Origin of the sequence: Streptomyces sp. Y7, from assembly GCF_043195415.1 — a bacterium.
Taxonomy (GTDB): domain Bacteria; phylum Actinomycetota; class Actinomycetes; order Streptomycetales; family Streptomycetaceae; genus Streptomyces.
In genome coordinates, this window is record NZ_JBIDDQ010000008.1 from 1 (window position 1) to 57671 (window position 57671).

The 57671-nt window shown below is 72.0% G+C and carries 48 protein-coding genes (1 of these 48 running past the window's edge); 13 read left to right on the forward strand and 35 right to left on the reverse strand.

Going from position 1 to position 57671, the window contains the following annotated elements; all coding sequences use genetic code 11:
• Positions 1-113: 113 nt before the first annotated feature.
• Positions 114-1394, reverse strand: a complete 1281-nt coding sequence (locus tag ACGFW6_RS21285) for a hypothetical protein (RefSeq protein WP_393511961.1) — start codon at positions 1392-1394, stop codon at positions 114-116.
• A 317-nt stretch (positions 1395-1711) separates the two neighbouring features.
• On the opposite strand from ACGFW6_RS21285, the gene ACGFW6_RS21290 reads away from it, so the two are divergent.
• Positions 1712-2596 carry a DUF4429 domain-containing protein gene (locus ACGFW6_RS21290; protein WP_393511964.1) on the forward strand — a complete coding sequence of 295 codons (885 nt, stop codon included), beginning with the start codon at positions 1712-1714 and terminating at the stop codon, positions 2594-2596.
• A 24-nt stretch (positions 2597-2620) separates the two neighbouring features.
• Here the strand turns inward: ACGFW6_RS21290 and ACGFW6_RS21295 are convergent, their stop codons facing one another.
• Complete coding sequence (locus ACGFW6_RS21295; protein ID WP_393511967.1) at positions 2621-3427, reverse strand: class II aldolase/adducin family protein; 807 nt, start codon at positions 3425-3427, stop codon at positions 2621-2623.
• Between the two features lie 142 nt (positions 3428-3569).
• Between ACGFW6_RS21295 and ACGFW6_RS21300 the strand changes: the two genes are divergently transcribed.
• Positions 3570-4043, forward strand: a complete 474-nt coding sequence (locus ACGFW6_RS21300; RefSeq protein ID WP_393511970.1) for a pyridoxamine 5'-phosphate oxidase family protein — start codon at positions 3570-3572, stop codon at positions 4041-4043.
• Positions 4044-4046: 3 nt separating this feature from the next.
• Here ACGFW6_RS21300 and guaA read toward each other — a convergent pair whose 3' ends face one another.
• Complete coding sequence (gene guaA, locus ACGFW6_RS21305) at positions 4047-5621, reverse strand: glutamine-hydrolyzing GMP synthase (RefSeq protein WP_393511973.1); 1575 nt, start codon at positions 5619-5621, stop codon at positions 4047-4049.
• Positions 5622-5950: 329 nt separating this feature from the next.
• On the opposite strand from guaA, the gene ACGFW6_RS21310 reads away from it, so the two are divergent.
• Positions 5951-6232, forward strand: a complete 282-nt coding sequence (locus ACGFW6_RS21310) for a chorismate mutase (RefSeq protein WP_393511976.1) — start codon at positions 5951-5953, stop codon at positions 6230-6232.
• A 590-nt stretch (positions 6233-6822) separates the two neighbouring features.
• On the opposite strand, the gene ACGFW6_RS21315 is transcribed toward ACGFW6_RS21310, so the two are convergent.
• On the reverse strand, positions 6823-7953 hold the full coding sequence (locus ACGFW6_RS21315; protein ID WP_393511979.1) for a hypothetical protein: 1131 nt from the start codon (positions 7951-7953) through the stop codon (positions 6823-6825).
• A gap of 243 nt (positions 7954-8196) precedes the next feature.
• Here ACGFW6_RS21315 and ACGFW6_RS21320 point away from each other — a divergent pair, with 243 nt between their 5' ends.
• Positions 8197-9249, forward strand: coding sequence for an LAETG motif-containing sortase-dependent surface protein (locus ACGFW6_RS21320; protein ID WP_393511982.1), 1053 nt, complete (start codon positions 8197-8199; stop codon positions 9247-9249).
• Positions 9250-9343: 94 nt separating this feature from the next.
• Here the strand turns inward: ACGFW6_RS21320 and ACGFW6_RS21325 are convergent, their stop codons facing one another.
• The 8 genes from ACGFW6_RS21325 to ACGFW6_RS21360 form a co-directional block, all read right to left on the reverse strand.
• Positions 9344-11152 (reverse strand): GMC oxidoreductase, encoded by a 1809-nt coding sequence (locus ACGFW6_RS21325; RefSeq protein WP_393511985.1) that lies wholly within the window; start codon positions 11150-11152, stop codon positions 9344-9346.
• A 49-nt stretch (positions 11153-11201) separates the two neighbouring features.
• A complete protein-coding gene (locus ACGFW6_RS21330; protein WP_393511988.1) occupies positions 11202-12815 on the reverse strand; it encodes a succinic semialdehyde dehydrogenase in 1614 nt (537 codons plus the stop codon).
• Positions 12816-12946: 131 nt separating this feature from the next.
• On the reverse strand, positions 12947-14695 hold the full coding sequence (locus ACGFW6_RS21335; RefSeq protein WP_393511991.1) for a serine/threonine-protein kinase: 1749 nt from the start codon (positions 14693-14695) through the stop codon (positions 12947-12949).
• A 38-nt stretch (positions 14696-14733) separates the two neighbouring features.
• Complete coding sequence (locus tag ACGFW6_RS21340; protein WP_393511994.1) at positions 14734-16443, reverse strand: serine/threonine-protein kinase; 1710 nt, start codon at positions 16441-16443, stop codon at positions 14734-14736.
• A gap of 111 nt (positions 16444-16554) precedes the next feature.
• The gene (locus tag ACGFW6_RS21345) at positions 16555-17757 is read right to left on the reverse strand and encodes a serine/threonine-protein kinase (protein WP_393511997.1); all 1203 of its coding nucleotides are present in this window, start codon (positions 17755-17757) and stop codon (positions 16555-16557) included.
• A gap of 178 nt (positions 17758-17935) precedes the next feature.
• Positions 17936-19534: a protein kinase gene (locus tag ACGFW6_RS21350; protein WP_393512765.1), complete on the reverse strand. Its 1599-nt coding sequence runs from the start codon at positions 19532-19534 to the stop codon at positions 17936-17938.
• Positions 19535-19686: 152 nt separating this feature from the next.
• Positions 19687-22644: a protein kinase gene (locus ACGFW6_RS21355; protein ID WP_393512000.1), complete on the reverse strand. Its 2958-nt coding sequence runs from the start codon at positions 22642-22644 to the stop codon at positions 19687-19689.
• A 185-nt stretch (positions 22645-22829) separates the two neighbouring features.
• Positions 22830-24947, reverse strand: a complete 2118-nt coding sequence (locus tag ACGFW6_RS21360) for a serine/threonine-protein kinase (RefSeq protein ID WP_393512003.1) — start codon at positions 24945-24947, stop codon at positions 22830-22832.
• Between the two features lie 210 nt (positions 24948-25157).
• On the opposite strand from ACGFW6_RS21360, the gene ACGFW6_RS21365 reads away from it, so the two are divergent.
• A complete protein-coding gene (locus tag ACGFW6_RS21365) occupies positions 25158-26243 on the forward strand; it encodes a serine hydrolase domain-containing protein (protein ID WP_393512768.1) in 1086 nt (361 codons plus the stop codon).
• A 72-nt stretch (positions 26244-26315) separates the two neighbouring features.
• On the opposite strand, the gene ACGFW6_RS21370 is transcribed toward ACGFW6_RS21365, so the two are convergent.
• A complete protein-coding gene (locus ACGFW6_RS21370) occupies positions 26316-28022 on the reverse strand; it encodes a glycerol-3-phosphate dehydrogenase/oxidase (protein WP_393512006.1) in 1707 nt (568 codons plus the stop codon).
• Positions 28023-28285: 263 nt separating this feature from the next.
• Here ACGFW6_RS21370 and ACGFW6_RS21375 point away from each other — a divergent pair, with 263 nt between their 5' ends.
• The gene (locus ACGFW6_RS21375; RefSeq protein WP_393512009.1) at positions 28286-29494 is read left to right on the forward strand and encodes a nucleotide sugar dehydrogenase; all 1209 of its coding nucleotides are present in this window, start codon (positions 28286-28288) and stop codon (positions 29492-29494) included.
• 109 nt (positions 29495-29603) lie between these two features.
• On the opposite strand, the gene ACGFW6_RS21380 is transcribed toward ACGFW6_RS21375, so the two are convergent.
• From ACGFW6_RS21380 to ACGFW6_RS21395, 4 genes are all read right to left on the reverse strand, one after another.
• Positions 29604-30728, reverse strand: coding sequence for a GuaB3 family IMP dehydrogenase-related protein (locus ACGFW6_RS21380; protein ID WP_393512012.1), 1125 nt, complete (start codon positions 30726-30728; stop codon positions 29604-29606).
• A 103-nt stretch (positions 30729-30831) separates the two neighbouring features.
• The gene (gene guaB / locus ACGFW6_RS21385; protein ID WP_393512015.1) at positions 30832-32334 is read right to left on the reverse strand and encodes an IMP dehydrogenase; all 1503 of its coding nucleotides are present in this window, start codon (positions 32332-32334) and stop codon (positions 30832-30834) included.
• Positions 32335-32499: 165 nt separating this feature from the next.
• Positions 32500-33087 (reverse strand): sigma-70 family RNA polymerase sigma factor, encoded by a 588-nt coding sequence (locus ACGFW6_RS21390; protein WP_393512018.1) that lies wholly within the window; start codon positions 33085-33087, stop codon positions 32500-32502.
• Between the two features lie 304 nt (positions 33088-33391).
• Positions 33392-34003 (reverse strand): response regulator transcription factor, encoded by a 612-nt coding sequence (locus tag ACGFW6_RS21395; RefSeq protein WP_003948568.1) that lies wholly within the window; start codon positions 34001-34003, stop codon positions 33392-33394.
• Positions 34004-34384: 381 nt separating this feature from the next.
• On the opposite strand from ACGFW6_RS21395, the gene ACGFW6_RS21400 reads away from it, so the two are divergent.
• The gene (locus ACGFW6_RS21400) at positions 34385-34714 is read left to right on the forward strand and encodes a WhiB family transcriptional regulator (RefSeq protein ID WP_030946242.1); all 330 of its coding nucleotides are present in this window, start codon (positions 34385-34387) and stop codon (positions 34712-34714) included.
• Between the two features lie 58 nt (positions 34715-34772).
• Here ACGFW6_RS21400 and ACGFW6_RS21405 read toward each other — a convergent pair whose 3' ends face one another.
• Positions 34773-35669, reverse strand: a complete 897-nt coding sequence (locus tag ACGFW6_RS21405) for a LysR family transcriptional regulator (protein WP_393512023.1) — start codon at positions 35667-35669, stop codon at positions 34773-34775.
• Positions 35670-35748: 79 nt separating this feature from the next.
• Here ACGFW6_RS21405 and ACGFW6_RS21410 point away from each other — a divergent pair, with 79 nt between their 5' ends.
• The 3 genes from ACGFW6_RS21410 to ACGFW6_RS21420 all read left to right on the forward strand — a co-directional run bounded on the left by ACGFW6_RS21410 (position 35749) and on the right by ACGFW6_RS21420 (position 38234).
• On the forward strand, positions 35749-36417 hold the full coding sequence (locus ACGFW6_RS21410) for an MOSC domain-containing protein (RefSeq protein WP_393512026.1): 669 nt from the start codon (positions 35749-35751) through the stop codon (positions 36415-36417).
• 146 nt (positions 36418-36563) lie between these two features.
• Complete coding sequence (locus ACGFW6_RS21415; RefSeq protein ID WP_393512029.1) at positions 36564-37337, forward strand: SDR family NAD(P)-dependent oxidoreductase; 774 nt, start codon at positions 36564-36566, stop codon at positions 37335-37337.
• Positions 37338-37541: 204 nt separating this feature from the next.
• Positions 37542-38234: an ester cyclase gene (locus ACGFW6_RS21420; RefSeq protein WP_393512032.1), complete on the forward strand. Its 693-nt coding sequence runs from the start codon at positions 37542-37544 to the stop codon at positions 38232-38234.
• 70 nt (positions 38235-38304) lie between these two features.
• Here ACGFW6_RS21420 and groL read toward each other — a convergent pair whose 3' ends face one another.
• The 4 genes from groL to ACGFW6_RS21440 all read right to left on the reverse strand — a co-directional run bounded on the left by groL (position 38305) and on the right by ACGFW6_RS21440 (position 42441).
• Positions 38305-39933, reverse strand: a complete 1629-nt coding sequence (gene groL / locus ACGFW6_RS21425; RefSeq protein ID WP_393512035.1) for a chaperonin GroEL — start codon at positions 39931-39933, stop codon at positions 38305-38307.
• 118 nt (positions 39934-40051) lie between these two features.
• Complete coding sequence (groES, locus tag ACGFW6_RS21430; protein WP_003998759.1) at positions 40052-40360, reverse strand: co-chaperone GroES; 309 nt, start codon at positions 40358-40360, stop codon at positions 40052-40054.
• A 300-nt stretch (positions 40361-40660) separates the two neighbouring features.
• Positions 40661-41491, reverse strand: a complete 831-nt coding sequence (locus ACGFW6_RS21435; RefSeq protein WP_393512038.1) for a polysaccharide deacetylase family protein — start codon at positions 41489-41491, stop codon at positions 40661-40663.
• A complete protein-coding gene (locus ACGFW6_RS21440) occupies positions 41488-42441 on the reverse strand; it encodes a polysaccharide deacetylase family protein (protein ID WP_393512041.1) in 954 nt (317 codons plus the stop codon). Before ACGFW6_RS21440 ends, ACGFW6_RS21435 begins: the two co-directional genes overlap by 4 nt.
• A 360-nt stretch (positions 42442-42801) precedes the next feature.
• On the opposite strand from ACGFW6_RS21440, the gene ACGFW6_RS21445 reads away from it, so the two are divergent.
• Positions 42802-43992, forward strand: coding sequence for a methyltransferase domain-containing protein (locus ACGFW6_RS21445; RefSeq protein WP_393512771.1), 1191 nt, complete (start codon positions 42802-42804; stop codon positions 43990-43992).
• Here ACGFW6_RS21445 and ACGFW6_RS21450 read toward each other — a convergent pair.
• From ACGFW6_RS21450 to ACGFW6_RS21465, 4 genes are all read right to left on the reverse strand, one after another.
• Positions 43989-45326, reverse strand: coding sequence for an RNA polymerase sigma factor (locus tag ACGFW6_RS21450; RefSeq protein ID WP_393512044.1), 1338 nt, complete (start codon positions 45324-45326; stop codon positions 43989-43991). The two genes, ACGFW6_RS21445 and ACGFW6_RS21450, sit on opposite strands and share 4 nt — an antisense overlap.
• A 46-nt stretch (positions 45327-45372) precedes the next feature.
• A complete protein-coding gene (locus tag ACGFW6_RS21455; protein WP_393512046.1) occupies positions 45373-45729 on the reverse strand; it encodes a YciI family protein in 357 nt (118 codons plus the stop codon).
• 111 nt (positions 45730-45840) lie between these two features.
• Positions 45841-46905, reverse strand: a complete 1065-nt coding sequence (locus tag ACGFW6_RS21460) for an LCP family protein (protein WP_393512049.1) — start codon at positions 46903-46905, stop codon at positions 45841-45843.
• A gap of 232 nt (positions 46906-47137) precedes the next feature.
• Positions 47138-48271 carry a LacI family DNA-binding transcriptional regulator gene (locus ACGFW6_RS21465; RefSeq protein ID WP_393512052.1) on the reverse strand — a complete coding sequence of 378 codons (1134 nt, stop codon included), beginning with the start codon at positions 48269-48271 and terminating at the stop codon, positions 47138-47140.
• Between the two features lie 121 nt (positions 48272-48392).
• Between ACGFW6_RS21465 and ACGFW6_RS21470 the strand changes: the two genes are divergently transcribed.
• A complete protein-coding gene (locus ACGFW6_RS21470; protein ID WP_393512055.1) occupies positions 48393-50711 on the forward strand; it encodes a glycoside hydrolase family 3 N-terminal domain-containing protein in 2319 nt (772 codons plus the stop codon).
• A gap of 31 nt (positions 50712-50742) precedes the next feature.
• Here ACGFW6_RS21470 and ACGFW6_RS21475 read toward each other — a convergent pair whose 3' ends face one another.
• The 4 genes from ACGFW6_RS21475 to tsaB are packed head-to-tail and all read right to left on the reverse strand — an operon-like array spanning position 50743 to position 53309.
• Positions 50743-51021 carry a hypothetical protein gene (locus tag ACGFW6_RS21475; RefSeq protein WP_393512058.1) on the reverse strand — a complete coding sequence of 93 codons (279 nt, stop codon included), beginning with the start codon at positions 51019-51021 and terminating at the stop codon, positions 50743-50745.
• Positions 51018-52136, reverse strand: coding sequence for a tRNA (adenosine(37)-N6)-threonylcarbamoyltransferase complex transferase subunit TsaD (gene tsaD, locus ACGFW6_RS21480; RefSeq protein WP_393512060.1), 1119 nt, complete (start codon positions 52134-52136; stop codon positions 51018-51020). Before tsaD ends, ACGFW6_RS21475 begins: the two co-directional genes overlap by 4 nt.
• Entirely contained in the window at positions 52129-52602 is a 474-nt protein-coding gene (gene rimI / locus ACGFW6_RS21485; RefSeq protein WP_393512774.1) for a ribosomal protein S18-alanine N-acetyltransferase, read from the reverse strand. The genes tsaD and rimI overlap by 8 nt, the downstream gene beginning before the upstream one ends.
• Positions 52603-52652: 50 nt before the next feature.
• Positions 52653-53309, reverse strand: a complete 657-nt coding sequence (gene tsaB / locus ACGFW6_RS21490) for a tRNA (adenosine(37)-N6)-threonylcarbamoyltransferase complex dimerization subunit type 1 TsaB (RefSeq protein ID WP_393512063.1) — start codon at positions 53307-53309, stop codon at positions 52653-52655.
• A 216-nt stretch (positions 53310-53525) separates the two neighbouring features.
• On the opposite strand from tsaB, the gene ACGFW6_RS21495 reads away from it, so the two are divergent.
• Positions 53526-54080 (forward strand): hypothetical protein, encoded by a 555-nt coding sequence (locus ACGFW6_RS21495; protein ID WP_393512066.1) that lies wholly within the window; start codon positions 53526-53528, stop codon positions 54078-54080.
• On the opposite strand, the gene ACGFW6_RS21500 is transcribed toward ACGFW6_RS21495, so the two are convergent.
• The 5 genes from ACGFW6_RS21500 to ACGFW6_RS21520 form a co-directional block, all read right to left on the reverse strand.
• On the reverse strand, positions 54077-54253 hold the full coding sequence (locus ACGFW6_RS21500) for a hypothetical protein (RefSeq protein WP_393512069.1): 177 nt from the start codon (positions 54251-54253) through the stop codon (positions 54077-54079). The two genes, ACGFW6_RS21495 and ACGFW6_RS21500, sit on opposite strands and share 4 nt — an antisense overlap.
• A 187-nt stretch (positions 54254-54440) precedes the next feature.
• Positions 54441-54953 (reverse strand): tRNA (adenosine(37)-N6)-threonylcarbamoyltransferase complex ATPase subunit type 1 TsaE, encoded by a 513-nt coding sequence (gene tsaE, locus ACGFW6_RS21505; RefSeq protein ID WP_393512072.1) that lies wholly within the window; start codon positions 54951-54953, stop codon positions 54441-54443.
• Positions 54919-56160 carry an alpha/beta fold hydrolase gene (locus ACGFW6_RS21510; RefSeq protein WP_393512075.1) on the reverse strand — a complete coding sequence of 414 codons (1242 nt, stop codon included), beginning with the start codon at positions 56158-56160 and terminating at the stop codon, positions 54919-54921. The genes tsaE and ACGFW6_RS21510 overlap by 35 nt, the downstream gene beginning before the upstream one ends.
• A gap of 163 nt (positions 56161-56323) precedes the next feature.
• The gene (alr, locus tag ACGFW6_RS21515) at positions 56324-57490 is read right to left on the reverse strand and encodes an alanine racemase (protein WP_393512078.1); all 1167 of its coding nucleotides are present in this window, start codon (positions 57488-57490) and stop codon (positions 56324-56326) included.
• 56 nt (positions 57491-57546) lie between these two features.
• On the reverse strand, positions 57547-57671 hold the 3' portion of the coding sequence (locus ACGFW6_RS21520) for a L,D-transpeptidase family protein (protein WP_393512081.1). Its footprint extends 787 nt past the window's final position; the window shows 125 of its 912 coding nt (coding positions 788-912); the start codon falls outside the window, past its right edge; it ends in the stop codon at positions 57547-57549.

Sequence of the window (57671 nt, forward strand, 5' to 3'; positions counted from 1 at the left end):
GAACCACCTCGTCCTCAAACACCGGACGGGCTGAAAGTCGCGGCCCCTTGCCGCCGTGGGCGGGTGCAGCTCTCGTGACGCGCGCAGGCCGCCGCAGGCCGCCGCAGGCACCGTCACTCGGTCACATCGATCACGTACCGGTTCGTCTCGACCCCCACCGCGGTAACCACCTGCACCTCCACCCTCCCCGGCTCCACATCCGCCGGCACCGGCACCGTCAGCACCGCATCCGTCGGATTGCTGAACCCCCCGGCCACCGGCACCAACGGCACATGCACATGCACCGCCCCGATCCGCACCACCATCCGCGACAACCGATCGGCACCCTGCGCCCCCGGCGGCACAAACCCGGCCCCTCGGATCTCGATGTCGTCACCGGTCCGGATCGGCGCGTCCAGATCGCCCGCCTCCCGCGCCCGCACCACGGACAGGATCACGGGCCGACCCCCCTCCGCGTACTTCCCGGCCAGATACGTCGCCGCCGACACCAGCACCACCACCGCCAGCCCCCACGGCAGATCCGGCAGCTGATCCGGCCGCCGCCCCAACCGCACCGCCGCGAACAGCAGCGCCACCCCGCCGATCACCACGTACTGAATGTCGGCGAAGGTCCCCCGCCCCCCGTCGTCCGTCAGCAGATCAGCAGCCCGAGGCCGATGCGCCCGCACCTTCTGCAACCGCTGCCCGAGCACCCGCACCCCGACGACCCGCCGCACCAGCACCGCGATCGCGCACACCACGGCGAGCACGGTCACCACACCCGCCCCGCGCGCCAGATCGAGCCCGGCGATCAGCGCGTCCCGCTCCGCGTGCCCCGAGGCCGCGGCCAACCGCCCCACGAGCACGAGCACGGCGTACGCCACGAACAGCACCCACGCCCCGGCGACCGCCCGCGACGTCGACAGCCGGTTGTCCTCACCGATGACCGGCGCCAGCGCACCGCCCCGCGCCCGGTGGAACCACGACGCCGCCGTCAGTGCCCCGGCCGTCACCACGGCCGCGAGCAGCCCGGCCGTACGCGCCGCCGTCCACCCCGCTCCGATCGCCGTGAGCGCCTGCACCAGCAGCAGCGCGACGACGAGCCCCCAGACCACGCACGCCGTACGCCACCACAGCCGCGCGAGCCAGGCGTCGCCCTCGGCCCGCCCTCGCTCGGCGACGAGTTCCGCCGACTGCGTCAGTTCCTCGGACACCCATTGCCGGGAGGCCGACACCGAGTGCGCCACCGCCGCCGGCAGCCCCTGCCCGGCGGCGAACCCGTCCCGCAGCACCAGGAATTCGGCCACCGCCCGCCGATGTCCCGCACGCGCCCCGTGCGGACAGTCCCCACAGGTGCAGCCGCCCCCGTGCGCGCCCATCACCGCGCCGCCCTGCCCAGCCTCCTGCACCGCCACGCCCGATGCCCGCCTTCCTGAAACTTCCGGACCCGCAACTCGAAACCGAACCCAAAACCGCAACAAACCAGGAGGCGACCTCGGACCGGCCACATCACCCCATGGCCTTATAGCCCACAACCCCACCACCGGCAGTCGTTTCTCACATACCGGCCACCCCCGTTTCCGGCGGTCGCCCGCACCGCAACCGTGGGGCCCACAACTCCCGTAGGACGACAGCGAATTGTGCCGTACGCCACGCACGCCCCGCCCGGCAGGTCCGCCGGACGCGAGTGACGAGCGCACCCCCGAGTTGACCCGGCTGCGAGAATTTCCCTATGGCCGAGATCATCCAGCGCGACGGGACCTGGGCCTTCGACGGCACAACGGTCCGGATCACGCCGGGCCTCCACCGCTCCGTGCCGCTGTTCCGGCAGACGTACGGAGAGATCGCCGTGCCCCTCGAAGCCGTCGCGAGCATCGTCTTCGAGCCCGAACGCAAGCGCGGCCGGCTGCGTATGCGGCTGCGCGAGGGCGCCGACCCGCTGCTCCACGCGACCGGCGGCAGACTGCCCGACAGGGCGGATCCGTACCGGCTGGCGGTGGACGTCGACCGTGCGGGAGTCGCCGAGTACGTCGCCGAGGAGATCCGCCGCGCGCTGCTCCTGGACCAGATCCCCAAGGACCCGACCAAGACCTATCTCCTGCCCGGCCCGCCGGTCCCGGTCTCCGTCCGTTCCTCCGACGGCACGGTCTCCTTCGACGGCACCCAGGTGCGGATCGACTGGTCCGACACCTCCGAGCGGGTCAAGCGGGCGACCGGCCCGCGGATCATCAACGTGGGCGACCTGGTCCAGGTCGAGTGGCTGCCCAACTCCGGCTACGAGGACGGCTTCCTGCGCTTCGTGACCCGCGAGACGGTGTTCTCCAAACTGCCGCCGGAGAAGGACCCGTACGCCCTTGACCTGTGGGGCAGCGCCCGGCGCGACCTGCTCACGGCTCTGGTCGCCACGGCGATCACCGCCCGGCTCCCGCACCCGTCCACCCGTACGGGCATCGACCACGCCGACCGCCCCCAGCTCGCGGCGTCCGTCCCGCCGTCGGCCGATCACCATGACGTACTTCTGCGCAGACTGCGGGAATTGGGCGAGCTGCACCGCGACGGCGTCCTCACGGACGAGGAGTTCGCGATGACGAAGGCCGTGGTCCTCCGAGGCTTCTGATGAGCCGCCCCCGGCGCCCACCCGTCAGCTCAGCAGATCCGGCTCGCTCCGGCTGATGTCCTGCCACAGTGGCTGATAGTTGATCCACGCCACCAGGTCCCCGCCCAGCTGCTCCCGCGTGGCCACGGCCTGCCGGTGCTCGATCAGCACCGGACGTCCCGCCGCCCGGGCGGTCAGCTGGACCTGGCAGGACCGCTCCATGGACAGGAACCACCAGGCCGCCGCGTCCACGGAGTCGCCGACGGTGAGCAGCCCGTGGTTGCGCAGGACGAGCGCCTTGTGGCAGTCGAGCGCGGTGGCGATGCGCCGCCCCTCGGTGGCGTCGACGGCGACGCCGGAGTAGGCGTCGTAGAGCGCGTGGTCCTCGTAGAAGGCGCAGCTCTCCTGGGTGATCGGGTCGAGCAGGTCGCCGAGCGCGGCGAGCGCCCGTCCGTGCACCGAGTGGCAGTGGGCGACGGCGACGACGTCGGGGCGGGCGGCGTGGACCTGGGAGTGCACGGTGAACGCCGCCTGGTTGACGTGGTAGCGGCCGTCTATCACCTGGCCCTCGGAGTTGGCGAGGACGAGGTCGCTGACGGTGACGTGCCGGAACGGCATCCCGAACGGGTTGACCCAGAAGCAGTCGCTGAACTCGGGGTCGCGTGCGGTGATGTGTCCGGAGACCCCGTCCTCGAACCCGAGCCGCCCGAAGATCCGCAGCGCGCCCGCGAGCCGTTCCTTGCGATGGCGGCGCTCGTCCTCGACCGACTCGTGCATCGGCGGCATCGCGAACCGCAGCTGGTCGGTCGGCAGCGGTGACGGCGGAATCGGCCCGAGGGGCGTCCCGTGCATGTGTCCTCCAGCACTGGGTTGCTTACGGGGCGGAAGTTACCGTCGGTCAGCGCAGGAGAACAGAGATGTTCTGTAAAGATCCCACCCTCCGGACAGTGGAAACCAGACAGAAGATGTCGGGTATGAGGGACAGACTGGCCGTATGACAGTGAACTGGGCAGCTTTCACCGCGGCGGAGCCGGATCTCGCCCGCACCGCCGAGGAACGCTTCGGGGCGTTCACCCACCATGTCCTCGCCACCCTCCGCAAGGACGGCTCGCCCCGCACGACGGGCCTGGAGGTCCGGTTCCTCGACGGCGAGCTGTGGCTCGGCATGATGCCGGACTCGCTCAAGGCCCTCGATCTGCGCCGCGACCCGCGCTTCGCGCTCCAGGCGAACCCCGGGGAGGGGCAGTCCATGGGCGGCGGCGACGTACGGATCGCCGGGCGGGCGATCGAGGTCGTGGACCCGCGGCAGAAGGCCGCATACGGCGAAGAGGTGGAACCGCCGGAGCCGTTCCACCTCTTCCGTACCGAGCTGACCGAGGTCGTGAGGACCTACGTCGAGGACGACAAGTACCTGGTCGTCCAGATCTGGCAGCCCGGCGAAGCCCTGCGCACGATCAAGCGCACCTAGGGCCTACTCCCACTCGATGGTGCCTGGCGGCTTCGAGGTCACGTCGAGGACGACACGGTTGACGTCCCGCACCTCGTTGGTGATCCGGGTGGAGATCTTCGCGAGGACGTCGTACGGCAGGCGCGACCAGTCGGCGGTCATGGCGTCCTCGGACGAGACGGGCCGCAGGACGATCGGGTGGCCGTAGGTCCGCCCGTCACCCTGTACGCCCACGCTGCGGACGTCCGCGAGCAGGACCACCGGGCACTGCCAGATGTCACGGTCGAGGCCGGCCGCGGTCAGCTCCTCGCGGGCGATGGCGTCGGCCTCGCGCAGCAGGTCCAGGCGCTCCTTGTTCACCTCGCCGACGATGCGGATGCCGAGGCCGGGGCCCGGGAAGGGCTGGCGCTGGACGATCTCGTCCGGGAGGCCGAGCTCCTGGCCGACCATCCGGACCTCGTCCTTGAACAGCTTGCGGAGCGGCTCGATGAGCTTGAACTCCAGGTCCTCGGGGAGGCCGCCCACGTTGTGGTGGGACTTGATGTTGGCGGTGCCGGTGCCGCCGCCGGACTCGACGACGTCCGGGTACAGCGTGCCCTGCACCAGGAACTCGACCGCCGGGCCCTCGTCCGCGATGATCTCGGCCTGCGCCTGCTCGAAGACGCGGATGAACTCGCGGCCGATGATCTTCCGCTTCTCCTCGGGGTCGGAGACCCCGGCCAGCGCCTTGAGGAACCGCTCCTCGGCGTCCACGACCTTCAGCTGGACGCCGGTCGCGGCCACGAAGTCCTTCTCGACCTGCTCGGTCTCGCCCTTGCGCATCAGGCCGTGGTCGACGTACACACACGTCAGCTGGGCGCCGATGGCCTTCTGGACGAGCGCCGCCGCGACGGCGGAGTCCACGCCGCCGGACAGGCCGCAGATGGCGCGCCTGTCGCCGACCTGCTCGCGGATGGCCGCGACCTGCTCCTCGATGACGTTGCCGGTGGTCCAGTCCGGCTTCAGGCCGGCGCCCCGGTACAGGAAGTGCTCCAGCACCTGCTGCCCGTGCGTGGAGTGCATGACCTCGGGGTGGTACTGGACGCCGTAGAGCTTCTTCTCGTCGTTCTCGAAGGCGGCGACCGGGACGACGTCGGTGGACGCGGTGACGGCGAAGCCCTCGGGGGCGGCGGAGCAGGCGTCGCCGTGCGACATCCACACGTGCTGCTCGTCCGGGGTGCCCTCGAAGAGGGTGGAGGACGACTTCGACACGTGCAGGTCGGTGCGGCCGTACTCGCGGGCGCCGGTGTTGTCGACGGTGCCGCCGAGGGAGCGCGCCATCAGCTGGAAGCCGTAGCACATGCCGAACACGGGAACGCCGGCCTCGAAGATCTCGCGGTCGAGGCCGGGGGCGCCCTCCTCGTACACGGACGAGGGGCCGCCGGAGAGGATGATCGCCGCAGGGTTCTTGGCGAGCATCTCCTGGACCGGCATGGTGCTCGGCACGATCTCGCTGTAGACCCGGGCCTCGCGGACGCGACGGGCGATGAGCTGGGCGTACTGCGCGCCGAAGTCGACGACCAGGACGGTGTCGGGGGCGGCGGGGTTCGCTGATGACACGGGTTGCCTTCCGGCGTTGAGCGAGGTGTGTGTGGGGCCGAGTCTACCGGGATCCGCCGGGCCGCCCTCGGGGCAAGCCCCGTCTCAGGATGCGAACCGGCTTGGACGGCTGCGCGCCGCGCGGCATACTCGCCCCATGCTCACGCAGACGACCTTCGTCTTTACCTATGGCACCCGGCCCGCCGGCTGCCATGGTCGTGCCGCTTGAGCTACTGACAAGCGACTTCCCAGGCGCCCCGGGCCGACAAGGCCCGGGGCGCCTGTCGTTTTCCGGGTCCTGTCGCTCCGGGGCTCCCACCGCCGCACCACGAGACCCACGAGGAGCCCCCATGACCGCCACCGAAGTGACCGGTGCCCGTACCCCCGAGGCCGCCGACGTGATCACCGGCGCCCGCGAGCGCATCGACTCACTGGACGACCGGATCATCGGTCTGATCCAGGAACGCATGGCCGTGTCGGCGGTGATCCAGGAGGCGCGGATCGCTTCCGGCGGCCGGCGCGTGAACCTCTCCCGGGAGATGGACGTCCTCGGCCACTACAGGGACGCCCTGGGCAAGCCGGGCACGGCCCTCGCCATGACGCTGCTCGAACTGTGCCGCGGTCGCATCTGAGTTCGGCCGCCCTCTCACCCGTACGGCGCGTGACGCCTCCCGCACCGCTTCGTTGGTACCGGTGTCCGTGCCAGCCAGGGGCGGGCCCGATAGAACCACGCGTGGCTCGCTGGAGCGATGAGGCGCACGGATCACGCCGTACGCCGTGGGACCTCGCTCCAGGAAAGTGACCGGACGGCAGGGGACAGCAGCCCGGTCACCCAAGAGAACGGTCGGCTCCGGGGACGCCCGGAGCCGGCCGGCGGAAGGGGCAGGAAGCAGCACCGGGCCGGGTCGAACGGTTGCGATGGCCGTGCCCTCCAGCCCGATGCACGGACAGCCCCCGTCCCACCGCCCTACGGCCTCTCCGCTGCAAGTCCCGCCGCGGACAACCGCATTGCCCCGGCCCGGTCGTGCGGTACCGCACGGCCGGAGTCGAGACCGAACGAAGCCCGCCGCGTCCGCCGAGACGGAACGCGGCGACCAGGACCAGCGGCGCAACCCCCCGGCGCCGCTCCCAGGCACCGACGCTGCCCTGACGTCGGTGCTGACCACGGAAGGGCCCCGCGGCTCCGTCCCGCGGGGCCCTTCTCATGCCGGTGGCACGCCCGTCAGGTGCGCGAGACGACGCCGCAGCCCTCCGCGCGGTCCGCGTCGATGTCCTTGCTGCGGTCGTACGGGTCGGTCGCGGGGCCGGTGGGTGTGGCGCCGGTGCGCGGCTCAGAGCGGAAGTGCGGATGCAGATAGCCGTCGTACACGTCGCAGGCCGAGTTGCCGATCTCCTGGTCGTAGCGCACGACAGCGATCTTCCCCGGGGTGACCCGGTACTTGTTCGGGTCCGAGACCTCGATGTCGAGGACCCGGCGGATGATGGTGCGGGCCACCTCGTTCGACCCCTCCCGGACCAGCGGGTAGACGAAGGTGTAGTCGGCGTGCACGGCGACGGAGGCCTGCTCACCCGCCTTGAACGTCATGCGGCCGCGCGTCTTGACGACGTCTCCGGCGAGCTTCACCTCGGCGGGGTCGAAGCGGCTGAACATCCGCAGGGGGTCGTGGTCCTTGTCCGGCTTGCGCAGCGCGGTGGTCAGCACGTCGAGCAGTTCCTTCTGGCGGGGCTCGATGACAGCGAGGGCGGTCTCCGGGCGTTCGCCGCGCAGCGTGGCCGGGTCGAGGTTGCCGTCGACGAGGAGCTTCTCGGTCTGCCGCAGGGCCTGCTCCACCTGCTGCTCGGACAGCGTGCCGACGGGGGTGGCCTTCGGCAGGGTGATGCCGGCCCTGCCGTCGGCCCAGCGTTCGGCCGGGGAGCCGGCGAACGGCCTGGCCACGGTGGGGACGGCGGGGTCGGCGGCTCCGGGCGCGGCCGTCGGGGCGGCGGTCTCGGCCGGGAGCGGCGACGCGGCCACGCCGTTCGGTGACGGGGCGGCGGTGCCGAAGGGATCGCCGGGTATCAGTGAGGGCCGTACCGCCACGACGGCCACGGCGACGGCGAGCGGTACGCCGATGATCGCCCAGCGGCGACGGCGCCGGGCCGCCCGCCCGTTCATCTCCTGCCGGGCGGGGCCGGTGCGCCAGCCTGCGGGTTCCTCACCGCGGGCGTCCTGCTGCCGCAGGCGTTCGGTCACCATCCGGGCGCGGGCGGACGGTTCCTTCGGGGCGGTGGCCCGGTCGCGTTCGGCGTCCTCGATGAACTTCTGCCAAGCCTCGTCGGATATCGACGAGTCCTCGGACGGCTTGTCGGTCACGGCGGGGTGCGCTTCCTCTCAAGGGGCTGTCGGCGGCTGAGCGTACGTCAGTTCCGAGCCCGCAAGATCGGCCCGCCGCGTGTGACTCAGGCCACATAAAAAATTCGTTAGTGAAGGCACAACCTTTCACCCGCGTCGCTGATCAAACCCTGCGAATCAAGGGCCACAGCCGCGCCCCACACGCGGAGGCCTCCCTATAGCGCGTGCTGCGAGTCGCAGCACTCCGGACTTTCCGAGGTCTTCATGAAGCTTCGCCGTGCACTGGCCGCCGCGGCCACGACGGCCGTCATAGCGCCGATCGCGCTGCTGTCGGCACCGGCCGCGTTCGCCACGGACGAGATCACCTCGACACCGACGGTGTCGGAAAGCACGCCGGCCGCGGAGGAGAGCACCCCCGCCGCCGAGGAGAGCACCCCGGCCGCGGAGGAGTCGACCCCGGCCGCCGAGGAGAGCACGCCCGCGGCCGAGGAGAGCACCCCGGCCGCGGAGGAGAGCACGCCCGCCGCCGAGGAGTCGACCCCAGCCGCCGAGGAGTCCACGCCCGCTCCCGAGGAGAGCACCCCCTCCGAGGGCGACGAGTGGAACCCGTACGAGGACTGCGAGACCTTCGACCTCGACGACAACCTCAAGGCCGAGATCTCCGGTCTGCCGAGCAAGATCGTCGCGGGTTCGGGCTGGCACAACTTCGAGTTCGTCGCCACGAACAACTCGGACAAGGACCTGGAGAACGTCTGGATCGAGGCGTTCACCGAGTACGCGGACGAGAACACCGACGAGTCGCTGTACCTGAACATGGCCGAGATCCAGGTCAAGCAGGACGGCAAGTGGACCAGCAGCTACCAGGACTTCTACAAGGACGAGGACGGCAAGGTCGTCTTCACCGGCAGCTTCGTCGCCTCCCTGGACAAGCTGGAGGCGAACTCCACCTCCTCGCTGGACCTGCGCGTCCGTGTGAAGTCGTCCGCCCCGGCGGGTTCGTCCTTCGCGCTGAGCCAGGCGATCTACGCGGGCGAGGAGAGCGCGTGCTACGGCAACGGTGAGTTCTACGAGTTCACCGTGCTCGCCGCGGGCAGCGAGCCCGGTGACGTCGACCCCGCCGACCCGACCGGCGAGAAGCCCTCGGGCATCGACGGCAAGAAGCCGCAGGGTGAGGTCGAGGAGGTCACCGGCAACCTCGCCGAGACCGGTGCCGACTCCAACCTTCCGGTCATCGGCACCATCGGTGGCATCGCCATCGTCGCCGGCGCCGGCGTCGTGTTCGCGATGAAGCGCCGCAAGGTGGGCGCGGAGGCGTAAGCCCCGGCAGAGCCACACGCAAGAAAACAGAGAAGGACCTGCGCTCGGAGGGGGGTGCAGGTCCTTCTCTGTTCTGTCGTTCGAGGGCGCCGGCCTACTTCTTCGGCGGCACCGCCGGCATCCCGAGGAACGGCAGCTTCAGCGCGCCGAACGCCTCCGCCGGAACCGCCGGGGACTTCGGCTCGACCGGGTTGAGCCGCTCGTACGCCGCTCCCTGCGCCGGACGCTGGTCGGCCTCGCCGCTGTTGGGCCAGTACGACATCGCCCGCTCGGCCTGCGCCGTGATCGTCAGGGACGGGTTCACGCCCAGGTTGGCCGACACCGCCGCCCCGTCGACGACCGAGATGCCGGGGTGGCCGTAGAGCCGGTGGTAGGGGTCGATCACGCCGGTCTCCGGCGAGTCGCCGATCGGGCAGCCGCCGAGGAAGTGGGCGGTGAGCGGGGTGCCCATGAGCTCGCCGACGTTGGAGCCCGCGAAGCCGTTGATGTCGGCGGCGATCACGGACGCGGCCTGCGAGGCGGCCTTGATCTGCTTGGGGTTGGGCGCCCCGTGGCCCTGGCGCGCGGTCAGCAGGCCCTTGCCGACGCCGTCCGGCTTCAGATACGTCGTCAGCGAGTTGTCCAGCGACTGCATCACCAGGCCGATGATGGTCCGCTCCGACCAGCGGCGGTTGGACAGGGAGCGCAGCATCAGCATGGGGTGCCTCACCGCGTTCGCCAGCCAGCCCGCGACACGCGAGGAGCCCTCCGCGTAGGGGACCTGGAGGATCGACAGGCCGCCCATGGAGTTGGAGCCCTTGCCGTAGCGGACCGGCTCGATGTGGGTGTTCTCGTCCGGGTGGATCGAGGACGTGATGGCGACGCCTCGGGTGAAGTCGACCTTGGCCTCGCCCGTCGCCCGGCGGTAGCGCCGGTTGTCGGTCTGTGCGCCGACGAGGGCCTCGGAGTTGGTCCGGGTCAGCTCGCCCAGCTTCGGGGAGAGGTACGGGAGTTGGCCGCCGGCCTTCATGCGGTGCAGCAGGGTCTGGGTGCCGTAGGTGCCGGCCGCGATCACCACGCGCCGGGCCGTGAACAGCCTGCCCTCCCCCTTCTTCTTCCCGTCGGTCGGCAGCGTCGCCACCGCGTACCCGCCCTGCGAGTCGTCGGTGACCGAGACGACCGTCGTCATGGGGTGGACGACCGCGCCGGCCTTCTCGGCGAGATAGAGGTAGTTCTCGTTGAGGGTGTTCTTCGCGCCGTGCCGGCACCCGGTCATGCACTCACCGCACTCCGTGCACGCCCTGCGCGCCGGGCCCGCCCCGCCGAAGTACGGGTCGGCCACCTCCTGCCCGGGTGAGACCTGGGCCCCGCCCTCGGCGTCCTCGCCGTCGCCGAAGAACACGCCGACCGGCGCCATGTGGAAGCTGTCGCCGACGCCCATCCGCTCGGCCGCCGCCTTCAGATGCACGTCGGACGGGGTCATCGTCGGGTTGAGCCGTACGCCGAGCATGCGCCGGGCCTGGTCGTAGTACGGCTTCAGCTCCTCCTGCCAGTCGGTGATGTCACGCCACTGCGGGTCGTCGAAGAAGGCCTTCGGCGGTACGTAGAGGGTGTTGGCGTAGTTGAGGGAGCCGCCGCCGACGCCGGCTCCGGCCAGCACCATGACGTTGCCCAGCAGGTGGATGCGCTGGATGCCGTACATGCCGAGCTTGGGGGCCCAGAGGTAGTTCTTCAGGTCCCAGGAGTTCTTGGGCAGGGTCTCGCGGGCCCAGCGGCGGCCGGCTTCCAGCACGCCGACGCGGTAGCCCTTCTCGGTCAGGCGCAGGGCGGTGACGGAGCCGCCGAAGCCCGACCCGACGACGATGACGTCGTAGTCGTATCCGGACCCAGCGTCCTGTTTCTGGGCAGAGTTCTCCTGTGACACGTGCTCTCCTCATCGAAAGCGGTGGTGCGGCGGGCTCCAGAGGCAGGCCCTAGCGGAAACGGAACGCCTTCATCACCCGCAGGCTGCGGCTCATGAACTGCGCGTACTTCTCGTCGTCCATGCCCAGCGAGGGCGCCATCGGCAGCAGCCTCTGCTGGGCGACCGTCTGGGCCTCCGTGTACTTGAGGATGCCCTCGGAGCCGTGGCGGCGGCCGAGGCCGGAGTCCTTCATGCCGCCCATGGGCGACTGGACGCTGCCGTACGCGGGGGCGTAGCCCTCGTTGACGTTGACCGTGCCGGTGCGCAGGCGGGCGGCGACCGCACGTCCGCGGCTGCCGTCCTTCGTCCAGACCGACGAGTTGAGGCCGTACGGCGTGGAGTTGGCGTGCTCGACCGCCTCGTCCTCGGTCTTGAAGCGGTAGATGGAGACGACCGGGCCGAAGGTCTCCTCGGTGCAGACGGTCATCTCCGGCTCGACGTCGTCGAGGATCGTCGGCTCGAAGAAGTACGGGCCGATGTCGGGGCGGGCCGTGCCGCCCGCGACGAGCTTGGCGCCCTTGGCGACGGCCTCCTCGACATGCCGGGTGACCGTCTCCAGCTGGCGCTCACCGACGAGCGAGCCCATGTCGGCCCCGTAGGCGAGGGACCTGCCCAGCCGCATCGCCTTGGTGCGGGCGGCGAAACGCTCCACGAAGGCGTCGGCGATCGACTCGTGGACGTACAACCGCTCGATGGAGATGCACAGTTGGCCGGCGGAGGAGAAGCAGGCGCGGACGGCGCCCGCGGCGGCCTTCTCCACGTCGGCGTCCTGAAGGACCAGCATGGCGTTCTTGCCGCCGAGTTCGAGGGAGACGCCGACCAGCCGGGCGGCGGCGCCCTGGGCGACCTGGCGGCCGGTGCGGGTGGAGCCGGTGAAGGAGACGTAGTCGGCGTGCTTGACGACCTCGGGGCCGATGACCGGGCCCTCGCCGAGGACGACCTGAAAGACGTCGGCGGGCAGCCCGGCCTCGATGAGCAGGTCGCGGGCCCACAGGGCGGTCAGGCAGGTCTCGGTGTCGGGCTTCATGACGACCGCGTTGCCCGCGACGAACGCCGGGAGCGCGTCACCGACGGACAGCTCCAGGGGGTAGTTCCACGGCGCGATCTGGCCGACGACGCCGCGCGGGTGGCGCAGCTCCGTGACGCGGGTGAGCGTGGGCATGGCGCCCGCGTGCCGCTTGGGCTTGAGGTAGGCGGGTGCCTTGCGGCCGTAGTGGCGGGCCGCGACGGCGACGGCCTGGACCTCCTCGTGCGCGTGCAGCCGGGCCTTGCCGGTCTCCAGCTGGATGAGGTCGAGCACCTCCGCCTGGCGTTCGAGCACCAGGTCGTGGAAGCGGAGCAGGACGGCCGCGCGCTGCCGCACCGGGACCTGGGCCCAGACCGCCTGCGCCTTACGGGCCGCCCCGAACGCCTGCTCCACGTCCTCGGGCGTGGATTCGGGCAGGTCGGCCAGCTTCTCGCCGGTGAACGGCGTGTGGTTCGCGGTACGGCCGGAGCCGGCCACGCCCTTGGTGAGCTGGGCCACCAGCTCCGGCGTGACCACGTCGGCGGCGGTACGGGCGCCCTGCGGTGCGGGGGCGAGAGGGTTGGTGCCGGTCTTGGCCGGGGCCTGCGCGTCCGTCATGAGGCGCAGAGTATGCCGGAGCGGGGGCTTTGTGTACCCGTCGGTAACGGGGATTCACCGAGTGCTCACATGATGCCAGTGTCCACTGGCAACAAACGCACTGATCAGGGCGTTGCCACCGCGGTGCCGGATCACTCGATCTCGAGTCGGTCACGGGCGCCCTTGAAGACCGCGGTGCCCTTCTTCTCCGTGGGAGTGCCCTTGGGCATGTCGACACGCAGCTCGTACATGCGGTCGTCCCCGGTCACCACGATCAGCTGCAGGACACGGGTCGGGGAGACGTCCTTGTCGTACGTGGTGTCGGACAGGACGGCGTCGTAGCCCTTGAAGGTGGTGCGGGTGGACTGGGTGCCGGCGTCGTGGTGGTAGCTGTCCCAGGTGTCGTGCGCCTCCTGCGCCTGCTCCAGCAGCGGGCGGGGCGCCTTGTCCCACTGGGTGAGGCGGACCTGGACGAGGCCGATGTCGTAGACGACGAGCCGGGGCTGGTCGCCGGCGTCGCCCTCGCGCGCGGCCTCCTTGTACTCGGCGGGCAGGAACAGGACGGCGTCCATCTCCCGCTCCCGGTGCTCCGTCCAGCCGCCGGGGCCGGGGGCGGCGGTGGTCGCCGGGGCCAGGGGGGCCGAGCTGTAGGTGGGGTTCATCTCCCTGGCCTCGCCGCTGTTGCCGACGCGGAAGGAGGTCGCGGTGAACCAGGTGCCGGCGACGAGCAGCACCCCGAGGACGGCCACCGGGAGGGGGCGCAGCAGCCGGGAGCGGCGGCGGGGTCTCGAGGGGGCGGCGGAGGCGGTGTCCGAGGTGGAGGTGTCCGAGGGGGCCGAGGTGGCGGTGTCCGGATCGGAGGTGGGGCCGGGCTCCGGTGCGGAGGTGCGCTCGGGAGTGGGGCCGGTGCCCGGACCGGAGGTGGGCTCGGCTTCGGGCTCCGGTGCCTCCTCGGGGGCCGGCCCGCCCTTCAGCCGTACGGTCCCGGAGTCCTCGGCGAACTCCCTGAGCGCGGAGGCGTCCTGTGGTCCCGACGCCGCCCCGGCGGGCTCCGGCACCGGCCAGCCCTTCACGACCGCCTCCAGTACGGCCGTGACCTCGTCCGCGTCGGGCCGCTGCTCGGGGTCCTTCACCAGCATCCGCACGATCAGCGACCCGAGCGGCCCCGCCTGTTTCGGCTCGGGCGGTTCGGCGGCGAGGATCGCGGCGAGGGTGGACTCCAGGGTCGTACGGCGAAAGGGCGACCAGCCCTCCACGGCGGCGTACAGGAGCACCCCCAGCGACCACAGGTCGGAGGCGGGGCCCGCGCCGCGGCCGGACATCCGCTCGGGGGCGATGAACTCCAGTGAGCCGACGAACTCGCCGCTGACCGTGAGGGATTCCTCGCCCTGGACGTGGGCGATGCCGAAGTCGGTCAGGACGACCCGGCGGTGCGGGCCGAGCAGGACGTTGGCGGGCTTGACGTCGCGGTGGACGATGCCGACGGTGTGCGCGGCGCGCAGGGCACCGAGGACCTCGATGCCGATGCGGGCGGCCTCGGGCGCCTCCACGGGCCCGCGTCCGAGCAGTTCGTGCAGGGACTCGCCGCGGACCAGCTCCATCACGATCCACGGCAGCCCGTCCTCCTCCACGACGACGTCATGGATGGAGACGGCGGCGGGATGGTCGACCCGGGCGGCGGCGCGGGCCTCCCGGTAGAGCCGGTGGGCGGCCCGCTGATGCGCGGCGTCCTCCGGGTGGCCGGGCAACCTCGGCTGCTTGACGGCGACTTCGCGGTCCACCAGCTCGTCGCGTGCCCGCCACACGGTGCCCATCCCGCCGGATCCGATGCGCTCGACCAGGCGGTAACGCCCGCCGATCACACGCCCGTTGGGTCCGGTGCGGCCACCGTCTTCGCTCATGTTTCATGCCTACCTTGCGAGGCGGGCACTTCGCCAGTTCAGAGCTTGCCGATCTCCAGGTTCCCGATCACGGTTCTCGCCACCTCACGGCCGCGGGTGGTGAAGTCGCCCTTGCCGGGGTAGTTGATGCTGAGCTTGTACATGTCCCCGGCGGCGGTCTTGTAGTAGAAGATCCGCATCTCACGGGGGCGGGGGTTCTGTGTGTCGGTGGTGGTGAAGGTGATCGTGTTCTCGGCCGACTTCCGGCCCTGGTACGTGGTCTCCTTGGGAGCCGTCCGCGGGTTCGCCGGCATGCTGACGTCGTAGTCGCCGTTCTGCTTGAAGTCGCCGTCGTCGTCGTACATCTCGGCGGCCGCCGACCCGGCGATCTGGCTGCTGGAGTCCTCGGCCTTCTTCTCCAGCCTCAGGCCGATCCAGATGGCCCCGCTCGCGTCGGTGTACGTGACCCAGTGGCCGTCGTCCGTGTCCTCGGGCACGCCCCGCTTGTAGCCGTCGGGCACCGCCAGCGACGCGGCGAGGGCCTGCTCCTGGCGGACCTTCCAGTGGTCCGGCAGCGGCCCCGCGAACGGATCGGCGATCACCAGGTACGCCGCCACCGCCCCGGCGACGACCGCGGCGGCGATGCCGAGCAGCGCCTTGGGCCCGAGCCGGATGCCGGCCTTGACGCTCTCGGGTATGCGGACGACCTGGGTGGCGGCCTGCACCGGCGGGTTGGCCGCCTGCTCCAGCAGCGCACGCGTCTGCGCGGCGTTCGGGCGGCGGGCCGGGTCCTTCTGGAGGAGGCCGTTGATGGCCTCGGCGAGCGGGCCCTGCGCGGCGGCCGGCGCGGCGGGCACGGTGTTCAGGACGGACTGCAGGGTCGCCGGGGTGTTGCTGCGGCGGAACGGCGAGACGCCCTCCGTCGCCGCGTACAGGACGACGCCGAGGGACCACAGGTCGCTGGCGGGGCCGGGGCGCTGGCCCAGCACCCGCTCCGGCGCGATGTACTCGGGCGAGCCGACGAAGCCGCCGGTGTCGGTCAGATTGGTCTCGCCCTCGATCTGGGCGATGCCGAAGTCGGTCAGGACGACGCGGTCGTGGCGGCCGAGCATGACGTTGTCCGGCTTGACGTCGCGGTGCAGGATGCCCGCCGCGTGCGCGGCCTCCAGTGCGCCGAGCACTTCGAGGCCGATTCTCGCCGCGTCCCGGGCGCCGAGCGTGCCCTCCTGCAAGGCGTCGCCCAGCGAACGGCCCTGCACCAGCTCCATCACGATCCACGGCCGGCCGTCCACGACGGCGACGTCATGGACGTTCACCACCGCCGGGTGGTCGAGCCGGGCCGCGGCGCGTGCCTCGCGACGCATCCGCTCGTAGGCGTTGGCGCGTTCCCGTTCGGGAAGATGGTCCGGTACCCGGGGCTCCTTCACCGCGACCTCGCGGTCCACCGTCTCGTCCTTCGCCCGCCAGACCGTGCCCATGCCGCCGTGGCCGAGCTTGGCGAGCAGGCGGTAGCGGCCGGCGATCAGCCGGCCGGTGCCGGGGTCGGGGGCGGACGTCTGAACGGGGGCAGCCGGGTGCGCGGGCGCGGCCGGGTGATGAGCGGGTGCGCCCTGATGGCCCGGTGCGGCCTGCTGCGGAGCGGTCTGCGGGGGCGTCGCGTACGGATTGTCCGGATGCGGCGTGGGCGCGGGCGAGTTGGGCCGCGGTGGTTGCAGTTCAAAACTCGTCGGCTCGTCGGACCGATAAGGGGCTCCCCCGTTGCTGCTCATGGCTCCATTCGTATCGCGGGGGGTGTCCGGGGAGCCAGCGGGAATGCTTTCCAGTCACAGAGCCGTGACGCAGGTCGCGACTTATCTTCCCCTTATTAGGAGCTTGCCCCCCTATGGGGAGTTGGTGGGAACAGGGCTCGGAGTGACCCGTGAGGGGGATGCGCCCGGCGAGGCGGACGTGCTCGGCGAGGATGTCGCCGTGGGCGCCGGAGACCCGGTGGACCCGGTGGACCCGGAGGTCGCGCCGGGAGACGGAGATCCCGGGGTCGCGCCGGGCGAACTCGCCGTACCGGACGGCCTGTCCGAGGGACCCGGTGCGGAGCTGCTCGGCACGACGTCCGCGCCGCCACCCCCGTTCACCAGCAGCGCCGCCGCCGACACCCCGGCCACCGCCGTCGCGGCGACCAGCACGACGGTGGCCAGCACGCTGCGGGGCGAATAGGTACGACCCCCTCTGCTGAACCGTTTCGCCACAAGGGTGATGCCTGTCTCCAGGAACTCCCGCAGCATCCGCTCCGCCGCCACGGCGTCCAGCCGCAGTCCCGGGTCCCGCTCCAGCAGTCCCTGGACGACCGGCAGGATCGGCGCCGCCTGCGCGGGCGGGCGTATCTCGTCGGACACGACGGCGAGCACCACGCCGCTCAACGAGTCGCGGCGGAACGGCGACTCACCGCTCAGGGCCGCGCACAGCAGCGCGCCCACCGACCACAGGTCGGAGGCGGGTCCGGTCCGGGCGCCGGACATCCGCTCGGGGGCGGTGTACTCGGGCGAACCGACGAAGGAGCCGGACTCGGTGAGCGTGGCGGCGCCCGGCACCTGCGCGATGCCGAAGTCGGTGAGGACGACGCGGTCGGTGCCGTCCTCGATGAGCACGTTGGCCGGTTTGATGTCCCGGTGCAGCACGCCGGCCTCGTGTGCGGTGCGCAGCGCGCTCAGCAGGTCGGCGCCGACCCGGGCTGCCTCCCGCGCGTCGACGGGTCCGTGCGCCGTGATCCGGTCGGCCAGGGAGTCCCCGTCGATCAACTCCATGACGATGTAAGGGCGTTCGTCGTCCTCGACGACGTCATGGACGACCATGACATTGGGGTGGCTGAGCTGCGCCACCGCCTGGGCCTCGCGCAGGGTCCGTTCACGCTGATGCCGGGCCTCGGCCGCGGAGAGCGTCTCGTCGAGGGGAAGCTCCTTGACGGCCACACTGCGCCCCAGCAACTGGTCGGTCGCCCGCCATACGACGCCCATGCCGCCGCGACCGAGCCTCGCCTCGAGGCGGTAACGCCCCGCGATCACACGCAAGTTGGCGCCCTCGGTCCCCATGCGCCCCATCATGCCGCACCGGACGGACCGACTCCGGGGTGCCGATCGGCCAACTATGCAAAGGAGCAAACGACTTCAAAAGCCGCTCGACGCCCTACCGTACGGTCGGGAAACCCACCGGCCCGGAACGCGAACCGGGGAGGCGGTGCCTCGACGCCCGCTGCCCGCTCCGCTCGGATCAGCCCTCCTGGAAGCTCCGCAGGATCCAGTCGAACTGCTTTCTGGTGGTGGCCCAGTCGTCGGCCGGCGAGGACGCGTAGATGGCGTACTCCGTGCCGTCACCGTCCATGTACCCGACGTCGATCGCGCGATAGGGCCCCGGGAAGTAGTGCGGCGCGTCCTTGGCCAGCGCGTTCCACGCGTACTCCCAGCGGGCGCCCGGCTGGTCGCGGAACAGCTCCTCCTTGAGGCTCAGCTGCTCGTAGTCCACCAGCCGCTGCGAGATCCGCTGGTCCAGGTTGCTCAGGTGCTCGTACGAGGTGCGGAAGTCCGGCGCGGTGTCGACGGCGACCCGCACGAGGTGCTTGCCCTTGTCGGGCGAGAAGTCGACCTGCCGGAGGCCGTCCTGGTCGATGGAGACGGACCGCTTCCAGCCCTTGGGCAGGGAGATGCTGAAACCCACCGGGTCGTCGTGCCGCTCCCAACCGGCGGGCACCGCCCCCTGACCGGCCCCGTCGCTCGGCGTGACACTGGGGCTCGGAGTCGACGACGAGGAGGTGGAGCCGCCGGACTTGCCCGTGCCGAACTGCTGCAGCGCGACCGCGAGACCCCCGCCCACGATCGCCGCGAGAGCGACGACCAGAGCGAACGTACGCAGGCGGTGCCGCTTCGGCGGCGCGGGCGCGGGCGCGACCGTCATGGGCGGATACGGAGTGCTCGCGGCCGTCCCCGGCCCCGTGCGTACCTCCGGTTCGTACACGGCGGCGCGCTGGGTCGGCACGTACACCTGCGCCGCGTTCGGCCGTCGTCCCTCCGCCGCCTCGGCCAGCATCTGCTCCGCCTCGGCCGCGTCGGGCCGGGTGGCCGGATCCTTACGCAGCAGGGCGGTGATGACGGGCGCGAGCGGGCCGGCGTGCGGCGCCTCGCCGGGTTCCTCGTCGACGACCGCCTGCATGGTGCCCAGCGGCGAGGTGCGGCGGAAGGGCGAGCGGCCCTCCACGGCCGTGTACAGCGTCGCGCCGAGCGCCCACAAGTCGGAGGAGGGGCCCGGGTCATGGCCACGGACCCGCTCGGGGGCGAGGTAGTCGACCGAGCCGACGACCTCTCCGGTGCGGGTGATGGTGCTGTCGCCCTCGATCTGGGCGATGCCGAAGTCGGTCAGCAGGACCCGGCCGTCCTCGCCCAGCAGGACGTTGCCGGGCTTGACGTCGCGGTGCAGGACCCCGGCGGTGTGCGCGGCGCGCAGCGCCCGCAGCACCCACAGACCGATCCGGGCGGCCTCGGCGGGCTCGACGCGCCCGCGCTCCTTGACCGCGTCGGCCAGCGAGTTGCCCTCGACCAGCTCCATCACGATCCACGGCCGGCCATCGTGCTCCAGCACGTCGTGCACGGTGACGACGGCCGAGTGGTTGATGCGCGCCGCGGCCCGTGCCTCGGCCCGGGTGCGGGCGAGCAGCCGCTCCTGGTCGCTCTCGGAGACGTAGAGCGCGGCGGTCAACTCCTTGATCGCCACGGCCCGATGCAGCACCTCGTCGCGCGCACGCCAGACACGGCCCATGCCGCCGCTGCCGATCGCGTCGACGAGCCGGTAGCGGCCCGAAATGAGCTGGCCCTGCATCTGATTCACGTTGCCCCGCAATGTTCTTGACAGGGTCAGGTTAAGGACCGGCCGACCCGACCGGAACCACGGGGGTGCCAAGGAGACCGCACTGTGATGGTTGTCGCTTTCGGCGTCGGGAAGCAACCATCACGCACCGTCCGCGGGCGCAATCAACCGGTGACCTGGTACGTCGCCGACGCCTGCTCGAACAGCCGCGTCACCTCGTCCCGCTCGGCCTCCGGCCCGCGCACCTGCACCACGTGGTACCGCCCGTCGATGAGGATCGCGAGATTGCGTACGAACAGCTCGCGTCCCTCGCCGTCGGTCCAGGTGAACTGCCCCTCGGCCATGCTCCGCTCACCGACCTGAATGCTCTTCAGACCGCTGGAGGACGCCCAGCTGGAGTCGCGGTAGGGCTGCAACTCCCGCTCGTGCTCCCGCTGGTAGACCATCGGGTCGCTGCCGTACTCGTCGGTGGCGTCGCGGCCCGGCACGACGAACAGGTCGAAGTCGCCGTGGGAGTACACGACCTGTCCGCGCCCGTTCTTCGGCGTGCGGTCCCAGCCGTTGGCGACGGCGACCTGGAAACCGGCGTCGTCCTCGCGCAGCGTGAAGCCGTCCGGGACCTCGGGGTCGTTGCTCTGCGTCCCGTCGTCGGAACCGGCTGACTCCGAGGGGCCGTTGCCGGACTCCGGGGAGGTCTGGTCGGGCCGGGGTTCGCTGCTCGCCTCGGCGGACTCCCCGGTGTCCGATTCACCGGCCTGGCCGGCGGAGCCGGTGCGATCCCCGCCCGCGGTACCGGTGTTGTCCTGGTCCGCCTTCGGCATGAACATCATGGCGTACGTGATCGCCGCGGCCATCCCGAGCAGGACCAGCAGCAGCAACGTACGACCCAGTCTGCGCGGCGACGCCGACTCCTGCCTGGAGCGCTTGGCCCGCTTGTGCCGCCCGTGGTGCGCGGGCAGCCCGGCCCGCCGCCGGCGCACCAACTCGCCCCGGCGCCGCACGATCGGCAGCCGGTTCGGGTCGACGGGCGGGGCGGCGACGACATGCGCACCGGCCTCCGGCTCGGGCGCGGAGCGCACCAACGAACGCAGCCAGCCGCGCAGTTCCTCGAAGTCCAGTCGCTCGGTGGGGTCCTGACGCAGCAGCGACTCCACGACCGGCCGCAGCGGCCCGCACTCCTCGGCGAAGGCGGGCGGCTCCGCGCACACCATCTGCACCAGTTCGGCCGTCGACTCCTCCGGGTACGGCGCGTGCCCCTGCACGGCACGGAACAGCAGCGCCCCGAGCGCCCACAGGTCGGTCGCGGGCCCGATCGGCGCGGCGAGCTGCCAGTTCTCGTGCACGGGCCCGGCCTGCTCGGGCGCCCATCGCTCGGTCACGGGCCCGACGACAGCCATCCGCGCCTGCCGGGCCCGCTCGGCGGCGAGCGCGGTCGCGGGCCCGCGGTGGACCGGCGCACCCTTCGCGAGGTCGTTCCAGCGGGTCGGTGCGTGCGGGGAGTTGGCGAGGGCGCCTGGGGCGGCTGCGCCCTGCGGGGGGTAGCCGGCGGGGCCGGGGCCGGGCGCGGGGGCGCCGTGCTGGGGGAAGCCGGCGGGGCCGGGCCCAGCGGTGCCCTGCTGAGGGAAGCCGCCGGTGCCGGAGGGGGGCACGGCGGTGCCGGGGCCAGGCGCGGGGGCGCCCTGCGGGGGGAAGCCGCCGGGGCCGGGCCCAGCGGTGCCCTGCTGAGGGAAGCCGCCGGTGCCGGAGGGGGGAACGGCGGTGCCGGGGCCGGGCGCGGGGGCGCCCTGCTGGGGGAAGCCGCCAGGTGCGGGCACGGCGGTGTCGGGCGGGGTGCCGTAGCCGGTCCGGGTGCCCTGACCCGCCGGGGGCAGTGCCGCGTGGTCGCGGCCCGCTTCGGCCGGCGTGCCGACGGTCCCGCCACGGGGCGCGGCGCCGTGCCAGGGCGTGGCCTGCACGCCGTACGGGTCGGCGATCTGTCCCGGGGGCGTCGCGACGCCGTCGCCCGGGGAAGCGGAGGGATACGGGTGGTTCGCCGCGCCGTTCGCGTGGGGAACGGGCCCGCCTTCGGGCGCCGGCCGGGCTCCCGGCAGGGCGACGCGTCCGTTCTGCTGCCCCTCCTGCACCCGGGCCGCGGCACGGGCACCCGCGCGATACGCGGCGATCGCCCCGGCCCGCGCCGCCCTGATGTCCCCGCCGGTCTCCGAGGCACCGCTCGGCGCCTCCGCGCCGTTGCCCTCGTCTGCCACGGGCACCGGCAGCGCACCGGCCGCCCGTGCCTCTATCGCGGCCCGCCGGGCGGCCTCGGGATCCGTACCGCCGGGCCCTACGGCACCGGCGCCACCCCCCGGCTGCCCGGGACCCGCGACGCCACCGAGACCGGAGCCGCCGGGCCCCACGCCTCCCGCCGGCTGCCCCGCGCCCCCGGCGCCGGCACCCGGAGCGGACGCCCCGCCGAACGTGACGAGCCCGCCGCCCCCGCCCTCGTCACCGTCCTCCGCGGGCACCGGGTCGTACCCGCACAACGCCTCCTCCGCGGCTCCCACCGCGAGCCCGGTCAGCATCACCCGGCCGTCGTCGCAGACGAGCACCGTGCGGGCGGTGATGTTCCGGTGGACCCAGCCGTGCGCGTGCAGCACCCGCAGCGCCATGAGGACGTCGGAGGCGACCTCGGCCGCCCGGTACGGCGTCAGCGGCTGCTCGGCGAGCAGTGCGGCCAGCGGACGCGCGGCCACGAACTCACTCACTATCCACAACGAGCCGCCCTCGGCGAACACGTCGAAGACCTGGTCCAGCCGGGGATGGTCGGGGATCCGTGCCGCGGCCTGCGCCGCCTCGACCGCGCGCCGCACGGCGGGATCGCTGGGCCGCCGGGTACTGGACCGCGCCGAGGTCCGTCGCCCCGCCCCGCGCTCGCGCGCGTCCCGCGCGGTGAAGCCCTCGGGCAGCCCCTCGGCGTCGAGCACCTCCGCCTCGACGACCTCCGGCAACGGCACCTGCCGGACCAGGACTTCCTGCCCGCTGTAGGTGTCGAAGGCGCGGGTCTCGGTGAGTTCGTACTCGTCGGAGGGCGGCAGCGGCAGGCGGTAGCGGTCGGCGAGCACCCGACCCGCATAGTCGTCCACGTTGCCTCCCCCGGCCGCCCGGTTGGTCAATTCCGTTCGCCTTGCGTCGCGTTCCGGGCGCACGACTGGATGCGCACGGTCCACAAGCATTCACGATACGTGCCGGAGGCAACCCACAAAGAGGGGTTGCCGTATCTCACGGCTCGAACCCTGTCCTCGCGAGCCCTTGCGGGGACGGGCTCACCTCATGACTTCGGCTGGAACGAACCGGTCAGTGTCTTCCAGGTGTCCTTGCGGAGATCACTGTCCCAGGCGGCGGCCTTCGCGGTGTACATCAGCGCATAGCCGCGACGGCTGTCCACGACGAACCCACGGTCGATCGTCCGGTACTTCGTCCCGCCGTCGGCATAGGTGAACTCCCAGTCGGCGGTGTTCCAGCCGCGGTAGTCCACCTTCTCTATACGGATCCGGTCGTACTCGGAGCGCTCCATGTACTGCTCCTGGTTCTCCCAGTCCGCCACCGGGTCGTCCTGCGGCGTGGACGTCCAGGCGACGAGCAGCTTCTGTCCGTCCGGCCCGGTGAACCGGTCCCCGGACGAACCCGTGGTCTCGTACTTCCAGCCCTTGGGCAGCCCGATCGAGTAGCCCTGGGAACCCTTATGGGTCGAGACGGACCCACTGCCGCCGCCGGAGCCCGCTTCGCCGCCGCTGCCCCCGGTGGCGCTCGCCTCGGCGCTCGGCGTCTTCCCGTCCCCGGATCCGGAACCCGAACCGGAACCGTTCGTGGCCGACGAGGACTTATCCCCGTCCGTACGGGTCTGCTCGTCGTCGTTCTTGGTTCCGGAGCTCGCGCTCGCCTTGGTGGAGGCCTTGGCCCCGCCGTCGCCCGCCGCGCCGTTGGAGTCGTCGCCGCCGTTCAGCACCACGGCCAGCACCACGCCGAGCACGGCGAGCGCCAGGACCACGGCGATGATCACCAGCGTGCGCCTGGGCACCACATCGGTGAGCGGCGCCCTCGGCACGGACCGCTCCGGCAGATCCGGCGGCGGCATGACGGGCCATCCCGAACTCCGGCCCCCGCTCTGCGCGTTCCCGCTCGTCGTGTCCCGCTCACCGGCACCGGCCTTGGCCCCGGCACCGCCGGTGGACCCGCCGGCCCCTGAACCGGAATCCCGAGTGGAACTCCCGGCCCCCGCCGAAGCCCCGGCCCCGCCCGCTGTCGTGGACGACGCCCCCGCCGCTCCACCACCCGCGACGGACCCGGAATCGGCCTTCTCGCTCGCGGACTTGCCCCGCGTGGCGGCCCCGGCAGCTCCCGCGCTCACAGCGGCCTTGCGCACGGAACGCAGCGCCCCGCGCAACCGCTCCCCGGCATCCTCGCCCCGCTTGCCCGCGGACCCGGCGCCCGAACGCCCCTTGCCCTCGCGCGCGTCGGGCTGCGGAGGCAGGGGCACGACCTTCGTCGCGTCCGCCGGCTCCGGCTCGGCCTTGCGCTCGGGCGCGTGGATGACGGCGTTGAGCATCGCCCGCGCACCGGCGTCGTCGAGCCGCTTCTCGGGGTCCTTGGTGAGCAGGCCGTAGATGACGTCCCGCAGCGGACCGGCGTTCTTCGGCTCCTCCATCGGCTCGGTCATCACCGCGGTGAGCGTGGCGATCGCGGAGCCCTTGTCGTACGGCGGCACACCCTCGACCGACGCGTACAGGAGTCCGCCCAGCGACCACAGGTCGGCCGCGGGTCCGGGCTTGTGGCCGCGGGCCCGCTCCGGGGAGATGTAGGAGGGCGCGCCGACGAGCATGCCGGTCGAGGTGATGGACGGGTCGCCCTCGACCTGGGCGATACCGAAGTCGGTGAGCACGACCCGGTCGGTGTCGGACTCCAGCAGGACGTTCGACGGCTTCACGTCGCGGTGCAGGATGCCCTCGCGGTGCGCCGACCGCAGCACGTCGAGTACGGCCAGGCCCACCTCGGCCGCCCGCTTGGGCTCCAGCAGGCCGTCCTCGCGGATGACCTCGGCGAGCGACTTGCCCTCGACGAGCTCCATCACGATCCAGGGCCGGTCGTCCTCGTCGACCACGTCGAACACCGTGACGGCGCTGTTGTTGCGGATCCGGGCGATCGCCTTGGCCTCACGCAGGGTGCGTGTGATCAGGCGCCGCTTCTCCTCCTCGTCGATGTTCGACGGGAACCGCAGCTCCTTGACGGCGACCGTGCGCCCCAGTGTCTCGTCGACGGCACGCCACACCGTGCCCATGCCGCCCCTGCCGAGCACTCCGCCCAGCCGGTACCGTCCCGCGAGGAGACGCTCACGGTCGTCCTGACGAGTGTCCTGACGAGATGTCCCCGCCCGCTCCGCCTCCGACATGCGTCCCCTCATACAACCCGCCCTGACAGAGCCTCCATTGTCTCTCACCCGACAAGTGCCCAGCGCCCCAGGGTGCCTCTCGGGCGGCCATCCGCCCGCGCGGCGCGATGCCCGGACCCGCTCTCGCCCGGGGCCCGGTGTACCGCGCGTAACAGCGCCCGGCATGATGGGCCGCGGTGAGGGGAGGGAACCCGCATGGCGCGACCGGTGATGCCACTGCTTCGGACACTACTGGCCTTCCCTGTGCTCCTGACGCTTCTCGGCCTCGTGTCCCCCTCGCTCCTCGGCCTGAATCCCGCCGGATGGCGGGATCTCACCTCCTCGTCGCCGTCCCGGCCCCCGGCGACGGACGCCCTGCTCGCACGGCTCGTCACCCGGGGCGAGGCCCCCGCGGCGGCTCTGCTGGCCCACGAGGAGACCGGCACCCGCTACACCCTGGCCGGCCAGGGCATCGCCCGCACCGACCACTTCCGCGCCGGCAGCATGACGAAGACGTTCATCGCGACGGTCGTCCTGCAACTGGCCGCCGAGCGGCGGCTTTCCCTGTCCGACACGGTGGAGCGGCACCTGCCGGGCCTGGTGCGCGGGGCGGGCAACGACGGGCGCGGGCTGACCCTTCGTTCCCTGCTGACCCACACCAGCGGCCTGTACGACTTCACCGCCGCGACCAGGGGCGCCCTCGCCGTGACGCCGCTCCAAGCTGTCCGAATAGCGCTCACCCACCCCCCTGCCGCCCGCGGCGGCTTCTCCTACTCGAACACCAACTACGTACTGCTCGGCCTGGTCATCGAGCGGGTCACCGGCGGCTCCTACGCCGATCAGGCCGAGCGGCGCATCATCGCCCCGCTGGGTCTGACCGGCACCTCCTTCCCCGGTTCCCGCACCTCGCTGCCCTCCCCGCACGGCCGCGCCTACGCCACCGACGGGACCGATGTCACCGAACTGGACCCGCGGGTGGCCGGCGCCTCCGGTGAGCTGGTGACCACGCTCGCCGACCTCGACCGCTTCTACGCCGCGCTGCTGCGCGGCCGGCTGCTGCCCCCGCGCTGGCTGCGCGAGATGCTCGACACCCGTGCCGCACACGGCGCGTACGGCATGGGTCTCTTTCCCGTGAAACTGCGCTGCGGCACCGTCGTGTGGGGGCACAGCGGGCGCATATCCGGCAGCTACGTGCGCTCCGCGGCCACCGTCGACGGGCGTCGTGTCCTGACATTCCGGGTGAACACGACGGCGATCGCAGATCCCGGCCTCGAAGCCCGGCTGCTCGCCGCCGAGTTCTGCCCTCGCACCAGGTAGAACGGCCGGGGTCCGAGCAGAGATCCCACCTCCAGCCACCCGTTCGAGTGATGTCCCCGGCGTGCGTCGCGACTACAGCGGCACGATGTCCGGCGCCCCGAGCCGTGCCGCGTCCGCCGTGAGGTCGTCCGGCTGGCGCTGCGACTCGCGCTCGGCCTCCACCCGCTTCTGGTAGTGCTCGACCTCGCGCTCGATGTGGTCCTTGTCCCAGCCCAGCACCGGCGCCATCAGCTCGGCGGCCTCCCGCGCGCACCGGGTGCCCCGGTCGAACGTCTCGATGGAGATCCGCGTGCGCCGCGTCAGCGCGTCGTCGAGATGACGTGCCCCCTCGTGCGAGGCGGCGTACACGATCTCGGCGCGCAGATAGTCGTCGCCGGACCCGAGGGGCTCGCCCAGCGCCGGATTGGCGGTGATGAGTTCGAGCACCTCCTCCGCGAGCGAGCCGTACCGGTTCAACAGGTGCTCCACGCGCACCACATGAAGGCCCGTCCGTGCCGCGATCCGCGCCCGGGCGTTCCACAGCGCGCGATACCCCTCCGCGCCCAGCAGCGGGATGTCCTCGGTGACGCACTCGGCGACCCGCATGTCGAGTCCGTGCACCGCCGCGTCCACGGCGTCCTTGGCCATCACGCGGTACGTCGTGTACTTGCCGCCCGCCACCACGACGAGGCCGGGCACGGGGTGCGCGACGGTGTGCTCGCGCGAGAGCTTGCTGGTGGCGTCCGACTCGCCGGCCAGCAGGGGCCGCAGTCCGGCGAACACGCCCTCCACGTCGTCCCGGGTGAGCGGCACCGCGAGCACCGAGTTCACGTGTTCCAGCAGGTAGTCGATGTCGGCGCTGGACGCGGCCGGGTGGGCCTTGTCGAGGTCCCAGTCGGTGTCGGTGGTGCCGACGATCCAGTGCCGGCCCCAGGGGATGACGAAGAGGACGGACTTCTCGGTGCGCAGGATCAGCCCCGTCGAGGAGTGGATGCGGTCCTTGGGCACCACCAGGTGGATGCCCTTGGAGGCGCGGACGTGGAACTGGCCGCGCTCCCCCACCATCGACTGGGTGTCGTCGGTCCACACGCCGGTGGCGTTGACGATCTGCTTGGCGCGGACCTCGTACTCCCCGCCCCCCTCGACGTCCTGCACCCGGGCCCCGACGACCCGCTCGCCCTCGCGCAGGAACGACGTCACGCGCGCGCGGTTGGCGACCTTCGCGCCGTAGGCCGCGGATGTGCGCACGAGGGTGGCCACATAGCGGGCGTCGTCCATCTGCGCGTCGTAGTACTGCAGGGCTCCGACCAGGGCGTCCTTGCGCAGAGCGGGGGCGACGCGCAGGGCGTGACGGCGGGTCAGATGCCGGTGCAGGGGCAGGCCGCGGCCGTGGCCGCGTGCCATCGACATGGCGTCGTAGAGCGCGACGCCCGAGCCCGCGTACAGCCGCTCCCAGCCCTTGTGCTGGAGCGGGTACAGGAACGGCACCGGCTTCACCAGGTGCGGCGCGAGCCGTTCCAGCAGCAGCCCGCGCTCCTTGAGTGCCTCCCGTACGAGAACGAAGTCGAGCATCTCCAGATAGCGCAGGCCGCCGTGGATCAGCTTGCTCGACCTGCTGGAAGTGCCCGACGCCCAGTCGCGGGCCTCGACCAGTCCGGTGGACAGTCCGCGGGTCGCCGCGTCGAGCGCTGTGCCCGCGCCCACGACGCCACCGCCCACGACCAGTAGGTCCAGCTCGCGCTCGGCCATGGCCGCCAGTGACTCGGCGCGCTCGGCCGGCCCCAGTGTCGCTGTCCTCACTGCTGCCTCCCGCTCATCGGTCGCGTGGGCCGCACCCGTCGGGCGAAGCCCGGTTCCTACCCCCCATGCCCAAAATTCTGACCGGGTTGCCCGACTTCAGCCACCACTCACCCCCAGCCTGTGGACAACACTCACGGAAACGCGATCATTCAATGCCGCAAATCGGTCATATTTACTCCTAGTCTGACATTGCGCTCCCTCGTCCTGTCCACAGGGGTTGCGCACCTGCCCCGCTTCGGTTACTGGGAAGGACGGCCCACGCCATGCCCGCAGATCTCGCCGTCATCGGACTGGCCCCGTACGGCCTGCCGCTGGCCAAGGCCGCCGTCGCCGCCGGCATCCCCACGCTCGGTTATCGCACCGGGCCCGAGGGCGGCTCTCTCAGCCCCGCCGAACTGCGCCGGATGCTCTCGGGGGGCTTCCGGCACGCCACGAACCCCGCCGAGCTCGGCCGGGTCCGCACCGCCGTCATCTGCCCCCCGACCCCGCGCGCCGCGGACGGCACCCTCGACCTGAGCCAGGTGGAGGCGGCCGCCCGCACCCTGGCCGGACAGCTGCGCCCGCACACCACGGTCATCCTGGAGTCGCCGGTGCCGCCGGGCACCACCGAGAACGTGCTGCGCCCGCTCCTCGAAGAGGGTTCCGGGATGCGCGCGGGCCGTGACTTCCACCTGGCGTACTCCCCCAGCCGCGTCGACCCCGGCAACCGCCATTTCTCGCCCGCCAACACGCCCCAGGTCATCGGCGGGCTCACGCCCGCGTGCACCGAGTCGGCGGCCGCCTTCTACGGCCGTCTCACCGACAAGGTGGTACGCGCGCGTGGCCCCCGCGAGGCGGAGACCGTGCAGGTCCTGGAGACCAACTTCCGGCACGTCAACATCGCCCTCGTCAACGAAATGGCCGTCCTCTGCCACGACTTGGGCGTCGACCTGTGGGACGTCATCCGCTGCGCGGAGACCAAGCCGTTCGGCTTCCATGCCTTCCGCCCCGGCCCCGGCGTCGGCGGCCACGCCGTCCCGCAGGACCTCGCGGGCCCCGCCGGCCGCACGCTGCGCATGGTCGAGCTGGCCCAGCAGGTCAACAGCCAGATGCCCCGCTACGTCGTCCAGCGCGCCGCCACCCTCCTCAACGAGCACGGCAAGTCCGCCCGCGGAGCCCGCGTCCTCCTGCTCGGCGTCACCTACAAGCCCGACCTCGCCGACCAGCAGTCCACCCCCGCCCAGGAGGTCGCCACCCGCCTGCTGGAGCTGGGCGCGTCCCTCAGCTACCACGACCCCTTCGTCGCCTCCTGGAGCGTCCTGGACCGCCCGGTCCCGCGCGCGGACGCCCTGTACGAGGCCGTCGCGGACGCCGACCTGACGATCCTGCTCCAGCAGCACCGCACGTACGACCTGCAGGGCCTGTCGGTGAAGGCCCAGCTGCTGCTGGACACGCGGGGGGCGGCGCCCACGGGGGCGGCACATCGCTTGTAGGGACAGCGTGGACGCCGGTCCGTGGCGAAGCGGACGCCGAGCCACGCGAAGGGCCGGTCACCCCACGCGGAGTGACCGGCCCTTCCCTGACGCGGAGACGTCGTACGGACTACCGCATGTGCTGCGAGTCCGCGACGGTCACCTCGACCCGCTGGAACTCCTTGAGCTCGCTGTAGCCGGTCGTGGCCATGGCCCGGCGCAGGGCGCCGAAGAAGTTCATCGAACCGTCGGGGGTGTGCGACGGGCCCGTCAGCACCTCCTCGATGGTGCCGACCGTGCCCAGGTCGACCTTCTTGCCGCGGGGCAGCTCCTCGTTCACGGCCTCCATGCCCCAGTGGTGGCCCCGGCCCGGCGCGTCGGTGGCGCGGGCGAGCGGGGAGCCCATCATCACGGCGTCGGCGCCGCAGGCGATCGCCTTGGGGAGGTCGCCGGACCAGCCCACACCGCCGTCCGCGATCACGTGGACGTACCGGCCGCCGGACTCGTCCATGTAGTCCCGGCGGGCGGCGGCCACGTCGGCGACCGCCGTCGCCATCGGGACACGGATGCCGAGGACGTTGCGCGTGGTGTGCGCGGCGCCGCCGCCGAAGCCGACCAGGACACCCGCCGCACCGGTCCGCATCAGGTGCAGGGCGGCGGTGTACGTGGCGCAGCCGCCGACGATCACGGGGACGTCGAGCTCGTAGATGAACTGCTTCAGGTTCAGCGGCTCGTGCGAGGACGAGACGTGCTCGGCGGAGACCGTCGTGCCGCGGATGACGAAGATGTCCACGCCGGCGTCGACGACCGCCTTGGAGAACTGGGCCGTGCGCTGCGGGGAGAGCGCGGCGGCCGTGACCACGCCCGAGTCGCGCACCTCCTTGATGCGCTGCCCGATCAGCTCCTCCTTGATCGGAGCGGCGTAGACCTCCTGCAGACGGCGCGTGGCGGCCTCGGTGGGCAGCTCGGCGATCTCGTCGAGGAGCGGCTGCGGGTCCTCGTACCGCGTCCACAGTCCTTCGAGGTTCAGCACACCGAGGCCGCCGAGCTCGCCGATGCGGATCGCGGTGGCCGGGGAGACGACCGAGTCCATGGGGGCGGCCAGGAAGGGCAGCTCGAAGCGGTAGGCGTCGATCTGCCAGGCGATCGAGACCTCCTTCGGGTCCCGCGTACGGCGGCTGGGGACGACGGCGATGTCGTCGAAGGCGTACGCCCTGCGCCCGCGCTTGCCGCGCCCGATCTCGATCTCAGTCACGTCTGTGGCCTTTCCCTGATGCGTTCAGCGTCTTCCAGTATCGCCGACGGGCACGACGAGGGCGGCCCCGGATGCTTCCGGAGCCGCCCATCAGGCGTGCTGCCTACTTACGGCTGTAGTTCGGCGCCTCGACCGTCATCTGGATGTCGTGCGGGTGGCTCTCCTTGAGGCCCGCGGAGGTGATCCGGACGAAGCGGCCCTTGGACTCCATCTCGTCGATGGTGGCCGCGCCCACGTAGCCCATGGTCTGGCGCAGACCGCCGACGAGCTGGTGCAGGACGCTGGAGAGCGGGCCGCGGTAGGGCACCTGGCCCTCGATGCCCTCGGGCACGAGCTTGTCGTCGGCGGCGACCTCCGCCTGGAAGTAGCGGTCCTTCGAGTACGACTTGCCCTGGCCGCGGGACTGCATGGCACCGAGCGAGCCCATGCCGCGGTACGACTTGAACTGCTTGCCGTTGATGAACTGCAGCTCGCCGGGCGACTCCTCGCAGCCGGCCAGGAGGCTGCCGAGCATCACGGTGTCGGCGCCGGCGGCGAGCGCCTTGCCGATGTCACCGGAGTACTGCAGGCCGCCGTCGCCGATCAGCGGGATACCCGCGGGGCGCGCGGCCAGGGAGGCCTCGTAGATGGCGGTGACCTGCGGGACGCCGATGCCGGCGACGACGCGGGTGGTGCAGATGGAGCCCGGTCCGACGCCGACCTTGATGCCGTCGACACCGGCGTCGATCAGCGCCTGGGCGCCGTCGCGGGTGGCGACGTTGCCGCCGATCACGTCGACGTCCACGCTCGACTTGATCTTCGACATCCAGCTGAGGGCGTTGCTGTTGTGGCCGTGCGAGGTGTCGACGACCAGGAAGTCCACGCCGGCCCCGGCGAGCGCCTGGGCGCGCTCCAGCGCCTCGGGGCTGGCGCCGACGGCGGCACCGACGAGCAGCCGGCCCTCGGTGTCCTTGGCGGCGTTGGGGTACTTCTCGGCCTTGACGAAGTCCTTGACCGTGATGAGGCCCTTGAGGACGCCCGTCTCGTCGATGAGGGGAAGCTTCTCGATCTTGTGGCGGCGCAGCAGTTCCATGGCGTCGCTGCCGGAGATGCCGACGTGGCCCGTGACGAGCGGCATCGGCGTCATGACCTCGCGCACCTGACGGTCGCGGTCCGTCTCGAAGGCCATGTCGCGGTTGGTGACGATGCCGAGGAGCTTGCCGGCCGGGTCGGTGACCGGGACACCGCTGATGCGGAACTTGGCGCACAGGGCGTCGGCCTCGGCGAGGGTCGCCTCGGGGTGCACGGTGATGGGGTCGGTGACCATGCCGGACTCGGACCGCTTCACCAGGTCGACCTGGTTGACCTGGTCCTCGACGGACAGGTTGCGGTGCAGCACGCCGACGCCGCCGAGGCGGGCCATGGCGATGGCCATGCGGGACTCGGTCACCTTGTCCATGGCCGCCGAGAGCAGCGGGATGTTCACACGGACGTTGCGGGAGATGCGGGACGAGGTGTCGACCGCGTTGGGGAGCACCTCGGATGCGCCCGGCAGCAGCAGCACGTCGTCGTAGGTCAGCCCGAGGGTTGCGAATTTTCCGGGCACTCCGTCGACGTTGGCAGTCATGACACCTTCCCCAAATGGCCTTGATCGGTGCGGATGTCCATGCTAACGGGAAGCATGGGGCTCAAATTCCACGGTTACGGCCGACCCTGGGCTTCGTATGTTCCTACGGAGCCGGGGTGCGGCCCGTTCATCCGGGGGCGCACTCAAGGGAGCACTGACGGAGCGCTACTGCTCGGCCAGCGCGCGCAACCTGCTCAGCGCCCTGTGCTGGGCAACCCGGACGGCGCCGGGTGACATTCCCAACATCTGTCCCGTCTCCTCCGCGGTCAACCCCACGGCGATCCGCAGCAGCAGCAGCTCGCGCTGGTTCTCGGGCAGGTTGGCCAGCAGTTTCTTGGCCCACTCGGCGTCGCTGCTGAGCAGCGCCCGCTCCTCCGGGCCCAGGGAGTCGTCCGGCCGCTCGGGCATCTCGTCCGAGGGGACCACGGTGGAACCGGGGTGCCGCATCGCCGCCCGCTGGAGGTCGGCGACCTTGTGCGCGGCGATGGCGAAGACGAACGCCTCGAAGGGACGGCCGGTGTCCTTGTAGCGCGGCAGCGCGAGGAGGACGGCTACGCAGACCTCCTGGGCGAGGTCCTCGACGAAGTGCCGGGCGTCACCCGGAAGGCGGGACAGCCGGGTGCGGCAGTAGCGCAGCGCCAGGGGGTGGACATGCGCGAGCAGATCGTGCGTGGCCTGCTCGTCCCCGTCCACCGCGCGATGGACGAGAGCACCGATCGCCCCTGCGGCTTGGGCCGCCTCGTCTTCGCGCATCGGTCCATGGTGCCTTGCGGCCGTGTGCTCCGTGGCACCGCGCCCGACGTTGTGCACCGAAGCGTTATGAGCAGGTGCGCCGGAACTCATCCCTTGCGCCCTCCCCTTCCGCTCGACCGACTCGTCCCCGAGAGACTCCACACCTCAAGGATGCGGCATCGGCGGCGAAACAAGCACCGGCCGCCGACAAAGCTCCTCGGCCGACCTGGCACCCGCGCCCCTTCAGGGGCGCGGGAAACTGCGCGACCAGCCACGACCAACCCGCAGCCGCCGGACGACACGACACGGCGCCCCGGTGGAGCGCCTAACGAACCAGACCCCACCGGAAGCCGAGCGCCACGGCGTGCGCCCGGTCCGACGCACCGAGCTTCTTGAACAGCCGGCGGGCATGCGTCTTCACGGTGTCCTCGGAGAGGAACAGCTCGCGGCCGATCTCGGCGTTGGAGCGACCGTGGCTCATGCCTTCGAGCACCTGGATCTCACGCGCGGTGAGCGTGGGAGCCGCACCCATCTCGGCGGACCGCAGCCGCCGTGGGGCGAGCCGCCAGGTCGGGTCGGCCAGCGCCTGCGTCACCGTGGCCCGCAACTCGGCGCGCGAGGCGTCCTTGTGCAGATAGCCGCGCGCCCCGGCGGCGACCGCGAGGGCCACGCCGTCCAGGTCCTCGGCGACCGTGAGCATGATGATGCGCGCGCCGGGGTCGGCGGACAGCAGCCGCCGAACGGTCTCCACGCCGCCCAGTCCGGGCATGCGCACGTCCATCAGGATCAGGTCCGAACGGTCCGCTCCCCAGCGGCGGAGGACTTCCTCGCCGTTGGCCGCGGTCGTGACGCGCTCGACGCCGGGCACGGTCGCGACCGCGCGGCGGAGCGCCTCTCGGGCAAGCGGGGAGTCGTCGCAGACGAGGACGGATGTCATGGCCGCCCTCCGCAGCTGATGCACGTCACCTTGAGCCTCCAGGCTGGTACGAAATCGTCACCTGAGCGGTCGACCGTCTCGGACGCCTGCCCGAGCGCTTGTTGCTTCAACCGCCTCCGCCCTCTCAACGACGGTCACTCGAAAGAGTTACGGGGGCATGTGCCGTCTTCGGCACTCTACGTGAGGGGACGGACACGGGGCAGACATGCAGGGCGGACCCTCAATGTTTCATCACAACCCATGCCCCATTCAGCCCTTTTTCTTCCCGTTTCTTGGCGTTTGGAGCTAGATTCGCAATGAGTCATATTTTCATCTCCTTAGATCGTAGATGTACGGTCGTAGACACCGTATCCGCCCAGAACGGCTACAAGGGGTCACGCAATGGCAGATTTCTCCCGCCTTCCCGGACCGAACGCGGACCTGTGGGACTGGCAGCTGCTGGCTGCTTGCCGCGGGGTGGACAGCTCGCTCTTCTTTCATCCGGAGGGCGAGCGCGGTGCGGCCCGGAGCGCTCGAGAGAACTCGGCCAAGGAGGTCTGCATGAGGTGCCCGGTGCGCGCGCAGTGCGCGGCGCATGCGCTGGCGGTACGCGAACCGTACGGCGTCTGGGGCGGCTTGACCGAGGACGAGCGCGAGGAACTCATGGGACGGGCCCGCAACCGGCTGGTGTCGGCTTCGACGACCAGCGGCGACGCCGGTCCGAACACCTGAAGGAACGTTTCTGCACACCAGGGCACGCGCAGGCGTGCCCTTCCTTCTGCGCCCCTGGCTAGCGGGCCGCGGCGCGCGCCAGTTGCTCCAGCGTCGCCGCGACGGCCGGCACCTGCGCCAGGTCACTCAGCGTGAGCGCGACGATCTCCCGCCGCACGGCCGGTTCCAGCGTCAGCATGCGCGCACCGCGCGGCCGTACGGACTCGACGGCCAGCTGCGGCAGGACGGCCACGCCCAGGCCGGCGCCGACCAGGCCGACCACCGCCGGGTAGTCGTCGGTGGCGAAGTCGATGCGCGGCGTGAAGCCCGCGCCCTCGCACACCTCGACCAGCTGACCCCGGCAGCGCGGGCACCCGGCGATCCACGGCTCGGCCGCGAGTTCACCGATGGAGACGGACTGCGCGCGGGCCAGCCGGTGCCGCTCCGGCACGAGGCCGACGAGACGGTCCGTCAGCAGCGGACGTACGACGAGGTCGTCCCACTCCCCTTCCTGGGGCGCGCCCTCGTACCGGAACGCGAGTGCCACGTCGCAGTCGCCCTCGCGCAGCATCTCGACGGACTTCGGGGGCTCGGCCTCCTCCAGGGAGACCCGGGTCCCGGGGTGCGCGGCGCGCAGAGCGGCGAGGGCGGTCGGGACGAGGGTGGAACTGCCGCTGGGGAAGGAGACCAGCCGGACGCGCCCGGCGCGCAGTCCGGCGATGGCGGCGACCTCCTCCTCGGCGGCGGTGAGCCCCGAGAGGATGCCGGCGGCGTGCCGCACCAGCGCCTCACCGGCCTGGGTCAGCCGCATCTCGCGCCCGCTGCGGACCAGCAGGGGGGTGCCGACCGACGACTCCAACGCCTTCATCTGCTGGCTGACGGCGGGCTGGGTGCAGCCGAGCTCGCGCCCCGCCGCGGAGAAGGAACCGGTGGCGGCGACGGCGCGCAGCACACGGAGATGACGGGCCTCGATCACCCCTTGAGCATAAGCGAAGCTTGGGTAGGGCGCTGATTAATGCGTGGACGCTTTGACCGCGGTCGCCTACCGTGCGGTCATGAAGCTTCTGTCTGTGAACCTGGGCCACCGGAAGTCCGCGCCGTACACCGATCACCCCGACGGCGTGACCGGGATCGACAAGCAGCCGGTGGAGGGCCCGGTGCGGGTGGCGGCGCCGGGGCCCAAGGGGACCGGGGGCAGCGGCGTGGCCGGGGACCAGATCTGCAGCCTGCGTCACCACGGCGGCGACGACCAGGCCGTGTACGCCGTGGCGCGTGAGGACCTCGACGACTGGGAGCGCGAGCTGGGGCGCCCGCTGGCGAACGGCGTCTTCGGTGAGAACCTCACGACATCGGGCCTGGACGTGTCCGGCGCACTGATCGGCGAGCGCTGGCGGATCGGTTCCGGGGTGGTGCTCGAGGTCACGAGCGGCCGGATCCCCTGTCGCACCTTCCAGGGGCATCTCGGTGAGAAGCAGTGGGTGAAGCGGTTCACGACGAAGGGCGCGCCGGGCGCCTATCTGCGGGTGATCGAGCCGGGCGAGATCCGGGCGGGCGACCAGGTGGAGATCGTTCACCGTCCGGACCATGACGTGACGGTGGCGCTCCAGTTCCGGGCGGTGACGACCGAGCGGACACTGCTGCCGCGTCTGCTGGCGGCCGGCGAGGCGCTGCACCCGGAGTCGCTGGAGGCGGCGCACAAGTACGCGGCGAAGCACGGCGCTTGACGTCCCGTCACCGAACGACCCCGTGGACCCGCGCGCCCACACCCGCAGGCGGGCCCGCGCGGCGGCGGTCTTCGCCCGGGCTTCACCGATCGGGAGGGCCTGTGCAGCAAACGGACCCACGTAGTCCGGGTCACTAACCTTGCGCCATGACAACGGCATTGATTACGGGATCGACCGCGGGTATCGGCGCCGCGTTCGCGCGGCGGCTGGCCTCCGACGGGCATGACCTCGTCCTGGTGGCCCGGGACACCAAGCGGCTGCGGGAGCAGGCGACCGAGCTGCACGACCGGCACGGCATCGAGGCCGAGGTGCTGACCGCCGACCTCGCCGAGGACGCCGGCATCGAGACGGTCGCCGCCCGCCTCGGCGACCGCAGGAACCCCGTCGACCTGCTGATCAACAACGCCGGCTTCGGCAACAAGGGCCGCTACCTCGACGTCACCATGGCCGACGAGCTGAAGATGCTCAAGGTGCACTGCGAGGCGGTACTGCGCCTGACGTCGGCGGCGGCGGAGGCCATGCGCGAGCGCGGACGCGGGGGCGTCGTCAATGTCGCGTCGGTCGCCGCCTTCGTACCGCGCGGGACGTACGGCGCGTCCAAGGCGTGGGTCGTGCAGTTCACGCAGGGGGCGGCCCGGGATCTGGCCGGGAGCGGGGTGCGGCTGATGGCGCTGTGCCCGGGGTTCGTGCGCACGGAATTCCATGAGCGGGCCGGAATGGGGACGGACAACATTCCGGGGTGGATGTGGCTGGACGCGGACAAACTCGTGGCGGCGGCGCTGGGGGACCTGGCGCGGGGCAAGTCCTTGTCCATTCCGGATCCTCGGTACAAGGCGTTGATGGGGGCGGCGAAGTTGGTGCCCCGGGGGATGCTGGGCGGGATCAGCTCCCGGACGGGGCGGAAGTACGGGCCGCAGTAGGGCGTCGGCGGCGGTTCCGCCGCGCGGGCCGCTGCTCGCCTCCTCCGGCGCGGTCGGCTCGGCCCACGTAAGGGTGGGCGGGGCCGGCGTCCGCTCGGCCGCCGCAGGTGGTCCTCACGCCGGGCCCGACAGGCACGGCCCCCGGCAGGCGAGGACAATGGAGATGTCCAGCCGCACCCAGCCCCACCGGGAGGCGACGGCGTCATGACCTTCGTGCAGCTGATCGATTGCAGGACCAGTCGGTTCGACGAGATGAACCGGCTGATGGACAGGTGGGTCGAGCAGACCAAGGGGAAGCGGACGGCGACGCACGACGTCATCGGGAAGGACCGGTCCGACTCGGGGCACTTCGTGGAGATCGTGGAGTTCGCTTCGTACGACGACGCGATGCGGAACTCGAACCTCCCCGAGACCGACCGGATCTTCCAGGAGATGGTCGCCCTCTGCGACGGGACGCCGACGTTCACCGATCTCGACGTCGTGCGGGACGAGCAGTTGAACTGCCTGGCCGCGCGGGGATTCTTCGAGGACATGGGGACGATGGCGCCGGAGGCCATCGGGGAGCATCTCACTGACGACTACGTGGATCACGATCCGTCGTATCCGCAGCCGGTGCGCGGTGTCGACGGGATCCGGGAGCAGTACGCCGGGTGGCGTGCCGCCTTCGACTTCACTTTCCGGATCGACGACCAGATGGCGCAGGACGACCAGGTGTGCACGCGCTGGACCTGGGCCGGGCGGCACAAGGGGGAGTTCCTCGGGATCACCGCGACCGGTCAGGACGTGACCATGCGGGGCATGACCTGGCAGCGGTTCCGGGACGGCAGGATCTGCGAGAGCCACTGGATCTACGACCGGGCCGGGCTGCTGGAGCAGCTGGGGGTGGTCGGTCGGTGAAGCCCGCGAAGGGGAAGGCCCCGGCCTCGCACGTGAGTGCGGGACCGGGGCCTGCTACGAGCGTCCTGGCTCAGTGGGCGTGCCCGTGGCCGTGGCCACCGGCCGCCGCCGGCTCCTCCTCTTCCTTCTTCTCGACGACCAGGGTCTCGGTCGTCAGAAGCAGGGAGGCGATGGAGGCGGCGTTCTCCAGGGCGGAGCGGGTCACCTTGACCGGGTCGATGACGCCGGCCTTGACCAGGTCGCCGTACTCGCCGGTCGCGGCGTTGTAGCCGCTGCCCTTCTCGAGCTCGGCCACCTTGGAGACGATGACGTAGCCCTCGAGGCCGGCGTTCTCGGCGATCCAGCGCAGCGGCTCGACGGCGGCCTTGCGGACCACGGCGACACCGGTGGCCTCGTCGCCGGTCTTGTCGAGGTTGCCCTCGAGGACCTTGACGGCGTGGACCAGAGCGGAGCCACCACCGGAGACGATGCCCTCCTCGACCGCGGCGCGGGTCGCGGAGATGGCGTCCTCCAGACGGTGCTTCTTCTCCTTCAGCTCCACCTCGGTGGCGGCGCCGACCTTGATCACGCACACGCCGCCGGCCAGCTTCGCGAGGCGCTCCTGGAGCTTCTCGCGGTCCCAGTCGGAGTCGGTGTTCTCGATCTCGGCCTTGATCTGGGCGACGCGGCCCGTGACGTCCGCGGAGTCGCCGGCGCCGTCGACGACCGTGGTGTCGTCCTTGGTGACGGTGACGCGGCGGGCGCTGCCGAGCACGTCCAGGTCGGCCTGGTCGAGCTTGAGGCCGACCTCCTCGGAGATGACCGTGGCGCCGGTGAGGACCGCCAGGTCCTGCAGCATCGCCTTGCGGCGGTCACCGAAGCCGGGGGCCTTGACCGCGACCGCGTTGAAGGTGCCGCGGATCTTGTTGACGACCAGGGTCGACAGGGCCTCGCCGTCGACGTCCTCGGCGATGATCAGCAGCGGCTTGGAGCCACCCGACTGGATGACCTTCTCCAGCAGCGGCAGCAGGTCCGCGATGGAGGAGATCTTGCCCTGGTTGATGAGGATGTAGGGGTCCTCCAGGACCGCCTCCATGCGCTCCTGGTCCGTCACGAAGTACGGCGACAGGTAGCCCTTGTCGAAGGCCATGCCCTCGGTGAAGTCCAGCTCCAGACCGAAGGTGTTGGACTCCTCGACGGTGATGACACCGTCCTTGCCGACCTTGTCCATCGCCTCGGCGATGAGCTCGCCGACCTGCTGGTCCTGGGCGGACAGCGCGGCGACCGCGGCGATGTCGGACTTCTCGTCGATCGGGCGGGCCGAGGCCAGGAGGTCCTCGGAGACGGCGGCCACGGCCGCGTCGATGCCCTTCTTGAGCGCGGCCGGGGAGGCACCCGCGGCGACGTTCTTCAGGCCCTCGCGGACCAGCGCCTGGGCCAGCACGGTGGCGGTGGTGGTGCCGTCACCAGCGATGTCGTTGGTCTTGGTCGCCACCTCCTTCACCAGCTGGGCGCCGAGGTTCTCGTACGGGTCCTCGATCTCGACCTCACGGGCGATCGTGACACCGTCGTTGGTGATGGTGGGCGCGCCGAACTTCTTGTCGATGACGACGTTGCGGCCCTTGGGGCCGATCGTCACCTTGACCGTGTCGGCCAGCTTGTTGACGCCGCGCTCGAGGGCGCGACGGGCGTCCTCGTCGAACTTCAGGATCTTCGCCATGACAGCGGGAGCCCTCTCGAAATCTGTGGGTTAAAAAGACACTGCGCCCCGGGCGCCCGGCTTCTTATGTGGTCGCGGGGGCCAGGGGCGCAGCTGGAAGCAAAATGCTCGAGGTGTCTTACTTCTCGATGATCGCGAGCACGTCGCGAGCCGAGAGGACGAGGTACTCCTCGCCGTTGTACTTCACCTCGGTGCCGCCGTACTTGCTGTACAGCACGATGTCGCCGGTCTTGACGTCGAGCGGCAGGCGCTCGCCGTTCTCGAAGCGGCCCGGGCCCACGGCCAGGACGACGCCCTCCTGGGGCTTCTCCTTGGCGGTGTCCGGGATGACCAGGCCAGAGGCGGTGGTCTGCTCGGCGTCGAGCGGCTGGACCACGATGCGGTCCTCAAGCGGCTTGATGGCAACCTTGGAGCTGGTGGTCGTCACGATCCGACCTCCCCCTTCGGAGATCTCACGGGGTTAACTGTCTGAGGTGGCGACCAGGTGGATCCGTCGTCGCGGGTGCCGGACCTGCCCGTCGCGTAGTTGGCACTCTCCAGTGGGGAGTGCCAGAGCCGAGACTATGACCGCGATTAGCACTCGGTCAAGCGGACTGCTAATTCGCTGCGCCGGCCGGGCCGCGTTCGGGTGACGGACATCGCCGTGGCCCTGCCCTGGGAGCCGCGCCCCCACACCCCCGCTCCGCCTGAACCGCCCCGTCCTCGAACGCCGGACGGGCCGCCGGGGCTACAGGTAGTCCTCCAGGCGCGCCACCGTCAGCCCCTGTCTCTGCGTCTCCCGCAGCAGCCTCGTGGTCCGCTCCCGCAGACTCAGCCCGGTCGGCTCACTCGAAGGGACCGACACGATGTCCCCGGCTCGCAGCCGTCCAGGGCCGTGCGCGTAGGTCAGTTCGCCGTCGCCCTCCATCGCCGCGCGCCACAGCACCACCGCCGTCACACCGCAGTCGGCCGCCGCGCGGAGCGTGGTGGTGTCGTACGTGCCGTAGGGCGGGCGGAAGAAGCGGGGGCGGATGCCGAAGCGGGCCCGGAGCTTGTTCTGCTGGCCGCAGATCTCGGCGCGCTGGCCGGCGTACGGCAGACCGCGCAGGGCGGCATGGTCGAGGGTGTGGTTCTGGATCGACGCGCCCACCGAGCGCAGCCGGGCGAAGTGGCCGTAGCCCGGGCCGACCACGCTGTCGGTGAGGAACATGCTGACCGGCAGCCGCAGCTCACGGACCATGTCGACGAAGCGGGGATCCTTCTCGGCGCCGTCGTCGTAGGTGAGGAAGACGACCCGCTCGCGGGTGGGGACGTGGTGCACGACGGGCAGCCCGCCCGCGGCCGGACGCGGCGCCCTGCGGGCGGGCGGGGGCGGCGGCGCGGGCAGCGGGGCGGTCAGGCCCCAGCGGCGGAACGGCTGTGCCTGGTGTGTGGGGTTCTTCGCCGAGTGCGCCGTCCGCTCGGCCGGCCCGCCGCGGGGGTCGGGCGCACCGGCCGGCCGGTCGCAGCCGGCGAGCAGGGCGGACGCCAGGACCACTGCCGCGAGGACGCGCTGCCCCGGCGTCCGCGCCGGTCTCACAGGTAGTCCTCCAGCCGTGCGACCGCGTACCCCTCGGCCGTCACCTTGTTCAGGAACCGGCGGATCATGTCGGGCATTGTGCCCTTCCAGTCCTCCCTGCCCCGGAAATGACTGAGCACGATGTCACCCGGTCGGATCCTCCGGTCCGGCTCGCGGTACTCCCAGTGGTCGACGAAGACCTCCTCGTTCCACAGCGGGACGTACTCGATGCCGCAGGACTTCGCGGCGCGCAGGCTGTCGCGGTCGTAGTTGCCGTAGGGCGGGCGGAAGAGCAGCGGGCGCCTGCCGTAGCGCTCCTCGATGACCTCCTGCATGCCGCAGATCTCGTGCTGCTGGCGGCGGTAGGAGAGGGCCGGGAGGTAGGGGTGGTGCAGGGTGTGGTTGTTCAGGACCACGCCGCTGCGCTGCATCCGCCGGAAGTAGCCGTAGTTCTCCCTGATCAGGTAGTCGCTGAGGAAGGCGGTGTACGGCACCTGGAGATCGCTCATCATCCGCAGGAAGGTCGGGTCCTTCTCCGCGCCGTCGTCGATGGTGAGGAAGACGACCCGCTGCTTGGTGGGGACGGTCGTGAAGACCGGCGGGAGGCCGAGTTCCTCGTGTCCGCCGACCTCGAAGCCGTCGCGGGTGGTGATCTCGGCCTTCCTGGCGGGGGGTGGCGGGGGCGTGAGCGGGACAGCGTCCAGGCGCCAGCGCCGGGCGGCGGCGACACGGGCCGCGCGGGCCTCCCGCGCCGACTGGAGCTTCTTGGCCTGCGAGTCCGGATCGGTGACCGGTGGCGGGGCCTTGAGCGGCTGCCGGCTCGGCGGGGAGCCCGCGGCCTCGGGCCCGCCTTCGGGCCCTCGCACGCCGCTCGGCCCCGACGCGCCGCCCGCCCAGGGTCCGGCTCCGGTCCCGGATCCGCCGGGCTGTGCGCAGCCGGAGGCGATGGCGGCCGCGACGAGCACGGCCATGACGCCGTGGACGCGCGTGCGCCGGGCCGTCCGCTGACGGCGCCCTACGGATACCGCCCCCTTTACGGGGCTTTTGTCATTTTGTACTACTAGTCGCATGGAGCCGGATCCTGGCAGGCCCCCGCCCCGATCCCGGGCCGACACCGCCGCATCGGACGGACCATCCACCGACTGGCCCACACGCACGGGCGGGGCGGGCGCCCGAGGCCGACGGCGTACAGCGCGCCCGCGCACCCGAGGCTGAGCAGGGGTGCCCCGCATGCCCGGCGGTGAGCGACCGGAGCCGCACGGCCGACGGCGGCCCGGTGCCCGGGCCTGCCCCGGCGCCATGAGCGGGCCCGTACGCCGCCCGCGCCGCGCCTGGCCGACAATGTCCCGGTGAACGACCACCTCGCCTCCCTCTCCCTGCTCCTCACCCCCGAGGGCCGCGGCCTCCTCGACGCCGTCCGTGACACCGACCCCGCCGACGAACTCGCCGTCGCCACCCGGCTGCGCCGCGAGCACCCCGCCGAGCTGGTGTCGGCGGCCCTCGGCCAGGCGCGGCTGCGGCAGCGGGCGGTGGCGAAGTTCGGGGCGGCGGACGCGGGACGGATGTTCTTCACGCCGAACGGGGTCGAGCAGTCGACGCGGGCGAACGTGGCGACGTACCGGGCGGAGCGGATGCGGGAGCTGGGCATCGGTTCGGTCGCCGACCTGTGCTGCGGGATCGGGGGCGACGCCATCGCGTTGGCGCGCGCCGGGATCCGGGTGCTGGCGGTCGACCGGGACCCGGCGACGGCGGCGGCAGCGCGGGCCAACGCCGAGGCCCTCGGGCTCGCCGGCCTCATCGAGGTGCGGGAGGCGGACGTCACCGAGGTGGACACCAGCGGCCACGACGCCGTGTTCGTCGACCCCGCCCGGCGGGGCGGCCGCGGGAGGATCTTCGACCCCGAGGCGTATGCGCCGCCGCTGTCCTGGGCCGTCGAGGCGGCGCGCAAGGCGGCGCACGCCGCCCTGAAGATCGCGCCCGGCGTCCCCCACGAGGCCATCCCCGACGACGCCGAGGCCGAGTGGATCTCGGACGGCGGGGACGTGAAGGAGGCGGTGCTGTGGTTCGGCACCGCCCCCGGCGCGATCCGCGCCACCCTGCTGCCGGGCCCGCGCCCGCTGCTCTCCCGCGGCCTGCCCGACCCCGAAGTCCGTCCCGTCGGACGGTACTTGTACGAGCCCGACGGCGCCGTCATCCGCGCCCACCTGGTGGCCGAGGTCGCCGACGAACTGGACGGCGGGCTCGTCGACGCGACCATCGCGTACGTCACGGCCGACGAACTGCGGCCGACGCCGTACGCGACGGCGTACGAGATCACCGACCAACTGCACTTCAGCGTCAAGAAGTTGAAGGCCCTGCTGCGGCAGCGCGAGGTCGGTGTGCTGACCGTCAAGAAGCGCGGCTCCGCCGTCGAGCCCGAGGAACTGCGCAAGAAGGTCAGACCGCAGGGGCCGAACGCGGCGACGGTGTTCCTGACCCGGGTGGCGGGGGCGCCGACGATGCTGGTCGGACGGCCCGCCTAGGCACCCTCGGCGTCCGCCGCGCGTCTGAGCAGCATCTCCCGCTCCGGCTCGTTGCGGGTCAGCGTCGCCGCGCGTTCGAACTCCGCCCGTGCCTCCGCCGTACGGCCCAGGCGCTGGAGCAGGTCGCCGCGGACGCTCGGCAGCAAGTGGTAGTCCCGCAGCGCCGGTTCGGCGGCGATGGCGTCGACGATCGCCAGGGCGGGCTCCGGGCCCTCGGCCATCGACACGGCGACCGCGCGGTTCAACTCGATGACCGGGGAGGGCACTCGGGCGGCGAGGAGGCCGTAGAGCGTGGCGATGGTCTTCCAGTCGGTCTCCTCGTAGGTGTACGCGTGCGCGTGGCAGGCGGCGATGGCCGCCTGGAGCGCGTAGGGGCCGGGGGCGCCGGTGGCTGTGGCGTCCGCGCGGGACAGGGCCGTGATGCCGCGGGCGACGAGCATGCGGTTCCAGCGGCCGCGGTTCTGGTCCTTCAGCAGGATCGGCTCGCCGGTCGGGCCGGTGCGGGCCGCCGCGCGGGACGCCTGGAACTCCAGGAGGGACGTCAGGGCGTGCACCTCCGGCTCCTTCGGCATCAGCCCCGACAGCACCCGGGCCAGCCTCAGCGCGTCCTCGCACAGACCCGGGCGCAGCCAGTCGTCGCCGGCCGTGGCGGCGTACCCCTCGTTGAAGATCAGGTAGATGACGTCGAGGACGGAGCCGAGGCGGGCCTCGCGGTCGGGGCCGTAGGGGACCTCGAAGGCGACGTTCTTCGTGGCGAGCGTGCGCTTGGCGCGGACGATGCGCTGGGCGACCGTCGCCTCCGGGACCAGGAAGGCCCGGGCGATCTCCGGGGTGGTCAGGCCGCCGAGCAGGCGGAGGGTGAGGGCGATCCGGGCCTCCGGCGACAGCACCGGATGACAGGTGGTGAAGACCAGGCGCAGCAGGTCGTCGTCGATGTCGTCGGGGTCGGAGGGCTCCTCCGGGGGCGCCGTCGTCTCCAGGTCGCGGCCGATCTCGGCGAGCTTGCGGGCGTAGTTCTCGCGGCGGCGGATCAGATCGACGGCACGGTGCCTGGCGGCGGCCATGAGCCAGGCGCCGGGGTTGTCCGGCACACCGTCGCGCGGCCACTGCTCCAGCGCGGCCACCAGCGCGTCCTGCGCGAGTTCCTCGGCGATGCCGACGTCGCGGACCAGGCGGGTGACGGCGGCGATGACGCGCGGGGACTCGATACGGAAGACGGTCTCGACGGTCGCGGCCGGGTCGGCGGGAGTACGGCCGGCTGCCGTGGGCCGGGGCGCGGCGGCTGCGGTGGGCTGAGGCCCGGCGGGCGCGGTGGGCTGGGGCTGTGGTTCCACAGCCCACCATCAGACACCCGTACGGCTACGGAGCCAAGGACCCGCCTCAGCCCTCGGCGATCTCCCGCACCTCGCAGGTCACCGTCCACTCCTCGCCGTGCACCTTGACGAACCGCTTGGTCCACTCCAGGGCCTCGGCCATGTCCTTGCACTGCATGAGCGCGTAGCCGCCGATGACCTCCTTGGACTCGGTGAAGGGACCGTCGGTGACGGAGATCTTCCCGCCCTCCCAGTGCACGCGGCTGCCCTGCGCGGACGGCGTCAGTCCGGCCGTGTCGAGCATGACGCCGGCCTTGGTGATCTCCTCCATCAGCTCGCCCATCCGCTGCATCAGCTCAGGGCTCGGGCCCTCGGCGGGCGCGGTGGACTCGTCGATCTTCACGAGCGACAGGTAGCGGGGCATGGTGGCTCCTCGGTGGTGCGGGACCGGGTCCTTCCTGGCCTCTCACCCCCTGCGTCGAACGGCGGACCGCCCGATCGACACGCTCCCCGGAATTCTTCGAGGATTTTTTTCTCACCTCAACGACTCCCACAGCTCCCCCGCCTCCGGCTCGTCGGCCACCACCCGGTTGTGGTCCGACGGCGCCGGTACGACCGGCATCATCACCGTCCGCACCGCGTCCGACGTCAGACCGCTCAGGCTGCGGCCGAGGCTCACCAGCTCGGTCAGGGAGTCCAGGCCGGTGTCGGTGGTCAGGCCGGCCGTCACCGCGTCGGCGACCCGGTAGAGCCTGGCGGGGTCGGTGAGCAGGGAGGTGGCGGAGATCTGGTCCAGGAGCGCCTTCACCAGTGTCTGCTGGAGGCCGATGCGGCCGAGGTCGCTGCCGTCGCCGATGCCGTGCCGGGTGCGGGCGAGGGCCAGGGCCTGCTCGCCGTCCAGGTGATGGGTGCCCGCCTCCAGGGTGAGGTGGCTGTCCTCGTCGTCGATGTCCTCGTCGGTGGTGACGGTGACGCCGCCCAGCCCGTCCACCAGCTTCGCGAAGCCGGAGAAGTCGATCTCGAGGTAGTGGTCCATGCGGATGCCCGTGACCGCCTCGACGGTCTTGACGGCGCAGACGGGGCCGCCGATCGCGTACGCGCTGTTGAACATGGAGTCGTACGCCACCTCCGTCGACCCGCCCGACGGCAGCGGGCAGGACGGCCGGGTGACCAGGGTGTCGCGCGGGATGCTGACGACCGTCGCTTCGGTGCGGCCGGCGTCGATGTGCACGACCATCGCGGTGTCGGAACGGGCGCCGGTGCTGCTGCCGCCGCCGAGTTGCCGGTTCTCCTCGCCACTGCGCGAGTCCGAGCCGAGGACCAGGATGTTCAGGGAGCCCGTGGGCAGCGGGGACGTGGAGGCGGAGGGCGCCGGGGTCGTCATCGCTCTCGGCGGGCGGTTGTCGCCGAGCGCGCTGTTGATGTCGACGCTCTTGATGTTGTCGTTGAGGTGCCAGTACACCCAGCCCGCCGCGGCGACGGCCAGGGTCAGCAGTCCGGCGAGGAGAAGGCCGACGGTCCTGAGCGCTGTCGACCGCCGGCCCGGCTGTCTGCCGTCGTCCCCGTCCGTTTCCCGCTCGTTCGCGCCAAGTCCCGTCATAGGGAGGAACGTACGTCCGAATTATTACGGGCGGGGACGCCAGAGCCGCTTTTCTTCGGAAATTCTCAGACTTCGGGGTCGAACCGGCCCCGATTCAGGACCCGTTGACACCGGACGCCCCATAACCACCGCCGGAGACCAGCCCGTTGTCGAAAGTTTCGTCCGTGCCACCGACTGACTTCGGTGCGCGGTGAAGGCGGCGCGAAACACCCGCCCCTGCGGCAACAGACCCCTACCGCTGCACCGCAGGCGGCTCCCCCGTACTGCTGCGCACCACCAGGCTGGTGGCCAGCTCCACCCGCGTCGCCGCCGGCGTCCCCTCCTCCCGCGCGAGGTCGAGCACCAGCTTCGCCGCGGCCTCGGCCATCTCGGTCAGCGGCTGCCGTACGGTCGTCAGCGGCGGCCCCACCCAGCGGGCGACCGGCAGATCGTCGAAGCCGACGACGCTGAGGTCCTCCGGGATGCGCAGCCCCAGCTCGCGCGCGGCCTCGTACAGCCCGAGCGCCTGCAGGTCGTTGCCGGCGAAGACGGCGGTCGGCCGGTCCGGGCGGCGCAGCAGCTCAAGGCCCTGCCGGTAGCCGGTCTCGTGGTGGAAGTCGCCGGGCCGGACCAGGTCCTGGTCGACCGGCAGCCCGGCCGTCTCCAGGGCGGCGCGGTAGCCGTCGAGGCGGGCGCGGCTGCACATCATCCGGGACGGACCGGTGATCGCGGCGATCCTGCGGTGGCCGAGCTCGACCAGATGCCGGGTGGCGGCGAGCCCGCCCTGCCAGTTGGTGGCCCCGATCGACGGCACGTCGGCGCCCGGGTCGCCCGCCGGGTCCATCACCACGAACGGGATCGAACGGCTGGTGAGCAGGGCGCGCTGGGACTCGTCGAGGCCGGACAGCACCAGGATCACGCCGTGCGGGCGGCGGGCGGCGACCTGGTCGGCCCAGGTCCGGCCCGGGGTGAGCCGCCCGGCGCTCTCGCTCAGCACCACGCTCAGGCCGGCGTCGCGGGCCACGTTCTCCACCCCCCGGATGACCTCCATCGCCCACGCGCTCTCCAGCTCGTGGAAGACCAGGTCGATGAGCGGCGAGCGGCTGGCCTCGGCCCGCCGTCGCCGGTAGCCGTGGGCGCGCAGCAGCTCCTCGACACGGCTGCGGGTGGCCGGGGCGACGTCGGCACGTCCGTTGAGGACCTTCGAAACAGTCGGCGCGGACACACCGGCCTCGCGGGCGATCTCGGCGAGCGTCGCGGTCTGCGTCGACCGGCCGGCCGTCGGTGCCGTCGTCGTGGTCGTCCGGGTTTCCGACGTTGTCGACCGGCTTTCCGACTCTGCCGTCCGGTCTGTCGTCCGGGTTTCAGCGGGCTCACGGGCTGTCATGGCGGCGATCGTATCCCTGCGCGACCTCTTGACGAACCCTTCTCGCCGCACCTAGGTTCCGGAACATTCGAGGTGAATAACGAAACATTCGCGAGTGGGCCATCGCCCCGACAGGAGTTTCATGACCACCGCCCCCTGGCGCGACCCCGCCCTGCCCGCCGCGGCCCGCGTCGACGACCTCCTCTCCCGGATGACCCTTCAGGAGAAGACCGCCCAGCTCTACGGCGTGTGGGTGGGCGCCGCCACGGACGGCGACGGGGTCGCCCCGCACCAGCACGACATGGCAGCCGACCACTCCGCCGAGGAATGGGACGAGCTGATCACGCACGGCCTCGGCCAGCTCACCCGCTCCTTCGGCACCGCTCCCGTGGACCCGGCCCTCGGCGCGCGGGCGCTGGCCCGCGCGCAGCGCCGGATCGCCGGGGCGAGCCGTTTCGGCATCCCCGCGGTGGCCCACGAGGAGTGCCTGGCGGGCTTCACGGCCTGGCAGGCCACGGCCTACCCGGTCCCGCTGGCCTGGGGAGCCACCTTCGACCCCCCGCTGGTCGAGGAGATGGCCCGGCGCATCGGCCAGGACCTGCGCGCGGCCGGCGTCCACCAGGGCCTCGCGCCGGTCCTGGACGTCGTACGCGATCCGCGCTGGGGCCGGGTCGAGGAGACCATCGGCGAGGACCCCTACCTGACCGGCACGATCGGCACGGCGTACGTCCGGGGCCTGGAGTCGGCCGGCGTCGTCGCGACGCTCAAGCACTTCGCCGGGTACGCCTCCTCGGCGGGCGCCCGCAATCTCGCCCCGGTGCGGGCGGGCGTACGCGAGTTCGCCGACGTCACCCTCCCTCCGTTCGAGATGGCGCTGCGTGAGGGCGGGGCGCGATCGGTGATGGCGGCGTACAACGAGACGGACGGGGTGCCGGCCTCCGCGGACCCGGGGCTGCTGACCGAACTCCTGCGCTCGGAGTGGGGTTTCACGGGCACGGTGGTCGCCGACTACTTCGGCATCGGCTTCCTTCAGACGCTGCACCGGGTGGCGGGCAGCCCGGCACAGGCGGCGCACGTGGCGCTGGCGGCGGGCATCGACGTGGAACTCCCGACCCTGAAGTGCTACGGGAAGCCGCTCGTCGACGCCGTCCTGGCGGGCGAGGTCCCGGAGGAACTGGTGGACCGGGCGGCGCGCAGGGTGCTGCTCCAGAAGTGCGAGCTGGGCCTGCTGGACGAGGACTGGACCCCGGAACCGACGGCGTCGCACCTCGACCTCGACTCCCCCGCGAACCGGGCGCTGGCCCGCCGGGTGGCGGAGGAGTCGGTGGTGCTCCTGGACAACCCGGACGGCGTGCTGCCGCTGCCGCCGGACGCCCGTGTGGCCGTGGTCGGCCCCCGAGCGGCGGACGCCCTGGCCATGCTGGGCTGTTACTCCTTCCCCTCCCACGTCCTCACGCACCACCCCGAGGTGCCGATGGGCATCGAGATCCCGACGCTCCTGGAGGCGCTGCGCACCGAACTCCCCGACGCCAAGGTGACGTTCGCGGAGGGCTGCGGGGTCGCCGACCCGGACACGGCCGGCTTCGAGGAGGCGGTCGCACGGGCGTCGGAGGCGGACGTCTGCCTGGCGGTACTGGGCGACCGCGCGGGCCTGTTCGGCCGCGGCACCTCGGGCGAGGGCTGCGACGTGACGGACCTGCGACTGCCCGGCGTTCAGGCCGAGTTGCTGGACGCACTGGTGGCGACCGGCGTCCCGGTGGTCCTGATCCTGCTGACCGGCCGCCCTTACGCACTGGGCCGCTGGGAGGGCCGCCTGGGAGCGGTCGTCCAGGCGTTCTTCCCCGGCGAGGAGGGCGGCCCCGCAGTGACGGGCGTCCTGTCGGGCCGCGTGAACCCTTCGGGCCGGCTGCCGGTGAGCGTGCCACGGGACCCCGGGGGCCAGCCGTGGACGTACCTCCAGCCGCCCCTGGGCCTGGCGGGCGAGGTCAGCAACCTGGACCCGACACCGCAGTACGCCTTCGGGCACGGCCGTTCCTACACGTCGTTCACCTGGGACGACTTCCAGGGAACGACCCCGGACATCACCACGGACGGCACGTACGACCTCTCCCTCACGGTCCGCAACACGGGAGCCCGGGCCGGCGCGGACGTCGTCCAGCTGTACCTCCACGACCCGGTCGCCTCGGTCACCCGACCGGACGTCCGGCTGATCGGCTACCAGCGCGTGGCCCTGGAGCCGGGCGAGTCCCGCCGGCTGACCTTCCACTTCCACCCGGACCTGTCGTCCTTCACCGACCGCTCGGGCCACCGGATCGTCGAACCGGGAGCGCTGGAACTACGGGTGGGACCGTCGAGCACCGACGTACGGCATACGGCACACCTGCGGCTGACCGGTCCGGTACGAGAGCTGGGGCTGGACCGGCGGATGCGGTGCGAGGTGAAGGTGTCGGCGCGGAGGTGAAAGCCCCGGCACCGAGGCCCTCACACCCTTGCTATGAACTCGCCTCGTCGGACCACTCGACCCCCACCGACTCGAACCGCCACCGGTGCACCGCCCGAGTCACCAACTCCCCCGCCGGTTCGGGGAGTTCGGGCAGAGCGGTGTCCAGGGGCGCGTTCCACCAGGTGATGACGAGGACGCGGTCCCCCGCGGCGCGGAAGGTCTCCCGGCGCAGGGGGCGTGCGGGCAGGTCCTGGTCGCGGGCCCAGGCGAGCAGGTCCTTGGCGCGGCCGGGGACCGCTCGTGCCTCCCACATCAGCGCGACCGTCACGAGTACAGGTTCTCCTTGCTGACCTCGTGCACATGGTCATGGCCGTGGGCCTCGTCCGTGAAGTTTCCCGGCACATGAGGATCCGTCACCGGCAGCGAGGAGTCCGCCGACAGGTCCCAGCTCGACGCGGCCCGGTTGCGCGCCACCATCTCCGCGCCGAGCGCCGCCACCATCGCGCCGTTGTCGGTGCACAACTTCGGCCGCGGTACCCGCAGTCGGATACCGGCGGCCTCGCAGCGCTCCTGCGCCATCGCCCGCAGCCGGGTGTTGGCGGCCACGCCGCCGCCGATCATCAGGTGGTCGACGCCCTCGTCCTTGCAGGCCCGCACAGCCTTGCGGGTCAGCACGTCGACGACGGCCTCCTGGAAGGACGCCGCCACGTCACGCACCGGCACCTCCTCCCCCGCCGCCCGCTTGGCCTCGATCCAGCGGGCGACCGCCGTCTTGAGGCCGGAGAAGGAGAAGTCGTACGCCGGGTCGCGCGGGCCGGTCAGTCCGCGCGGGAAGGCGATGGCGGCCGGGTCGCCCTCACGGGCGTAGCGGTCGATGACCGGGCCGCCGGGGAAGCCGAGGTTCAGCACCCGCGCGATCTTGTCGAAGGCCTCGCCGGCCGCGTCGTCGATGGTCGCGCCGAGCGGCCGGACGTCCGAGGTGATGTCCGTCGAGAGGAGCAGGGACGAGTGGCCGCCCGACACCAGCAGCGCCATCGTCGGCTCCGGCAGCGCGCCGTGCTCCAGCTGGTCCACGCAGATGTGCGAGGCGAGGTGGTTGACGCCGTAGAGCGGCTTGCCCAGCGCGTAGGCGTACGCCTTCGCCGCCGACACGCCGACCAGCAGGGCGCCGGCGAGGCCGGGACCGGCGGTGACGGCGATCCCGTCGAGGTCCCGCGCGCTCACCCCCGCCTCCTTCAGCGCGCGGTCGATGGTCGGGACCATCGCCTCCAGGTGCGCCCGTGAGGCGACCTCCGGCACGACGCCGCCGAAGCGGGCGTGCTCGTCGACGCTGGAGGCGACGGCGTCGGCGAGCAGGGTGGTGCCGCGGACGATGCCGACGCCGGTCTCGTCACAGGAGGTCTCGATGCCGAGGACGAGGGGAACGTCCCGCGAGTCAGCCATTGATCTCGGTTCCTTGTACGGAGTTTTCGGGGGCGGTCAGTCGCATCACCAGGGCGTCCACGTTCCCCGGCTGGTAGTAGCCGCGTCGGAAGCCGATGGCCTCGAAGCCGAAGCGCTCGTAGAGCTTCTGCGCGCGGACGTTGTCCACACGGCACTCCAGCATCACCTCGGCGCACTCGAAGTCGCTCGCGGCACGCAGGAGTTCGGTGAGGAGACGGCCGCCGAGGCCCGTGCCCCAGTGGTCGCGGGCGACGGCGATGGTCTGGATGTCGGCGAGGTCCCCGGCGGAGGCGAGGCCGGCGTAGCCCACGACGCGGTCGGGTCCCTCGGCGACGACATAGCGCCGGGTCGCCTCGGGCCCGCGCGAGTGGGCCAGTTCGGACCAGAACATGCCCCGGGACCAGGCGTCCTCGGGGAACAGGTCCTTCTCCAGCTCCAGCACGCGGTCGATGTCCCACCAGCGCATCTCGCGCAGTGGAGGACCGGGGGCGGCGGCGGGAGGAGTCACGGGTTCGGTCACTTGGGGGTGACCACCTTGTAGTTCTTGGGGACCTGGGCGTCCGGCCGGCGCAGGTACAGCGGTCGCGGCGCGGGGAGTTCCTCGCCCGCCGCGAGCTTCTCGGCGGCCAGTGCCGCGAGCGACGCCGCCGACACGTGCTCCGGCTCGTGGGCGCGGGGGAAGGTGTCGGGGTACAGCAGCGCGCCCGCGCCGACGGCCGGCAGCCCGGCGACCTCGTCGGCGATGTCGGCGGGCCGGTCGACGGCCGGGTCGGTCAGCCGGGTGCGGGAGTCGGCGTACCGCGCCCAGTAGACCTCCTTGCGCCGGGCGTCGGTCGCCACGACGAACGGGCCCTTCTCGATGTCGGCCGCGTAGGCGAGTCCGTCCAGCGTGCACAGGCCGTGCACGGGGACACCGAGGGCGAGCGCGAAGGTGTCGGCGGTCATCAGACCGACGCGCAGCCCGGTGTAGGGGCCGGGTCCGATGCCTACGACGATGCCGGTGACGGCGTCGAGGCGTCGGCCGGCCTCGGCGAGGACGCGGTCGACGGCCGGCAGCAGCAGCTCGCCGTGCCGGCGCGCGTCCACCTGGCTCGACGAGGCGATGACGTCCGTGCCGTCGTGCAGCGCGACGGTGACGGCGGGGGTGGCGGTATCCAGAGCGAGCAAGAGCACGCAAACAGCCTACGGCGCCCACGCCCCGGGAAGCGCCGCAGTGTCGCACGTCCCCTTCGTCCACGGGGCGCGCTCGGCCGGTGCCGGGGACGCGCGCCTGCTCAGCCCATGTGCAACACCGACGCGCCCCTTCGGCTCACTCGCGGGTCGGGCGCTTGACGGCTGCTACGGTCGGGCTGGATCTCGATCTACGACGCGACGCTGAGGTGGGCGAGGGTGGCAGGCAGCAGCTCCTCAATCGTGGCGGGGCTGACCGCGGCTGCCCTGGCGACCGTCGGCTTCCTCGCGTTCCGGGCCTCGGCCACCGTGCCGCCCGAGCTGGCGAGGCCGCGGACCGGCGACCAGAGCGGGGTGAGCGTCTCCAAGGTGCCCCGCGACCGCGAGGACCCCGGCGCGCTGCCCGAGGGATCCGGTACGGGACTGCGGGTCGTGTACTCGGTGGACGACGACCGGGTGTGGCTGGTCGACGGCCGCGGCAAGGTCAAGCGCACGTTCCGCGTGACCCCCGGATCGGTCGATCCCGCCCCGGGTGAGTACGCGGTCACCTCCCGCTCCAACGTGGCGACCGGCACCGACGGTGCCTCCATCGAGCACGTGGTCCGCTTCGCCAGCGTGGACGACGTCACCATCGGCTTCAGCTCGACCGTCAGGAGCGCCACGGCGCCTCCCGACCCGGCCCTGCAGACGGGCGGCATCCGCGAGTCGCGGGCGGACGGCGACGCGATGTGGGACTTCGCGACGATCGGCCGGGCGATCGTGGTGATCCGCTAAGCGGCTTCGCGGTGCCCGCGCTGCGGCCGCACGGCACGCGGCTGCCCGGCGTCGGGCTCGCGCGGCGGAGTCGAGATCAGTCTCGCCGCGGCGCCGGCCGCGAGCAGATCACGCATGGACACCCCGGCGACCGCGGCGGGCCGCGGCTGGACCTTGTTCTCCGATGCCGGCATGGACGCCTCCTGGGGGCCGGGGGCGGACGTAGTTAGGTACACCTAACTACGGACTGGGTACCATGTGACCACGCACCTGACCACGAACGCAATATCTTGCCGACGTCTTGTCGGAATGTTCATCGGGCCGGTCCGGCGAGCGACCGGCACCCGTCCGCGCCGGTCCGCTCCCGTGCGGTGGGCCGGCTCAGGCGGACAGCACGCTCAGGTCCGTCGCGGCCCAGCGCTCCCCGAGCCCGCTCACGGTCACGTGCCGCACCTCGTCGGTCGTGTCGCCGACGGCCCGGTGGATCACGATCTGCAGCCGCTCCTCGGTCAGCTCCTCGACCTTGCCCTCGCCCCACTCCACGACGATCACCGACTCGGGCAGCGAGACGTCGAGGTCGAGGTCCTCCATCTCGTCCAGGCCACCGGAGAGCCGGTAGGCGTCGACGTGGACGAGCGGCGGTCCGTCGCCGAGGGACGGGTGCACACGGGCGATCACGAACGTCGGCGACGTGACCGCGCCCCGGACGCCCATCCCCTCGCCGAGCCCGCGGGTCAGCGTCGTCTTGCCCGCGCCGAGCTCCCCGCTGAGCATCACCAGGTCGCCGGCGCGCAGCAGCTTGGCGAGGCGGCGGCCCAGTTCCCGCATCTGGTCGGGGGAGGTGACGGTCAGCTGAAGATCACCCGCGTTGTGCGGTGCTGCTGGTGCTTCCATAGCCACTAACGGTAGCCCCTGCCGGTACGGCACCCGCCCGGGTGAGGAGGTCGGCCAGGCGGTCGGTGACCACTTCCGGGTGCTCCAGCATGACCAGGTGCCCGGCGTCCGGCACGAGCACCAGTTCGGCCTCCGGCAAGTGGTCGGCGATGGCCTCGCTGTGCTCGCTGGGCGTGACGAGGTCGCCCACGCCGGCCAGGACGAGCACCGGCATGTCCGTGAAGAGGGCGAGCGCCTCGGTCTTGTCGTGGTCGGCGAAGGCCGGGTAGAACTCCGCGACCACGTCGATCGGCGTCCCCTCGATCATCCGCTCGGCGAACCGGGCGACGGCCGGGTCGACGTCGCGGGACGAGAACGAGTACCGCTTGATGATCCCGGCGAACAGGTCGGCGGTGGCCCGCCGGCCCCGCTCCACGAGCTCGGCTCGCTGCCCCAGTGCCTTGAGCACGCCCGGCAGCACCCGCCGCACCGCGTTCACCCCTGCGACGGGCAGCCCGAAGTTGACCTCGCCGAGCTTCCCGGACGACGTACCGACGAGAGCGGTGGCGACGACCCGGTCGCGGATCAGGTCCGGGTACTGGTCGGCCAGCGCCATGATGGTCATGCCGCCCATGGAGTGCCCGACCAGCACGAGCGGGCCCTCCGGCGCGGCCGCGTCGATGACGGCCTTCAGGTCGCGCCCGAGCTGCTCGATGTCGACGTGCTCGCCCTCCTGCGCCTGGGCGACACCGCGCCCCGAGCGGCCGTGGCTGCGCTGGTCCCAGTGCACGGTGCGCACGACGCCCCGCAGCGCGGCCCGCTGGAAGTGCCAGGAGTCCTGGTTGAGGCAGTAGCCGTGGCTGAAGACGACGGTGACGGGTGCGGGTGCCTTGCGCCCGAAGAGCCGTCGCCGGCGCGGGCTGAGGGCGGGAGCGGCGTCGGGGTCGACGTCGTCGACCTCGTAGTACAGCTCGGTGCCGTCGTCGGAGTACGCCTTGCCGGGTGTGCCGCGCAGCGAGCCGTACGGTCCCGCCGAGTCCAGGGCGAGTCTGGCCTTCTGCCGCATGCCGCGGCCCACTGTCATCCGCTCTATGGCGACGCCGGCCGCGGCGCCCGCCGCGATCACGCCTATCGCCGCACCGGCGATGCCGGTGGCCCTGCGCCAGTTCGCGGCCGCCCCCGTGGCGGAGGCGACGGCCGCGACGGCCTCCGCACTGCTCTCGCTCACGTACCGCTCCTCTTCGCTGGGTGTGGTGGTGCCGTTGTGATGTGGGTGGTGGATGGTGCCGGTGTTTCGATCATGCGTCCCGGTACGGGTTACCCGTCTCGTTCCTCATTCACTTAGCCGCACACAGATGGACGCATCACATAGCCCGTATCACGACGCCGCATCACATGGACGCATTCCTATAGACGCGTGGAACGCGCGTTCCGATCCGGGTGACGATCTCGTACGCGATGGTCCCCGCCGCCTGCGCCCAGTCCTCGGCGGTGGGCTCACCGCCGTCACCGGGCCCGAACAGCACCGCAGGCGCACCCGGCTCGGGCTCGTCCCCGCCCAGGTCGACGACGAACTGGTCCATCGCGATCCGGCCCGCGACCGTCCGCCACTTGCCGCCGACCAGCACCGGGCCGGCGCCGGAGGCGTGCCGCGGGATGCCGTCGCCGTAGCCCAGGGGGACCAGGCCCAGGGTGGTCTCGCCGGGGGTGACGTAGTGATGGCCGTAACTGACGCCGTGGCCGCCCGGCACGTGCTTGACCAGCGCCAGGGACGCCGACAGCGTCATCACGGGCCGCAGCCCGAGGTCGGCGGGGCTGCCCAGCTCCGGGCTGGGCGAGATGCCGTAGGTCGCGATGCCGGTGCGCACCAGGTCGAAGTGGCTGTCCGGGAGGGTGAGCGTGGCGGGCGAGTTCGCGATGTGCCGCACCTCGGGGCGCGCGCCCCGCGCCTCGGCGTACGCCACCATCTCCCGGAAGCGGGAGAGCTGGGCGGCGATGGAGGGATGCCCGGGTTCGTCGGCGCAGGCGAAGTGCGACCAGAGCCCGGTGACGCTCAGGAGCCCCTCGGCCTCGGCGCGCAGGGCCTCACGGACCAGCTCGGCCCAGTCGTCGCCCGGCTGGCAGCCGCCGCGCCCGAGCCCGGTGTCGGCCTTGAGGTGCACCCGCGCGGGGGCGCCGGCCTGCCGGGCGGCCTCGGTGACCTCCCGAAGGGCCCACATCGCGCTGACGGAGACGTCGAGATCGGCCTCGATGGCCTCCCGCCAGGGCCCGCCCGGCGTCCACAGCCAGCACATCATCCGCATGCCGCGCAGCCCGGCGGCCCGCAGCACGAGGGCCTCCTCGGGGGTCGCCGTACCCAGCCAGGTGGCGCCCGCCTCGATCGCCTCGCGGGCGCACCGGAGCGCCCCGTGGCCGTACGCGTCCGATTTCACGACGGCCATCAGGGCGGCGCCCGGTGCGAGGGCGCGCAGGGTGCGCACATTGGCTCGCAGGGCGGCCAGGTCGATCTCGGCGCGGGCGCGCAGGGGCGCGGTCCGCAGGGCTGTTGTCTCTGTCATCGCGCCCCCAGTGTCTCAGAGGGGTCCGACAACGCCGCCGCGCCGGGAGCCATGGGCTACTCCTCCTGCCGGTGCCCCCACACGTACACCCGGTCGCCCTTCTTCAGCACCCCCCACAGCTTGCGTGCGTCCTTCAGGGTCAGATTGACGCAGCCCCGCGAGCCGATCGGGGTGTAGATGC

Coding starts and splice junctions, on each gene's coding strand:
- tsaD (WP_393512060.1), bottom strand. CDS start 52,136: ATGGCTGACTCGCGGGACGTTCCCCTCGTCCTCGGCATCGAGACCTCC.
- ACGFW6_RS21395 (WP_003948568.1), bottom strand. CDS start 34,003: ATGACATCCGTCCTCGTCTGCGACGACTCCCCGCTTGCCCGAGAGGCG.
- ACGFW6_RS21410 (WP_393512026.1), top strand. CDS start 35,749: ATGAAGCTTCTGTCTGTGAACCTGGGCCACCGGAAGTCCGCGCCGTAC.
- ACGFW6_RS21320 (WP_393511982.1), top strand. CDS start 8,197: ATGAAGCTTCGCCGTGCACTGGCCGCCGCGGCCACGACGGCCGTCATA.
- guaB (WP_393512015.1), bottom strand. CDS start 32,334: ATGACTGCCAACGTCGACGGAGTGCCCGGAAAATTCGCAACCCTCGGG.
- ACGFW6_RS21360 (WP_393512003.1), bottom strand. CDS start 24,947: ATGTCGGAGGCGGAGCGGGCGGGGACATCTCGTCAGGACACTCGTCAG.
- ACGFW6_RS21295 (WP_393511967.1), bottom strand. CDS start 3,427: ATGCACGGGACGCCCCTCGGGCCGATTCCGCCGTCACCGCTGCCGACC.
- ACGFW6_RS21420 (WP_393512032.1), top strand. CDS start 37,542: ATGACCTTCGTGCAGCTGATCGATTGCAGGACCAGTCGGTTCGACGAG.
- ACGFW6_RS21455 (WP_393512046.1), bottom strand. CDS start 45,729: ATGCCCCGCTACCTGTCGCTCGTGAAGATCGACGAGTCCACCGCGCCC.
- ACGFW6_RS21440 (WP_393512041.1), bottom strand. CDS start 42,441: ATGGCCGTGCTCGTCGCGGCCGCCATCGCCTCCGGCTGCGCACAGCCC.
- ACGFW6_RS21460 (WP_393512049.1), bottom strand. CDS start 46,905: ATGACGGGACTTGGCGCGAACGAGCGGGAAACGGACGGGGACGACGGC.
- ACGFW6_RS21330 (WP_393511988.1), bottom strand. CDS start 12,815: ATGACGGACGCGCAGGCCCCGGCCAAGACCGGCACCAACCCTCTCGCC.
- ACGFW6_RS21415 (WP_393512029.1), top strand. CDS start 36,564: ATGACAACGGCATTGATTACGGGATCGACCGCGGGTATCGGCGCCGCG.
- ACGFW6_RS21340 (WP_393511994.1), bottom strand. CDS start 16,443: ATGAGCAGCAACGGGGGAGCCCCTTATCGGTCCGACGAGCCGACGAGT.
- ACGFW6_RS21465 (WP_393512052.1), bottom strand. CDS start 48,271: ATGACAGCCCGTGAGCCCGCTGAAACCCGGACGACAGACCGGACGGCA.
- ACGFW6_RS21290 (WP_393511964.1), top strand. CDS start 1,712: ATGGCCGAGATCATCCAGCGCGACGGGACCTGGGCCTTCGACGGCACA.
- ACGFW6_RS21500 (WP_393512069.1), bottom strand. CDS start 54,253: ATGCCGGCATCGGAGAACAAGGTCCAGCCGCGGCCCGCCGCGGTCGCC.
- ACGFW6_RS21300 (WP_393511970.1), top strand. CDS start 3,570: ATGACAGTGAACTGGGCAGCTTTCACCGCGGCGGAGCCGGATCTCGCC.
- ACGFW6_RS21345 (WP_393511997.1), bottom strand. CDS start 17,757: ATGGGGACCGAGGGCGCCAACTTGCGTGTGATCGCGGGGCGTTACCGC.
- ACGFW6_RS21390 (WP_393512018.1), bottom strand. CDS start 33,087: ATGCGCGAAGACGAGGCGGCCCAAGCCGCAGGGGCGATCGGTGCTCTC.
- ACGFW6_RS21400 (WP_030946242.1), top strand. CDS start 34,385: ATGGCAGATTTCTCCCGCCTTCCCGGACCGAACGCGGACCTGTGGGAC.
- ACGFW6_RS21350 (WP_393512765.1), bottom strand. CDS start 19,534: ATGCAGGGCCAGCTCATTTCGGGCCGCTACCGGCTCGTCGACGCGATC.
- ACGFW6_RS21470 (WP_393512055.1), top strand. CDS start 48,393: ATGACCACCGCCCCCTGGCGCGACCCCGCCCTGCCCGCCGCGGCCCGC.
- ACGFW6_RS21365 (WP_393512768.1), top strand. CDS start 25,158: ATGCCACTGCTTCGGACACTACTGGCCTTCCCTGTGCTCCTGACGCTT.
- ACGFW6_RS21335 (WP_393511991.1), bottom strand. CDS start 14,695: ATGAGCGAAGACGGTGGCCGCACCGGACCCAACGGGCGTGTGATCGGC.
- rimI (WP_393512774.1), bottom strand. CDS start 52,602: ATGCGCTGGTGGGACATCGACCGCGTGCTGGAGCTGGAGAAGGACCTG.
- groL (WP_393512035.1), bottom strand. CDS start 39,933: ATGGCGAAGATCCTGAAGTTCGACGAGGACGCCCGTCGCGCCCTCGAG.
- ACGFW6_RS21375 (WP_393512009.1), top strand. CDS start 28,286: ATGCCCGCAGATCTCGCCGTCATCGGACTGGCCCCGTACGGCCTGCCG.
- tsaE (WP_393512072.1), bottom strand. CDS start 54,953: ATGGAAGCACCAGCAGCACCGCACAACGCGGGTGATCTTCAGCTGACC.
- ACGFW6_RS21310 (WP_393511976.1), top strand. CDS start 5,951: ATGACCGCCACCGAAGTGACCGGTGCCCGTACCCCCGAGGCCGCCGAC.
- alr (WP_393512078.1), bottom strand. CDS start 57,490: ATGACAGAGACAACAGCCCTGCGGACCGCGCCCCTGCGCGCCCGCGCC.